This is a genomic window from Streptococcus sp. XMC (genome assembly GCF_021341835.1).
GTDB lineage: Bacteria > Bacillota > Bacilli > Lactobacillales > Streptococcaceae > Streptococcus.
The window spans coordinates 1-47,649 of record NZ_JAJTNQ010000007.1 but is presented as its reverse complement, the minus strand read 5'-3'; the positions used below and the strand labels follow the sequence as shown (position 1 = coordinate 47,649).

Below are 47,649 nucleotides of genomic sequence, written 5' to 3'. Positions count from 1 at the left end.
CAGCTCGTGAATGGTTGCGTACCGAAGGTCGTCGCAACATTGAAGAGCTCAACCAAGTCTTAGACCAAGTCGCAACTTCTTGGAAAGAGCGTATTTAATAGTGTAGACCACTCCTTTAACGATGGGCGTTCGAATTTCCTTGAAGAGCCCAGAGAATACAACGATAAACAGCTATTTGTTAGAAAAAAACAAAAAAGTTAAAAAGTTGTTAAGAAAGGGTTTACAAAAACAAAAGCGTGTGCTATACTTAATCCATAAGTGAATACAAGGTGAGTGTTAGTAAGTTAGATTACGCATGATCACAGATGAATCGGGGAGAAGCCTCTCTGATCTCATTTGTGGTCATTTTTTATACCCTAAACCTTAAATAAACTAGCAAGGAGAGTACCATGTATCGGATTTTAAATCCACTCAATCACAATGTTGCTCTGGTGAGAAATGACAAAGGGGAAGAACTGATTGTCATTGGAAAAGGAATTGTTTTTGGCAAAAAGAAGGGCGACCTAGTCCCAAAAGAAAAGGTAGAAAAGCTCTTTCGGATGAAAACAGAGGAATCCCGAGAGAACTTTATGACTCTGTTAAAAGATGTTCCATTAGACTTCATCACAGTGACCTACGAGATGATCGATTACTTGAGCAAAAAGTATCACTACCCCGTTCAAGAATATATCTATGTGACCTTGACCGACCACATGTTTTGCTCTTACCAGGCAGTGACTCAAGGCAGGTATAAGGAAAGTAATCTTTTGGATATCTCAGAAAACTACCCAGTGGCTTTTGAGATTGCTAAAGAGGCAGTTGATATCTATCGTGATAAGCTCACGACTAGCTTCCCCGAAGATGAGGTCACTCGTATCGCCTATCATTTCATCAACGCAGAAGGTGAAAATGGAGCGGAGGTCGTGGATTCCATGGACCAGCGCAAAGAAATCTTAAAAGGTGTAGAAGATGTTTTGGATAGTTATTCAATCAAACGAACCGAGACCAACAACAACTTTTATGATCGTTTCATGATTCATCTTAACTACTTCTTGGATTACCTGGATCGCAATCGGGATGATAATCAATCGCTTCTAGATATGGAGGAACATATCAAAATCTCCTATCCCAAAGCCTTTGAGATTGGTTCCAAGATTTATGATGTGATTTCTAGGGAGACCGGGGTTGACTTGTACAAGAGTGAACGGGTCTATCTGGTCTTGCACATTCAACGCTTATTGTAACAACTTTTGAAAATTAAGAAATTCAAATTGGAGGAATTGGTCATGACCAAAGAAGAAATGACACTATTAGGTTTTGAAATCGTTGCGTATGCAGGGGATGCTCGTTCTAAACTCTTGGAGGCCCTCAAGGCGGCTGAGAAGGGTGACTTCGCTCAAGCGGAAAGCTTGGTAGAAGAAGCAGGAAGCTGTATCGCAGAGGCTCACAAATCTCAAACAACTATGCTAGCGCAAGAAGCAGCAGGAGAAGACCTCCCCTACAGCATTACCATGATGCATGGACAGGACCACTTAATGACAACGATCTTATTAAAAGACGTGATTCACCATCTCATTGAACTATATAAAAGAGGAGCAAGATAATGAATAAACTGATTGAACTGATTGAAAAAGGAAAACCTTTCTTCGAGAAGATTTCTCGTAATAAATATTTGCGTGCGATTCGTGATGGATTTATCGCGGGGATGCCTGTGATCTTATTCTCGTCTATCTTTATATTGATTGCTTACGTCCCAAATGCGTGGGGCTTCCATTGGTCAAAAGAAATTGAGAATTTCTTGATGACACCTTATAGCTATTCGATGGGAATTCTGGCTTTCTTCGTAGGTGGAACCACAGCCAAAGCTTTGACAGATTCTGTCAACCGTGATTTACCTGCAACAAACCAGATCAACTTCTTGTCAACCATGTTGGCATCTATGGTTGGTTTCCTTCTAATGGCAGCTGAACCAGCCAAAGAAGGAGGTTTTCTGACTGCCTTCATGGGAACAAAAGGTCTTTTGACAGCCTTTATTGCAGCCTTCGTTACCGTTAATGTTTACAAGGTCTGCGTGAAAAACAATGTTACGATTCGCATGCCAGACGAAGTTCCACCAAATATCTCTCAAGTATTTAAAGACTTGATCCCATTCACTGTATCTGTCGTTCTCCTTTATGGACTTGAACTGATTGTGAAGGGTAGTCTTGGTGTAACAGTAGCTGAATCTATCGGTACGCTTCTTGCGCCTCTCTTCTCAGCAGCAGATGGTTATGTTGGAATTACGATCATTTTCGGTGCTTTTGCCTTCTTCTGGTTTATTGGTATCCATGGACCATCTATCGTTGAACCTGCGATTGCAGCGATCACTTATGCAAATGCCGAAGTCAACTTGAACCTTCTTCAACAAGGTATGCACGCTGATAAAATCCTTACATCTGGTACACAAATGTTTATCGTCACTATGGGTGGTACAGGAGCAACTCTTGTAGTTCCATTCATGTTTATGTGGTTGTGTAAGTCTAAGCGTAATCGTGCAATCGGACGCGCTTCAGTAGTTCCAACCTTCTTCGGTGTAAACGAACCAATCTTGTTTGGTGCACCACTTGTATTGAACCCTATCTTCTTTGTTCCATTTATCTTTGCTCCAATTGCAAACGTATGGATCTTCAAATTCTTTGTTGATACCTTGGGAATGAACTCATTTACTTCTAACCTACCATGGACAACTCCTGGACCTTTGGGGATTGTTCTTGGTACGAACTTCCAAGTACTTTCATTCATCCTTGCTGCACTTCTTGTTGTAGTAGACGTGATCATTTACTACCCATTCGTTAAAGTTTACGATGAACAAATTCTTGAAGAAGAACGTTCAGGTAAATCAAACGATAGCTTGAAAGAAAAAGTTGCTGCAAACTTTAACACTGCCAAAGCAGATGCAATTCTTGAAAAAGCAGGTGTTGAAGATGCACCAGCTGAAAATACCATTACTGAAGAAACAAACGTCCTCGTTCTTTGTGCGGGTGGTGGTACTAGTGGACTCCTTGCAAATGCCTTGAACAAGGCTGCGGCAGAATACAAGGTTCCTGTCAAAGCTGCAGCAGGTGGCTACGGTGCTCACCGTGAAATGTTGCCAGAATTTGACCTTGTTATCTTGGCGCCTCAGGTTGCTTCCAACTTCGAAGATATGAAGGCTGAAACAGATAAACTAGGCATCAAATTGGCGAAGACAGAAGGTGCTCAGTACATTAAATTGACACGCGATGGACAAGGTGCTCTAGCCTTTGTTCAAGCTCAATTTGAAGAATAAGAACTAAAAAGTGAGATGGAGATGGATGGCTCACTAACTCCTCTCCCCTCACTTTTCATTTTATCCAATCAAGAAATAGGTGAAAAAATGACAAAAACACTTCCTAAAGATTTTATTTTTGGTGGGGCAACGGCTGCCTATCAAGCAGAAGGAGCTACCCATACTGACGGAAAAGGACCAGTTGCTTGGGACAAATACTTAGCAGACAACTATTGGTATACTGCTGAACCAGCAAGTGATTTCTACCATAAATATCCAGTAGACTTACAGTTGGCTGAAGAATATGGCGTAAACGGAATTCGTATTTCTATTGCTTGGTCACGTATTTTCCCAACTGGCTATGGTGAAGTAAATCCAAAAGGGGTAGAATTCTATCACAATCTATTTGCGGAATGCCACAAACGCCATGTGGAGCCTTTTGTAACCCTTCACCACTTTGATACACCAGAAGCTCTTCATTCAAATGGAGACTTCTTAAATCGTGAAAATATCGAACACTTCGTAGATTATGCAGCCTTCTGTTTTGAAGAATTCCCAGAAGTAAACTACTGGACAACCTTCAATGAAATTGGCCCAATCGGTGATGGTCAATACTTGGTTGGTAAATTCCCACCAGGTATTCAATATGACCTTGCCAAAGTTTTCCAATCTCACCACAATATGATGGTTTCTCATGCACGTGCTGTGAAATTCTACAAAGACAAAGGCTACAAAGGTGAAATCGGGGTTGTTCACGCCCTTCCAACTAAGTACCCATTGGATCCTAAAAATCCTGCAGACGTACGTGCTGCTGAGTTGGAAGATATCATCCACAACAAATTTATCTTGGATGCCACTTACCTTGGACACTATTCAGATGCAACCATGGAAGGTGTAAACCACATTCTTTCAGTTAATGGTGGTAGCTTGGATCTTCGTGAGGAAGACTTTGCAGCGCTTGAAGCAGCTAAAGATTTAAACGACTTCCTTGGAATTAACTACTACATGAGTGACTGGATGGAAGCCTTTGATGGTGAAACTGAAATCATCCACAATGGTAAAGGGGAGAAAGGAAGCTCTAAATACCAAATCAAAGGTGTTGGACGTCGTGTAGCTCCTGACTATGTACCTCGTACTGACTGGGACTGGATTATCTACCCTCAAGGTTTGTATGACCAAATCATGCGTGTCAAGAAAGATTATCCAAACTACAAGAAGATCTACATCACTGAAAACGGACTTGGATACAAAGATGAATTTGTGGACAACACGGTTTATGATGATGGCCGTATCGATTATGTGAAACAACATTTGGAAGTCTTGTCTGATGCGATTGCCGATGGTGCAAACGTCAAAGGATACTTCATCTGGTCATTGATGGACGTCTTCTCATGGTCTAATGGTTATGAAAAACGTTACGGACTCTTCTACGTTGATTTCGATACACAAGAACGTTATCCTAAGAAATCTGCACATTGGTACAAGAAATTAGCAGAAAGCCAAGTGATTGAATAAAGAAATAAACATGTAAGAAGGCTTATCCGTAAGGGTAGGTCTTTTTTGGTTCTCTTATTTGGAAAAGTGTTTATTGTAAACAAAACAATTCACTCATTTCTAGTAATAATTTTTTGTTTGAAGGGCCAATATAGTTTTTACATGATATAATTAAATTGTTGAGTTAATATTAGGAGATTATGATTCATATTGATCAAAATAGTTTGCCTTTTTACAATTCGTAGCCTGCCCCTAAGGGCAGGTTTTTTGGTGTCTTAAGGAAACTATTTAACAGAATTTTTGATTAAAAGTTTCATTTTAAGAGAGAAATCTCTAATTTCATAATCAATAAGCAAACGCTTGCATTCCTTTTTTTATTAGATTATAATAGGTTGGTATAAAGCCCTCTGTAATAATATTGAAAAAGTGTAGAAAGTAAGGATTTAGAATATTTGTAGTCAAAAATACAATGTTGCTTCTTACGATAGGGAGATAGATATGGCAATGATAGAAGTGCAACATCTTCAGAAAAATTTTGTGAAGACAGTTAAGGAGCCGGGGTTAAAGGGAGCCTTGCGCTCCTTTGTTCATCCTGAAAAGCAGACTTTTGAAGCGGTCAAGGATTTAACTTTTGAAGTTCCAAAAGGGCAGATTCTAGGATTTATCGGGGCAAATGGTGCTGGGAAGTCGACCACCATCAAAATGCTGACAGGGATTTTGAAACCGACATCTGGTTTTTGTCGGATTAACGGCAAGATTCCCCAGGATAATCGCCAAGATTATGTCAAGGATATTGGAGTCGTTTTCGGACAACGTACCCAGCTATGGTGGGATTTGGCACTGCAAGAGACCTACACGGTCTTGAAAGAGATCTATGATGTACCAGACTCGCTTTTCCATAAGCGCATGGACTTTTTGAATGAAGTTTTGGATTTGAAGGAATTTATCAAAGATCCTGTGCGGACTCTTTCACTAGGTCAACGGATGCGGGCGGATATTGCGGCTTCCTTACTTCACAATCCCAAAGTTCTCTTTTTAGATGAGCCGACTATTGGTTTGGATGTGTCGGTTAAGGATAACATTCGTCGGGCCATTACCCAGATTAATCAGGAGGAAGAGACAACTATTCTCTTGACTACTCATGATTTGAGTGATATTGAGCAACTCTGTGATCGGATTTTTATGATTGATAAGGGGCAAGAGATTTTTGATGGAACGGTCAGCCAGCTCAAGGAGACCTTTGGAAAGATGAAGACTCTCTCCTTTGACCTGACGCCAGGTCAAAATCATCTAGTCTCTCATTATGAGGGCTTACCTGATATGTCCATTGATAGACAAGGAAATACTCTCAATATTGAATTCGATAGTTCCCGCTACCAGTCGGCCGATATTATCAAGCAAACCTTATCTGATTTTGAGGTCCGTGATTTGAAGATGGTAGATACGGATATTGAAGATATTATCCGTCGCTTCTATCGAAAGGAGCTCTAAGATGGTCAAATTGTGGAGACGTTATAAACCCTTTATCAATGCAGGGATTCAGGAGTTGATTAGCTATCGAGTCAACTTTATTCTTTATCGGATTGGCGATGTCATGGGGGCTTTTGTGGCTTTTTATCTATGGAAGGCTGTCTTTGATTCCTCCCAGGAGCCTTTGATTCAGGGCTTCAGTATGGCGGATATCACCCTCTACATCATCATGAGTTTTGTGACTAATCTTCTGACTAGGTCGGATTCTTCCTTTATGATTGGTGATGAGGTCAAGGATGGTTCCATTATCATGCGCTTGTTGCGACCAGTGCATTTTGCGGCTTCTTACCTCTTTACGGAGCTTGGTTCCAAGTGGTTGATTTTTATCTCTGTTGGACTGCCATTTTTAAGTGTCATTGTTTTGATGAAAATCTTATCTGGGCAAGGGATTGTAGAAGTGCTGGGACTAACTACCCTTTATCTTTTTAGCTTAACGCTGGCCTATCTGATTAACTTTTTCTTTAATATCTGCTTTGGATTTTCAGCCTTTGTATTTAAAAATCTTTGGGGTTCCAATCTACTTAAGAGTTCCATAGTGACCTTTATGTCTGGGAGTTTGATTCCCTTGGCTTTCTTTCCAAAGGTCATTTCAGATATTCTCTCCTTCTTACCTTTCTCATCCTTAATTTACACTCCGGTCATGATTATTGTTGGGAAATACGATGCTAGTCAGATTCTTCAAGCACTTTTGCTTCAGCTTTTCTGGCTTATAGTGATGGTGGGCTTGTCTCAGTTGATTTGGAAACGAGTCCAGTCATTTATCACCATTCAGGGAGGTTAGTATGAAAAAATATCAACGCATGCATCTGATTTTTATCAGACAGTACATCAAGCAAATCATGGAATACAAGGTCGATTTTGTGGTTGGTGTGTTGGGAGTCTTTCTGACTCAAGGCCTGAACCTCTTGTTTCTCAATGTCATCTTTCAACACATTCCCTCCCTAGAAGGTTGGACTTTTCAAGAAATTGCCTTTATCTATGGTTTTTCCTTAATTCCCAAGGGATTGGACCATCTCTTTTTTGACAATCTCTGGGCACTAGGGCAACGCCTAGTCCGAAAAGGGGAGTTTGACAAATATCTGACTCGTCCCATCAATCCTCTCTTTCATATCCTAGTTGAGACCTTTCAGATTGATGCCTTGGGCGAACTTTTGGTCGGAGGCCTTCTGCTAGGTACCACGGTGTCTAGCATTGCTTGGACTCTTCCAAAATTTCTGATTTTCCTAGTCTGTATTCCTTTTGCGACCTTGATCTATACTTCCCTGAAAATCGCGACTGCTAGTATCGCTTTTTGGACCAAGCAGTCAGGCGCTATGATTTACATTTTTTATATGTTTAATGACTTTGCCAAGTATCCGATTTCCATTTATAATTCGCTTCTTCGTTGGTTGATTAGCTTTATCGTGCCTTTCGCCTTTACGGCCTACTATCCTGCCAGCTATTTCTTGCAGGACAAGAATGGATTCTTTAATATTGGTGGTTTGATTCTGATTTCCCTTGTTTTCTTTGTTATTTCCCTCAAACTTTGGGACAAGGGATTGGATGCCTACGAAAGTGCTGGTTCGTAAGAGCTAAAGTAAGACTAAAATCAAGAAAGGAACTTATGATGTTTGTAATTAAAGAAGTCAAGGGTGAAGATCAAAAAATGGCAGTTGTCGCTGAGATTTTAAGGGATTTGCCAGAATGGTTTGGAATACCAGAAAGCACGCAAGCCTACATTGAAGGAGCTAAGGATTTACGAGTTTGGGCTGCTTATCAAGAAAGTGATGTAGTAGGGTTTATAAGTTTATCATATTCGAGTGAAGATTGTGCTGAAATTGACTGTCTAGGCGTGAAAAAATCATTCCAAGGTCATGGAATTGGAAGGGATTTAATTACGACTATAGAAAGAGAAGCAGTCAAACAAGTGAACTACCTACAGGTCAAAACAGTGGCAGAAGGTTCAAATAAAGATTATGACCGAACCAATATCTTTTATCGCAGTCTTGGTTTTAAAAAATTAGAGATTTTTCCGCAACTATGGGATCTTAAAAATCCTTGTCAGATTTTGATTAAAAAGATCAACTAAAAGTGCTTGACATCCGCTATCAGAGTGCTATACTGAGAAGGTAATCGCCGAATTAGCTCAGTTGGTAGAGCAACGCACTCGTAACGCGTAGGTCACAGGTTCGATCCCTGCATTCGGCATCGAATGATACAAGACAAAGCCCCTTGTGATGGGCTTTTTTTGATGTTGAATTGCTTTTTGTAACAAATGATTATAAAAGTTTTCAGACTCATCCTAGATTTTCTCAATCGTCATGGACTGGAATGGTTTCATGAAGGAGATGAACCATACTCTAAATATGGCTAGTTCATCTGACTCATTCATGTTCATGTGACCAGATAATCCGATAATTTGACCGCTTATCCAAATTTCCTTGTCACCCTTGCTTTTGTTTGTTATAGTAGGTTTATCAAAAGAAGCTAGTCTTCTGATAACATTATAAAAAGAGGTAGTATCATGAAGAAATTAATTGGTTTTGGATTTATCCTTGCAGCTCTTGCCGTCATCACCTTTAGTATCATTGGTTATCCGAAAATAGATGCCAATCTTTGGCCCTTGGTTCCAGTTGTCTTGTTTGCTTTCTTTACGCTTGAAAATGCACTCAAGAAAGACTACAAGTCCAGCTTGATTTGTGCCGTCATTGGCTTCATCATTGCCAATGCTATCTATGATCTTCTTCCGATTTCAAATGGGGTCGTGATTACTGCGGGTGTCTTGGCTTGTCTTGGTCTCGGTTTTCTCTTTCCAGACGCACCAAAAGAAAAATAATGCTTCCGATTTTATTTGCTTCAGGGGCTTGGTATGAAGAGATTTCTTCAGACCGAGTCCTTTTTAGCTGTCTGAAAGAACCACTTAGGGGCTGAAAAGAGCCACTTACCGAAAAGGTCTTGTAAGATTTTGAACACCTGTTATAATGTTACTAACAAAGGTTAAGAAAGGAGTCCTATGAAAGTTCGTATCGAATTAGATCCGCAGATGGATGAGCCAGAAATGATCATTCGGGCTCCTCGATTGACGGAGGATGTCGCCCGCTTGCAACAGCTGATCTTGGAGCAAAAAATGACGCCCTTGACCTTTTACAAGGACCGAAGCGAGTACTTTGTAGATGTGTCAGAAATTCTCTTCTTTGAAACAGATGGTGAAAAGATCTATGGGCATACCAGAGAAGAGGCCTACGAGGTCTGTCAAAAACTCTACGAATTGGAAGAGATCTTGCCGATTGCTTTCTGTCGCATCTCCAAGTCGACCATCGTCAATACCAAGCAGATTTATTCCATCGAAAAATCTTTTTCGGGAACCAGTACAGTAAACTTTTATCAAACTCATAAGCAGGTACATGTGTCCCGACACTATTATCAACTCTTAAAAGAACGGTTAAAGGAAATGAGGTAACAAAATGAAAAATAAACTAATTGGGATTTTCTTAATCCTCCTAGCAGCCCTAGTGCTCTTACAAGGCTATTTTGTAAAATGGGAGATCAGTATCTGGACGCTAGCTTGGGTTGTCTTGCTCGCAGTCCTTTCCCTCTCTAGTTTCTTGAAGCGCCACTTTGGTTGGGGCTTCCTATATGGGATCTTGGCCCTCTTCTCCCTTAATGGCCAATACCATTTTCTTCCAGTATCCAATTCGGTGGTCATCTTTTCTTCTATTTTAGCGGTGATCGGTCTCAATATTCTCTTCAAGCCTTCCAAAAAAGCAAAAGCTACTTGGAACTCCTACTCAGCAGGAACATCTTCCCAAACTGCTGGCAATGACATCGATGTCTCCTTCTCTACAGTGACCAAGTATTTGAATGATCAGAATTTTACGGGCGGAAGTGCGGATGTGAGCTTAGGAGAAGCTTCTATCTATTTTGATAATTGCCGGATCGAAGGACCCTCAGCCCAGTTTGCGGTGGATGTCTCCCTTGGAAGTTTGAGTCTCTATGTCCCGAGCGACTGGCGGGTTCATGTCAATGTAGAAAGTTCTCTGTCAGCTATCCAACACCAGGAAAATCCTAGCAATTTAACCAGCAAAGACTTTTACATCGTCGGAGAGGTCTCACTGGGGAATCTAGAAATCATCTATGTAGGTGAGAATAACTTTTCATAAGCCGATCTAAGAAAAACTTATTCAAAGGTCTTGCCAAGAGAAAGTTTTTTTGGTAATATAGTACGGTATGTGGTGCTAGCACATCCGTAATATTAGATCTAATAGGAGGCAAAACAGAATGGCTAAAGTATGTTATTTTACTGGTCGTAAGACTGTATCAGGAAACAACCGTTCACACGCGATGAACCAAACCAAACGTGCCGTAAAACCAAACCTTCAAAAAGTAACTGTCCTTATCGATGGTAAACCTAAAAAAGTTTGGGCTTCAGCTCGTGCATTGAAATCTGGTAAAGTAGAACGCGTTTAATCAGAATGTAGGATCTCTTGGAGGTCCTTTTCTTTTTTTCATTTTTTCTCTTTTTGGACATTTGTATCAACCGATAGGAGAAAGGTGTATCCCTTTTACACGCGCCCTCTTTTATGGTAAAATAGAATATAAAATACTTTTGAGGTAGAAATTATGACAGTAAAAATCAATACAAAAGATGGTCAAATTGAATTGACCGATGATGTCATCGCAACTGTTGTAGGCGGTGCAGCCACTGAAATTTTTGGAGTGGTTGGAATGGCCAGCAAAAACGCGATTAAAGATAATTTCCAAGCTCTCTTAGGTAAGGAAAACTACTCTAAGGGTGTCGTTGTGAAAACAGCGGAAGCAGGAAGTATTGCGGTTGATGTTTACACTGTTTTGAGCTATGGTACAAAGATTAGCGAAGTCTCAAAAAATATTCAAGAGCGTGTCAAATTCAGTTTAGAAAATCAACTTGGAATCACAACGGATACAGTCAACGTCTATATCCAAAACATTAAAATTGTGGGAGAATAATCGTGTCTAAAATTACAACTAGTTTATTTCAAGAAATGGTCCAAGCAGGGGCTACTCGCTTAAATAAACAAGCCGAGTATGTCAATTCATTGAACGTTTTTCCTGTACCAGATGGTGATACTGGAACCAACATGGGGATGACCATTGAAAATGGTGCAAAAGAAGTAGCCGATCGCTCTGCTTCAACTGTTGGTGAAGCAGCAAATATCTTTGCGAAGGGGCTTTTGATGGGAGCGCGTGGAAACTCAGGAGTTATTACTTCTCAGTTGTTCCGCGGATTTTCTCAAAGCGTCAAAGACAAGGATGAATTGGATGGGGCAGCTCTTGCGGCAGCCTTCCAAGCAGGGGTTGAAGTAGCCTATAAAGCGGTTATGAAGCCTGTTGAAGGGACCATTTTGACCGTTTCTCGCGGTGCTGCCATCGGTGCCAAGAAAAAAGCAGAATCAACCAATGATGCAGTAGAAGTCATGCGTGCAGCCCTTGAAGGAGCTAAAACAGCCCTTGCCAAAACACCAGATATGCTTCCAGTATTGAAGGAAGTCGGTGTGGTGGACTCTGGTGGTCAAGGTTTAGTCTTCATCTATGAAGGGTTCCTATCAGCTTTGACAGGAGAATTCATCGCTTCTGAAGAATTTGTTGCGACTCCAGCAACCATGTCAGAAATGATCAACGCAGAGCACCACAAGTCCGTAGCGGGCCATGTGGCAACTGAAGATATCACCTTTGGTTACTGTACAGAAATCATGGTCGCTTTGAAGCAAGGTCCAACCTATGTCAAAGACTTTGACTACGACGAATTCCGTAACTATTTGAACAATCTTGGGGATTCTCTATTAGTCGTCAACGATGATGAAATCGTCAAAGTCCATGTCCATACTGAAGATCCAGGTCTTGTTATGCAAGAAGGATTGAAATATGGTAGCTTGGTCAAAGTAAAAGTTGACAACATGCGCAACCAGCACGAAGCACAAGTTGAAAAAGAAGAACGTCAAGCGAAACCAGCTGAAGCAAAAGAATATGCGATTATTGCAGTCGTTGCGGGTGACGGTTTAGCGGATATCTTCAAAGCGCAAGGAGTGGATTACATCATCTCTGGTGGTCAAACTATGAACCCTTCAACAGAAGACTTTGTCAAAGCTGTTGAAGGGTTGAATGCGCGCAACATCATTATCTTGCCAAACAACAAGAACATCTTGATGGCGGCTCAATCTGCAGCAGAAGTCATTGAGCAACCAGCAGCAGTCGTAGAGACGAAGACCATCCCTCAAGGATTGACCAGTCTTCTTGCCTTTGATGAGAGCAAGTCGATCGAAGAAAACTACGAACGCATGAGCGCTTCATTGGAAGATGTTGTTTCAGGTAGTGTGACGACAGCCGTTCGTGATACCACTATTGATGGTCTTGAAATCCATGAAAACGACAATCTTGGAATGGTTGATGGTAAGATCGTCGTTTCCAATCCAGATATGATGGAAACCTTGACAGCAACCTTTGACAAGATGTTGGACGAAGATAGTGAAATTGTCACGATTTATATCGGTGAAGATGGTAAAGAAGAAGTAGCCAATGACTTGGCTCAAAACTTGATGGCTAAATATGAGGACGTCGAAGTCGAAATTCATCAAGGAAATCAACCAGTTTACCCATATTTGTTTAGCGTTGAATAATCAAAAAATTTCAAAAATAGCAGGAAAAAGAGCCAAAAAATGATTTTTTGGCCCTTTTTTTGATAAAAAAAGCTTTATGAAAGCGATTAGATAGGTGTTTTTAGACAATTTTTATTTGATATGTTATACTTTAGAAAAATAGAAATAGGAGAAAAAAGCAAATGAAAAAGGTAATCTGCTTTTTAGGAGCTTTGCTTTTGGTGATGACAGGGTGTACTACTAAGTCCCAGTCCACAGAAACATCAAAAAGCTCAACCACTACTTCGATAGAAAAAAGTGAAACTGTTACCAGTGAGGCAAAGGAAGAAACCAAGGTTCTCACTGCAGAAATCAATGGCAATCAACATCGCTACACCATCACGACAAAAGGTGATAAGGTTCAGAAATTAAAGTTAGATGTTTTATCGGCCCTACCAGAAAAAATTGCCACTAACTCAGCTAATCTAAGTCCTGAAGAAATGACAAAAATTATCAATGAAGGTTTGCAGTCAGATTCAGAATACAAGGCTCTGAAAGACACAGCTGGCTTCAGTATCGAATATAAGGTCACTCCAGAGAAAAAATTAGCCTCAACAGTCTCTGTTGATATGGAAACCATTGATTGGGACAAGGTTAAAGATTTATCTTACTTTAAAGATCTTGGTATCGGTGACCTGAAAGACATCAAGGCATCGACCGTTTTCACAGGATTAAAACTCCATGGTTTCAAAGAAGAAACCCCAGCACCATAGGCTCGGACTCTTGTCCGGCCTTTTTTTATTTTCCATGACATTTGTCATGTGAGCCAGTGACAAAATCATCTAGTGGGCAGTTATTCCTTTCGCTATAATATAGTCAGAAAGTAAGAGGTAAGGAAAAATGAAACAATGGTTCTATAAAGTGTTTACGTTAACAGTGGTTGGGATGGTCGTCTATTTGATCTTTTCAAAGGATGATAGTCTCTATTACCATTTCCCTTGGGAATTATTTGCTGGGATTGGCATCATGAGCTGGGCGGTCCAAGAAGGATTGAAGATGATCAAGGCTGTTAAAAAGGAGATGGAGCAATGAAAAAGAAACTTGAAATTGGATTGGTAGCTGTTTTGTGTTTGCTCCTTTGGGTAACTGAGATGATGACGGGCTGGTTTTCTGCCCATTTTCCTAGCTGGTTTTTCCAAACGGTTTGGGGAGTGACCTTGGTCGTCTATGTCATCATTCCAGCTGGCCAAATCTGGTTGAAAGGAGAGTCTCATGAGTGTCATTAGAGTTGAGAACTTGAACAAAAGCATCAAAGGAAAGATGATCCTAGAAGATCTTTCTTTCACAGTTGAGAGAGGGGATTGCCTGGCTTTGATTGGGCCAAACGGGGCAGGGAAGACAACCTTGATGGATTGCCTCCTAGGAGATAGGAAGGCGACTTCTGGAAACATTGAAATAGAGGGGAAGGCTCCTGGTCATCCTCAGTTAAAGGATAGTGTCTCTTATCTCCCTCAAGAGAATGCCATCGTGCAAAAGCTAACCGTGCAGGAACTGATCAGTTTCTTTCGCTCCATTTATCCCAACCCTTTAACGGTCAATGACATCGATGATTTATTGCGTTTTACTCCAGAACAAAAGAAGCAATTAGCCAGTAAGCTGTCTGGTGGGCAAAAGCGTCTCTTATCCTTTGTGTTGACCTTGATTGGTCGTCCCAGTCTCCTGTTTTTGGATGAGCCAACGGCTGCCATGGATACGTCCACTCGCCAACGCTTTTGGGAAATCGTCGGGCATTTAAAGGACCAAGGTGTGACTATAGTCTATTCTTCCCATTACATCGAGGAAGTCGAGCATACGGCTGATCGGATCCTGGTCTTGCACCAGGGCCATTTGCTTCGAGATACGACGCCACTAGCTATGAGAAGTGAAGAGGTAGAAAAACATTTTACCCTGCCTTTGCGATACCAAGCTCTAGTGGCAGGGATGGACGGAGTTGGTCAAGTGACGGTCAAACCCGATGCCCTTCAGGTTGTGACAGGTGATGCCAATCGTTTGTGGAGGCGATTGCAGGAAGAAGGATGTTCGATCCAAGAGATCGAGGTGACCAATAGAAGTTTATTGGATTCTATTTTTGAAAATACAAAGGAAGTAGGTAGAGAAGATGAAACGCATGAAAGCTCTCGGCGTGGTTGAGTGGCATTTGACTAGACGCCAAGCCATTTATTACTTGTTATCAATTGGGATGCCCACGGCCTTTTATCTCTTCTTTTCAGGGATGTACCAGGAGACACCAGGAGCACCCGCTCACTTTATGAGGGATTATCTCCTTTCTATGACGGCATTTTCTATGATGTCTACGGCTATCTTTTCTTTTCCAACAGTTCTTGAAACCGATCGACTCAACAATTGGCAAAAAGTCTTGCGCCATACCCCGGTATCTATGGTAGAATATTATCTAATAAAGGTTGTGGGTCTCTTTGTCGATTTTCTCCTATCGATTGGAGTTGTCTTTACCGTGGGCCACGTGGTGCGTCATGTGAATATGTCCCTACAGGATTGGGTCTTGTCGGCCTTTATTCTCATCCTAGGAAGCCTAGCCTTTGTGGCCATCGGTCTGGTCTTGACCCTGCTTCCTTCTAGTCAATTGATGTCTGTTGTAGGTAATCTCCTTTACATGGGGCTGGCTGTCATGGGTGGCCTTTGGATGCCCATTAGCCTCTTTCCAGAATGGATGCAAGCCATCGGCAAATGTCTACCAACCTATCAATTGATGGAACTGATTAAGACCTTTTTAAACAAGGGACAGGTCAATGTCTTTGCTAGTCTTTATTTAACCTTGTTTACCCTGGTCTTCTTTACCCTTGTCATTGTTTATCGTCGTCATTCTGAGGTTCGTTCATGATTGAAAAACTCAAGCGTATCCATTATATGTTTTACGCTAGCCTAGTCTTTATGGGCTTTCCCTTTATCTCTATTTTATTAGGGGAGGTCCCCTACTGGCACTTCTTTTTAGCCCTCTTGTTTATTGCTTCCTATCTAGGAGTCTTGATTACTGAAAACAAAAAGCTGACCTGGATTTGTTGGCTATACCTCCTAGCCTATGTAGCAGGAAATACTCTTTTTATTAACGCCAACTATTTTTGGTTTTATTTCTTCATCAGCAACCTATTGGTCTATCACTTTGAGATTCACAATTTTCGCTCTCCCTATCTTTGGACAGTTTTTCTATCGCAATTCCTGCTTTTTGGGGCCATCTTTTTCAGACAGAATGCGATGGAGTATGAATGGGTATTTTTAATCATCATTTTCTTTTTTACCCATGCCATGACTTACGGCATGGTTCGGATTCGGATGATGGAAGAGTTGAAAGCTGACCATGCCAAGCAAAATGCCCAGATCAATCTCTTGCTGGCAGAAAACGAGCGCCATCGGATTGGCCGTGATTTGCATGACAGTCTGGGCCACACCTTTGCTATGCTCAGTGTCAAGGCAGACCTGGTTGATCAATTCTTAGCATTGGGTCAGGTTGAGAAGGCGCAGGAGCAGGTGCAAGAGATTCAAGCCATTAGTCAAGAGTTCATGCACCAAGTCCGAGAGATTGTGGAGAACTTGAAGCAGCGAACCCTGGCAAGAGAGCTGGAAACCGTCAAGCAAATGCTAGAAGTGGCGCAAGTCAAAGTGGAGATCCAAAACAATCTCGATACAGCTAGCATCTCGCCTGTTCTAGAGTCTGCTCTGGCCATGGTGTCTCTGGAACTAGCCACCAATATGATCAAACATGCCAAAGCGACGCAAGCCCTTCTCACTTATCGCTCCACCGAAACAGGGGTAGAAATGGTCGCAGAAGACAATGGTATCGGCTTTGATAAGGTCTCGGATAAGGACCTGCACTCAATCCGCGAACGGATTGCCTTGTTGGGAGGAGAGCTGGATATCAGTCATCAATACAAGCCGACCCGCATAGAAATACGGATCCCCTATCAAGAAAGGAAATAAGATGCGCTTATTAGTTGCAGAAGACCAAAGTATGTTGCGCGATGCCCTCTGCCAGCTCCTGCTTTTGCAAGAGGATGTAGAAGAAGTCTTGCAGGCTGGAGATGGGCAAGAAGCCATTCGCTTACTCGAAACCCATCCAGTTGATATTGCTATTTTAGATATTGAGATGCCTATCAAAACAGGACTAGAAGTGTTGGAATGGGCCAAAAGTCAACAACCCCAGCTCAAGGTTGTCATCGTTACCACCTTTAAGAGACCGGGTTATTTTGAGCGGGCCCTCAAGGCCGGAGTCGATGCCTATGTTCTAAAAGAGCGACGCATCACGGACTTGATGGGGACCCTTCATACAGTTTTGGCAGGTCAAAAAGAATATTCTCCTGAATTAATGGAGGGAATCTTGACCCATCCCAATCCTCTAAGTTCTCAGGAGCAAGCAGTCCTAAAAGAAGTCGCCAAAGGAGCTTCCAACCAAGAAATTGCTGATCGTTTATTTCTCTCTAACGGGACCATCCGAAATTATATGTCAGGCATTCTAACTAAATTGGATGCAGAAAACCGGACGGAAGCAGCAAAGATAGCCCAAGAAAAGGGATGGCTATAAGCAAGCAAAGTTTCTAGGATTCCTAGAGACTTTTTTGATTGGATTGTTCTTTTTTAGGACAACTCTCATTAATCGGATTTGGATAGAAAATTCAGAAAATTTGTGATTTTTACTTGAATTATTTTCCAAAAATGGTATGATAGTAGCATGCTCATTTGATAATCAAAGAAACAGAAAGGAGAGACATGGAGAAAATTACCTTAGAAACTGCAAAGACAGGTTCAGAGCTTGTGCTAGAAACGCTTCGAGATCTTGGGATTGATACCATTTTTGGCTACCCAGGTGGAGCGGTTTTGCCCCTTTATGATGCTATTTATAGTTTTAAAGGGATCAAACACATTCTTGGCCGACATGAACAAGGCTGCTTGCATGAAGCTGAAGGCTATGCCAAATCAACTGGGAAGCTGGGTGTGGCCGTCGTCACAAGTGGACCTGGAGCAACCAATGCCATTACAGGGATTGCGGATGCCATGAGTGATAGTGTTCCTCTTCTTGTGTTTACTGGTCAGGTCAACCGTTCTGGGATCGGGAAGGATGCCTTCCAAGAGGCAGATATTGTTGGGATTACCATGCCGATTACCAAGTACAATTACCAAGTACGTGAGACAGCGGATATTCCACGGGTTATCACGGAAGCAGTTCATATTGCGACAACTGGGCGTCCAGGCCCCGTCGTCATTGACCTTCCAAAAGATGTCTCTGCCCTAGAAACTGATTATATTTACAATCCGGCCATTAACATTCCAAGTTACCAGCCGACTATTGAACCAAATGAATTACAGATTAAGAAAATCTTGAAGCAACTTGGCAAGGCTAAGAAACCAGTCCTCTTGGTTGGAGGTGGCGTCAGCTATGCAGAAGCGGCGGATGAATTGGTAGCCTTGGCAGAACGCTATCAGATTCCTGTGGTAACTAGTCTTCTAGGACAGGGAACGATTGCAACCAACCACCCTCTCTTCCTTGGGATGGGAGGCATGCACGGTTCTTTTGCGGCCAACATTGCTATGACAGAAGCAGATTTCATGATTAGCATCGGTTGTCGTTTTGATGATCGTCTGACGGGAAATCCAAAGACCTTTGCGAAGAATGCCAAAGTCGCTCACATTGATATTGACCCAGCAGAGATCGGTAAAATCATTGCAGTCGATATTCCAGTCGTTGGCGATGCCAAAAAAGCCTTAAAACAATTGTTAGCAGAGCCAGTGGTTCATACCAATACGGAGAAATGGGTTGAGAAAGTTACCCAAGATAAAAATCGGGTTCGTTCTTACGATAAGAAAGAACGCGTGGTCCAACCCCAAGCAGTTATTGAACGCGTGGGTGAGTTGACCAAGGGGGATGCCATCGTCGTGACAGACGTTGGCCAACACCAAATGTGGGCTGCTCAGTACTACCCGTACCAAAACGAACGACAGTTGGTGACTTCTGGTGGTCTAGGAACCATGGGATTCGGTGTGCCAGCCGCCATTGGTGCTAAGATTGCCAATCCAGATAAAGAAGTTGTGCTCTTTGTCGGAGATGGTGGCTTCCAGATGACCAACCAAGAATTGGCAATCTTGAATGTTTACAAGATTCCAATCAAGGTCATCATGCTTAACAACCATTCACTTGGAATGGTTCGGCAGTGGCAAGAAGCCTTCTATGATGGACGAACATCAGAGTCTGTCTTTGAAACCTTGCCAGACTTCCAATTGATGGCGCAAGCCTATGGGATTAAGAATTACAAATTTGATAATCCCGAAACCTTAGAGAAGGATTTGGAAGTTATTACCGAAGATGTACCAATGTTCATCGAGATCGACATTTCTCGGAAAGAGCACGTTTTACCAATGGTACCAGCTGGTAAGAGCAATCATGAGATGTTGGGGGTGAAGTTTAATGCGTAGAATGTTAACAGCCAAACTTCAAAACCGGTCTGGGGTTCTCAATCGCTTTACTGGTGTCTTGTCTAGACGCCAAGTCAACATTGAGAGTATCTCGGTAGGGGCGACAGAAAATCCCAATGTGTCACGGATTACTATTATCATTGACGTCGCATCACATGATGAAGTGGAACAAATCATCAAGCAACTCAACCGCCAGGTCGATGTGATTCGAGTTCGAGATATTACAGATAAACCTCACCTCGAGCGTGAAGTGATTCTGATCAAGGTCTCAGCGCCTGCAGAAAAACGGGCAGAATTGTTAGCCATTATCCAGCCCTTCCGCGCGACTGTGGTAGACGTGGCTCCAAGCTCCATCACCGTGCAGATGACAGGAAATGCAGAGAAGAACGAAGCTCTCTTGCGTGTCATTCGTCCTTATGGGATTAAGAATGTTGCACGGACGGGTGCAACTGGCTTTACCCGTGATTAAAGCCCACCATTCAAAATAGTTACTACCGCCTAAGAGGCAATAAAAATAGAAAAGAGAGAAAAAAACTATGGCAGTTCAAATGGAATACGAAAAAGATGTAAAAGTAGCAGCACTTGACGGTAAAAAAATTGCCGTGATCGGTTATGGATCACAAGGTCATGCCCATGCTCAAAACTTGCGTGACTCAGGTCATGATGTGATCATCGGTGTACGTCCAGGTAAATCTTTTGACAAAGCAAAAGAAGATGGTTTTGATACTTACACAGTAGCAGAAGCAACTAAATTGGCTGATGTCATCATGATCTTGGCTCCAGACGAAATCCAACAAGAATTGTACGAAGCAGAAATTGCGCCAAACTTGGAAGCTGGAAATGCTGTTGGATTTGCACATGGTTTCAACATCCACTTCGAATTCATTAAAGTTCCTGCAGATGTTGATGTCTTCATGTGTGCGCCTAAAGGACCAGGTCACTTGGTTCGCCGTACGTATGAAGAAGGATTTGGTGTTCCTGCACTTTACGCAGTATACCAAGATGCTACAGGTAACGCTAAAGACATCGCTATGGACTGGTGTAAAGGTGTTGGTTCAGCACGTGTAGGACTTTTGGAAACAACTTATAAAGAAGAAACTGAAGAAGATTTGTTTGGTGAACAAGCCGTTCTCTGTGGTGGTTTGACTGCCCTTATCGAAGCAGGTTTCGAAGTCTTGACGGAAGCTGGATACGCTCCAGAATTGGCTTACTTTGAAGTGCTTCACGAAATGAAACTCATCGTTGACTTGATCTACGAAGGTGGATTCAAGAAAATGCGTCAATCAATTTCAAACACTGCTGAATACGGTGACTACGTTTCAGGTCCACGTGTCATCACTGAACAAGTGAAAGAAAACATGAAAGCCGTTCTTGCGGATATCCAAAATGGTAAATTCGCCAACGACTTTGTGAACGACTACAAAGCTGGTCGTCCAAAATTGACTGCTTACCGTGAACAAGCGGCTAACCTTGAAATCGAAAAAGTTGGTGCTGAATTGCGTAAAGCAATGCCATTCGTTGGAAAAAATGACGACGACGCCTTTAAAATCTATAACTAATGAGGTGATGGTGAAGTTGGGAGAAATCCCAACTTCTTTTTCATCAATAGCAGAGATGGATTGGAAGGTATTTTCAACCATTTAGCAGAATCTGTATGAAGAGACGTGCCATATCGAACATTTTGGGTGATTTTTCTGAAAATTTGGAAAACACGCTGAAATTTTTGCAGTCTTTTGATATAATTAGATGAAATAAGGAGAAGAAGAGGAAGATCATGATAACATCGAAAGATATCATAAAAGCCCATAAGGTCTTAAAGGGTGTGGTTGTTGAGACTCCCTTAGATTATGATCATTATTTATCCGAAAAGTATGGAGCGAAAATCTACTTAAAGAAAGAAAATGCGCAGCGGGTTCGTTCCTTTAAGATTCGTGGAGCCTATTACGCGATTTCTCAGTTGAATGAGAAAGAGAGAGAGCGAGGAGTAGTCTGTGCCTCGGCGGGCAATCACGCTCAAGGAGTTGCCTACACCTGCCGGGAAATGAAAATACCAGCGACCATCTTTATGCCGATTACGACACCTCAGCAAAAGATTAGCCAGGTTCGTTTCTTCGGTGGAGAGTACGTGACCATTAAATTAGTAGGAGATACTTTTGATGCTTCTTCTAAGGCGGCGCAGGAATATACTGAACTTAAAAACTGTACCTTCATTGATCCATTTGATGATGCCAATGTCCAAGCGGGTCAAGGAACTGTAGCCTACGAAATTCTAGAGGAAGCTAAAAAAGAATCCATTGACTTCGATGCGGTGTTAGTACCGGTTGGTGGGGGAGGCCTCATCGCCGGAGTATCCACCTATATCAAGGAACAAGCGCCGGAAATCGAGGTTATTGGAATTGAAGCAGATGGGGCTCGGTCGATGAAGGCAGCCTTTGAAGCTGGAGGCCCGGTAAAACTCAAACAGATTGATAAGTTTGCGGATGGGATTGCTGTTCAAAAGGTAGGCCAGTTGACTTATGAGGCAACGAAAAAAAATGTTGAGACCTTGATTGGCGTCAACGAGGGTTTGATATCTGAGACCTTGATTGATCTTTATTCTAAGCAAGGCTTGGTTGCAGAACCAGCTGGAGCTGCCAGTGTAGCGGCTTTAGAAGTATTGAGAGAGTATATCAAAGGGAAGACCATTTGTTGTGTGATTTCTGGTGGGAACAATGATATTAACCGGATGCCAGAGATGGAAGAGCGAGCTTTGATCTATGATGGTATTAAACACTACTTCATCGTCAACTTCCCGCAACGTCCAGGAGCTCTTCGAGAATTTGTAAATGATATCTTAGGCCCAAATGACGATATCACGCGGTTTGAGTACATCAAACGAGCAAGTAAGGGGACTGGCCCAGTCTTGATTGGTGTCACTTTGGCAGATAAGCATGATTATGCAGGTCTGATCAATCGGATTGAACAATTTGACCCTTCTTTCATTAACTTAAACGGAAATGAAACCCTCTATAACATGTTGGTATGATGGCTTCTTTAACAAAGAGTCACTTCAAAAAAGTAATAAAATATAAAGGAGAATCAGTAAATGATTTGGATTTTTCTATTGGCTATTCTAGTAGTTGGAGCTACTGTATTCATTAGCTCACTCTATGTGGTGAAACAACAATCTGTTGCAATTATTGAGCGTTTTGGACGCTATCAAAAGATCAGCAACAGTGGGATTCATGTCCGTGCACCATTTGGAATCGATAAAATTGCTGCGCGTGTGCAATTGCGTCTCTTGCAAAGCGAGATTGTAGTCGAAACGAAGACACAAGATAACGTATTCGTTACTATGAATGTCGCGACACAATACCGTGTAAATGAAAACAATGTAACGGATGCTTACTACAAATTGATGCGTCCAGAAGCTCAGATCAAATCTTACATCGAAGATGCTCTGCGCTCATCTGTTCCAAAGTTGACCTTGGATGAATTGTTTGAGAAAAAGGATGAAATCGCCCTTGAGGTTCAAAAACAAGTAGCTGAAGAAATGTCAACCTACGGGTATATCATTGTAAAAACCTTGATTACCAAGGTTGAACCAGATGCTGAAGTGAAGCAGTCAATGAATGAAATCAACGCTGCTCAACGGAAACGTGTGGCTGCTCAAGAATTGGCTGAAGCGGATAAGATTAAAATTGTTACCGCAGCCGAAGCGGAAGCTGAAAAAGATCGCCTTCACGGGGTCGGGATTGCAGAGCAACGGAAGGCCATTGTAGATGGTTTGGCAGATTCTATCAAGGAATTGAAAGACACCAATGTGAATTTGACAGAAGAACAGATCATGTCGATTCTTTTGACCAACCAATATTTGGATACTTTGAATAACTTTGCAGAAAAACAAGGTACCAATACCCTCTTCTTACCAGCAAATCCGGATGGCGTAGAGAATATTCGCACCCAAATCCTCTCAGCTTTAAAAGCTAAATAACAAAATATCTGACTTTTTTAAAATTGTTCGTATTTTCAGCTATTATGGTTGACAAAATATGCAAAAAATTTTATATTAGTATTGGAAATAATAATATAGGAGAAGAATCATGGCTAAATCGAACTTCGAAAAAGTGGAATCAGTTGTTGGTTGGGTACGTGATAAAAAGATCACTGGCTATCGTATCAGTAAAGAAACGAACGCCCGTGAAATGTCTATCATTGCACTTGCGCAAGGTCGTGCAAAAGTGAAAAACATTTCGTTTGAAACTGCGCTTGGCTTGATCGATTTTTATGATAAGAATCATCAAAAATTCGAAAATTAAACTTAGATATAAAAAAGAAGGGAAAAAGCTTCCCTTCTTTTTATATAGTATAAATCAGGATATCGTAGGAAAGTATCACTAGTTTTCTTCATATCTATCAAAGGATTTCAACAAGTTTATGTGTGGAATCATACTTTCAATTGAAGGTATTAAAAAACTCCCTCATCGGAAGGATTTCCAGTGAGGGAGTTTGTTTTAGTTTAAGAAACGTTGTAAGAATTCTTTGGTCCGTTCTTCTTTTGGATTGGTAAAGATTTCTTTCGGATCACCTTGTTCAGCGATGACCCCCTTGTCCATAAAGATAACACGACTTGAGACGTCTCGTGCAAATTCCATTTCGTGGGTGACCACGATCATGGTTAAGCCTTCTTTGGCTAAGTCTTGCATAATTTTAAGAACTTCTCCGACCATTTCAGGGTCCAGAGCAGAGGTTGGTTCATCGAACAAAATGGCATCCGGATCCATAGAGAGGGCCCGAGCGATAGCGACCCGTTGTTTTTGTCCTCCTGAAAGTTGTTTTGGACGAGCAGCCCAATAAGGTTCTCCCATACCAACTTTCTCTAAATTCGCTTTAGCAATCTTCTCAGCCGTTTCTCTGTCCCGTTTTAGGACAGTTGTCTGAGCGACAATGGTGTTTTCTAAGACATTTAAGTTTTCAAATAGGTTGAAGCTTTGGAAAACCATGCCCAATTTTTCCCGATAGTGGGTGAGATCATAGTCAGGATCAAGAACGTTTTGCCCCCGGTAGAGGATTTCCCCATCAGTCGGTGTCTCTAAGAGATTGATGGAGCGAAGGAAGGTAGATTTCCCACTACCAGAGCTCCCAATGATGGAGATTACTTCACCCTTCTCAACAGAAAGAGAGATGTCCTTCAAAACTTCGTTTTGACCGTAGGATTTTTTTAAGTGTTTGATTTCAAGTATTTTTTCTGCCATTATTTCACCTCTTTGACTTGCATTTGATTGGCACCAGTAGTATAGGTATCAGAATCTAAGCGACGTTCGATGTAACGAAGGATACGGGTGATAGTGAAAGTCAGGATAAAGTAAATAACCGCAATAATCGTAAAGGTTGGGAAGTATTTGAAATTCTGTGTTGCAACTGTATTTCCTGTAAAGTAAAGTTCGACCACGGAGATAACGTTCAAGACAGATGTATCCTTGATGTTGATGACAAATTCATTCCCTGTCGCTGGCAAGATATTCCGAACGACCTGAGGAAGGACGACCTTACGCATGGTTTGTCCATGGGTCATTCCTAGAGCGGTAGCCGCTTCAAACTGACCAGTATCCACTGCTAAGATTCCTCCACGAACAATCTCACTCATATAAGCCCCTGTATTGATCGAAACAATAAAGATAGCCGCCCAGGTACGATCCAAGGAAATGTTGAAGGCTTGGGCTGAACCGTAGAAAATAACCATGGATTGAACAATCATCGGAGTTCCACGGAAGATTTCAATGTAGACATTGAGGAACCAACCGAAGAATTTTTGCAAGGCGGCGAGGGCCTTGTTCTTAGACATAGGGGCAGTTCGGAAGACACCAATTAACAAACCGATAATCAACCCAGCAATGGTTCCCGTCATGGAGATGAGGAGGGTCATTCCAGTTCCACGCAAGAACTGTGGACCGCTTTCTTTTAAGATGTTTACTACTTGGTCAAAGAAAGGTTCCTTGCTTTCACTAGTATCTGTTGAAACAGGTTGTTTTGTAACCATGTCATCCATCAGTTTGACTTGGTCTTCAGATGAAATATTGGCTAGTGCCGCATTGACTTGGTCAAGTCTAGTGTCACCCTTCTTCATCCCGATAGCGATGGTCGCATCTTCTTCTCCAACTTCAAATCCTTTTTTGAATTGGATCATCTTAAATTTAGGATTAGCGGACTCGGCGGTAAGGGCTTCGGGACGCTCAGAAACATAGGCATCGATAACGCCAGATTCTAAAGCTTGACGCATCTGGGCAAAGTCGCCCATCGCAGTCACTTTTTTGGCCCCTTTTAATTGCGAGATGAGATTATATAGGTAGACCCCTTGTTGAGAGGTGACCTTTGCATTCTTAAAGTCATCTAGACTAGTGGCATTCGCATAGTTTCCATCTTTACGTACCAGCATGACTGGCTCACTGGTATAGTAGCTATTTGAAAATGCTACTTCTTTTTTACGCTCTTCAGTAGGGCTCATCCCGGCGACGATCATATCGATTTTTCCAGATGAGAGAGCTGGGATAAGTCCATTCCAAGATGTTTTTACAATTAGTGGTTTTTTTCCAAGCTTCTCAGCTACTTTTTTGGCAATTTGAACATCATATCCATTGGCATATTGGTTGGTGCCATCAATCTTCACGGCTCCATTTGAGTCATCTTCTTGAGTCCAGTTGAAAGGAGCATAAGCCGCCTCCATACCAATACGCAGATATTCATCTTCTTTTGAACCTTGAGTCATTGCCAGAAAAATGAATAGTACTGTCAATATTCCGGCAAAGACTCCAATGATAGTTTTTTTCATGTAGTCTCCTCTTCCTTTATAAATAGTATCATCTTATTGTACAGGAAATTGGTCTACTTTTCAAACCTGATAGCCTTTTCATGAAAAAATGCTATAATAAACCAAAGGAGTATAGGGGAAATGAAAAAAATTCTGTATGTTCTATTGGCAGTGTTGGCCTGTCTATTTGTAACAGGTTTTGTAAAAGCGGATGGTCCTTCCTATGAGGTTCAGTCTTATCGGGGGACTCTTACCTTGGAAACTTGGGATGATGCTACCTATGAGGAAGAATTGGTCTATCATTTTACAACTTCCTATAATGGTCAATATGTCACCTTGGGAAGTGCGGGTAAAATGCCTCAAGGTTTTGAAATAGTCATTCCTCCTTTGGTGGAAGTGGAAGGTAGAACCTTGTCGCAAGAACCAGAAGTTCATAATTTAGGCGATGGTTATCAGGTAAAGATTTATAACGGCGGAAGTGCAGGGGATACTGTCAAGATAAAGGTTATCTGGCGCTTAAAAAACCTGCTCTATGTTCACCAAGATATCCTATTATTGAACTGGAAACCAATCAGTGATGGGGATCAAGAGGTCAAAAAAGTAGAGTTACAGGTTATCCCGAAATTTGCCACGCCTGCCTCGAAGTCGGAACTGAATATCCATACGGCTTATTTGGGGGCTGAGGCAACTGTTCAGAAAGAAGAAGCAAACTATAAGGCTACTCTAGAGAATCTGAAACGAAAAGAAGGTGTTGAAATTTATGCTTACTGGCGGAAATCGGATGTAGCTTCCTTTGGGGAATCCTATCGCGATACAGGTTTGATGGAGGAGTCCAACTATCATCGGACGGAAGCAGGAATTGTTCAAAAACGGACCTGGATTCGCTTATTTATGAAGGTCCTACTCCCAATCCTTATTCTGTTCATCCTTCTTCTTGCTATTTATTATCGTCATCAATTCATGCAATCTGTGACTTCTACCAGAGTTTTCCCAAAAAATAGCCGCTTGTATGAGATTCCAAATGACGTTGCGCCTCTACTAATGGCCTCGATTGTATACTCTACAGAGCTAGATGAGATTTCTCCAACCAAAAAACATGCTCGGGGCGCCTTTAAATTTGATCAGTTGGTGCAAGCAACCTTACTTGATTTGATTGATCGAAAAAATATCATCTGTGAGCAATACGACACTCATACAGTTTTAACCATTCAAAATGAAGATACATTGGATGAATTTGAGCGCGAATTTCTTAGACTAGCTTTCGGTTCTCAAAAATATTGTAGAACAGATGACTTGTTTTCAGATTATGAAATTTCGGATTCTCTCTATAAATATGCCTCTGAGAAAGAGCAAGATGCCATTCGCAAGCGAGGAAAACAAGCGCAAGATCGGATTGATGCAGCGATTTCTCGTGTCGCTCAGGCAGTTCAACAAAAGATCCAAACCTTTGCCCTTTCTCCTTACTACCGTCCTTTAGAGGTAGGGGAGGATCGTGCAGGCCGTATGTGTCTCTTCTTTGGATGGGCTGCGTGGAGCATTGCTTTGGTAGCCGGCCTAATTGCTTATTTCATCTTGAATTGGCTCTCTATCTTTTGTGTGATCTATGTGTTGGTAATGTGGATTCTTCCGGCATCCTTCCAAGGGAAGTTCACCCTCTATCGACGGGATGGAGTCCCAACGGACCTCGGTGCAGAACAGCGCTATTACTGGGATAGCTTCCGTAATATGTTGCGGGATATCGCTCATTTGGAAGAAGCAGAAGTTCAATCGCTGGTTTTATGGAATCGCTTATTAGTCTATGCTACTCTGTTTGGTTTTGCAGATCAAGTAAGTAAAGTGATGAAACTTCGTCAAATCCACCTAGACAACCCAAGTATGGATGCCTATGTCTACACTCCATTTCGTAGTAATCTGATCCATTCCAGCCATCTCTTATCTACTTATGGAACGACCGCGACAACTGCTAGTCATTTTACAGTATCTTCGGGTGGTAGTTCTGGTGGTGGCTTCTCTGGTGGCGGTGGCGGCGGTGGCTTCGGTGCTTTTTAGAGTCGAAAAGTGCTAGCTAGCCACAGTTGTGTGTATAATTTTATAGAAGAGGCTGGGACAAAAGTCCTAGCCTCTCAATTATTTTGGGATTGTTGAGCAAGACGCAGTGGTTGAGTGGGCTCTACTACGCTGATTTCATCAGCTTTTACAGCCCTACTCAACTGTGCGGAGGTGGGACGACGAAATCGAATTCTAACGAATTACCGATTTCTGTCCCACTCTCTTTTTTAGTCTATGTATCCTTGCAAGCACATCTGGTTCTATGGCTAGAAATGTGTTATAATATAGCAAATGTAAGTTTAGGAGAAGAAGATGCTTATCATTGAAGTGATAAAAGCGATTCTTTTTGGAATCGTTGAAGGAGTCACCGAGTGGCTTCCAATCTCAAGTACAGGTCATTTGATTTTGATCCAAGACTTTATTCAGTTTAAGGATCAGAACCCTGCCTTTATGGAGATGTTTAATGTTGTTATTCAGCTTGGTGCTATTATGGCCGTCGTCGTGATTTACTTCGACAAGCTTTATCCATTTAAGCCTGGAAAATCGAAAAAAGAGGTGAGACGGACTTGGCAATTGTGGGCCAAGGTTGCTGTAGCGACCCTACCTTTGCTCTTTGTCTTTAAATTGGATGATTGGTTTGAAGCTCATTTTCATAACTCTTTTTCTGTAGCCATCATGCTGATCACCTATGGGTGGGCCTTTATTTACCTTGAAAAACGGGAGCAAGTAGAGCCAGAAGTGACGGAATTACACAAGTTGCCTTATAAGACTGCTCTCTATATTGGTTTGTTCCAAGTCTTGTCACTTTTCCCAGGGACCAGTCGGTCAGGTGCAACGATTGTAGGTGGTTTGGTCAATGGAGTTAGCCGCTCAGTTGTGACAGAATTTACCTTCTATCTGGGGATTCCTGCTATGTTTGGAGCTAGTCTATTAAAGGTCGCTAAGTTTGTCTTGGGAGGAAATGCTTTAAGCTTCAGCCAAGGAACGATCCTTTTGGTCGCTATGGCAGTTGCCTTCGGAGTCAGTATGGTAGCAATTCGCTTCTTGACAGATTATGTTAAAACTCATGACTTCACGGTTTTTGGAAAATATCGGATTGTTTTGGGAGCGATTTTGCTGGTCTATGCAGTAATTAAAATCTTTATCTAACCATGAGATAGGAGTGCTTCTTCTTTCTCTTCAAATGGCTATGTTTGAGGGGGGAGGAAGTGCTCTTTTGTTTAAGTTTTTTCATATCTGAGATGGGGGGTCATGTTTTGAAAAATATGTCCCTTTTTAGTATAATAGAAAGACTAACAGTATGAGGTGCAGTCATGAAGATGAAGCAAATCAGTGATTCAACCATTAAAATCACGATTCAATTAGAGGATTTGGAGGAACGAGGCATGGAAATGGCTGATTTTTTGGTGCCTCAAGAAAAAACAGAAGAATTTTTCTATACCATCTTAGATGAATTGGAAATGCCAGAAAGCTTCTTAGACAGTGGCATGTTGAGTTTCCGAGTGACTCCTAAGCCGGATAAGCTCGATGTTTTTGTGACCAAATCAAAAATTGATCAGCATCTAAATTTTGAAGACTTTTCCGACTTGCCTGATATGGAAGAATTGTCGCAAATGTCTCCAGACGAATTTATCAAGACCTTGGAAAAAACCATCTCTGAAAAGAGTAAGGGAGACGGCGATGCTATCCGTCATTTAGAAGCTGAGGAATTGGCTGATGAGAATCAGCTTTCAGAAGAAGATACACAGAATCATCCAGTAGATACACGGTATATTTATTATATCCTCCAGTTCTCTCAGTTAGAAGAAGTGATTCGGTTTACAAAGACAGTTCATTATGCGGTCGAGACTTCGGAACTTTATAAAATGGACGGGGTTTACTATTTAACCGTCTTGATTGATTTGGAAGGGTGCCCGCAAGATTATCCAGGTTGGCTCTTGGCAACCATGCGTGAATATGCGGAAGATACAGATACTACTAGAGCTGTCCTCCAGGAACATGGCCATCTCTTGCTCGTCTCAGATGCTATTCACGAACTTCAAAAGGTTAATTTGGTATGATTACTTTTCCATTACAATTTATCCTGGTCCTGATTGCAACTTTTTTGATCAGTTTGATTCTAACTCCCTTTGTGAGGTTATTGGCCTTTAAAATAGATGCCGTAGACTATCCAAATGCGCGTCGGATCAATAAAAAACCAATGCCCAGCGCTGGTGGTTTAGCCATTCTTCTTGCTTTCACCATTGCAACCGTGGTATTGCTACCGATGATTACCAAAGGCTATGTAGCTAAGACATCTTATCTGACCTATACTTTACCAGTTGTCGTTGGAGGATGGATTATAGGTTTGACTGGTTTAATCGATGATATAAAAGAATTATCGCCGCGGTTAAAGATGCTGGGGATTTTCCTAGGGGCTAGTGTGATCTGGTTCTTTACAGATTTTCGCTTAAATGATTTCAAGATCCCTTTTGGAGGGCCATTTCTTCATTTTGATCCCTGGTTGTCCTATATTTTAACAGTCGTTTGGATCATTTCGATTACCAATGCAGTCAATTTGATTGATGGGTTGGATGGCCTGGTCAGTGGGGTTTCGATTATTTCCTTGGTGACGATGGGGATTGTTTCTCATTTCTTTCTCCCAGTGCCCAATCTCTTTCTGACTATGACGATTTTTGTCTTAGTCATGGCCATTGCTGGTTTCTTCCCCTTTAATTATCATCCAGCGATTCTTTATTTGGGGGATACAGGTGCCCTCTTCATTGGTTTTATGATCTCTGTTTTGTCCTTGCAAGGTCTTAAGAATGCGACGGCAGTTGCGGTTGTCACGCCGATGATTATCTTGGGAGTTCCCATTACGGATACCTTTTTAGCGATTGTTCGTCGGACTCTCTCTGGCCAGAAGTTCTATGCCCCAGACCGGAATCACTTGCACCATCGCCTACTTTCTTTGGGCTTAACGCATCGTGGAACTGTCTTGGTCATCTATGGAATTTCGATGATTTTTGCTATGATTTCTCTTCTATTGAATATTTCGACTCGTATTGGTGGCGTTCTGCTTGTCATCGGTTTGGTATTAGGAGTTGAATTATTAGCAGAATTGATTGGAGTCTTAGGTCCGAACCATAGTCCGCTCCTCAATTGCTTACGCTATATCGGAAATTCTGCCTATCGAGAGGAAGTTCGACAAAATAGAAAAAACAAGACTAAATAAGAACGATTCTAAACACCAGAAAAGCCTTTTAGGCTTTTTTTTGTTATACTAGATAAGACAAAACTCTATAGCAGAAAGGAATACAAATGTCAGTATTAGAGATTAAAGATCTTCATGTAGAAATTGAAGGCAAGGAAATTTTAAAAGGCGTGAACTTGACCCTTAAAACAGGGGAAATTGCAGCCATCATGGGACCTAACGGGACAGGGAAATCAACCCTATCTGCAGCCATCATGGGGAACCCAAACTATGAAGTGACCAAGGGTGAAATTCTATTTGATGGAGTGAATATCCTTGAATTGGAAGTGGATGAACGTGCTCGCATGGGCCTTTTCTTGGCTATGCAATACCCATCAGAAATTCCAGGAATTACCAATGCTGAATTCCTTCGTGCAGCCATGAATGCGGGCAAAGAAGAGGATGAAAAAATTTCTGTTCGTGATTTCATCACAAAATTGGACCAGAAAATGGAACTCCTCAATATGAAGGAAGAAATGGCAGAACGCTATTTGAACGAAGGTTTCTCAGGTGGTGAGAAGAAACGCAATGAGATTCTGCAATTGTTGATGTTGGAACCGAAGTTTGCCCTTCTTGATGAGATTGACTCCGGTTTGGATATTGATGCCCTTAAAGTAGTTTCAAAAGGGGTCAATGAAATGCGTGGCGAAGGTTTTGGTGCCATGATTATTACCCACTACCAACGTCTTTTAAACTACATTACTCCTGATGTGGTTCACGTGATGATGGAAGGTCGTGTTGTCCTTTCAGGTGGTCCTGAACTTGCTGTGCGTTTGGAGCGTGAAGGATACGCGAAATTAGCAGAAGAGTTAGGTTACGACTACAAAGAAGAACTCTAATCTTGTGTCCGAAACTGAACAGGATCTTTGAGGAGGAGTAAATGACCAAAGAAAATATCAAACTTTTTTCAGAAATGCATGCAGAGCCCCAATGGTTGCAGGACTTGCGCCAGAAGGCTTTTGATAAAATTGATGATTTAGAACTACCCGTGATTGAACGCGTGAAATTTCATCGTTGGAATCTTGGCGATGGAACGATCACAGAAAGTGAGCCCCTTACTGCTGTGCCAGACTTCACTGCGATTGACAATCAATTAAAATTGGTTCAGCATGGAACTCATACAGTATTTGAACAGATTCCAGTTGACTTGGCCAACCAGGGAGTCATCTTTACAGACTTCCACTCAGCTCTGGAAGTAATTCCAGAGGTCGTAGAAGATTTTTTTATGTCATCCGTTAAATATGATGATGACAAGTTGGCAGCCTACCACACAGCTTATTTCAATAGTGGAGCTGTTCTTTATATTCCAGATCATGTAGAAATCGCGGAGCCAATCGAGGGTGTCTTCTACCAGGATAGTGATAGCGATGTGCCATTTAACAAGCACATCTTGATTATCGCTGGTAAGAACAGTAAGATTAGCTACCTTGAGCGTCTGGAGTCACGTGGTGAGGGTAGTGCTAAAGCAACTGCCAATATCACAGTAGAAGTCATTGCACGTTCAGGTGCGCAAGTGAAGTTTGCTGCGATTGATCGTCTTGGTGAGAATGTCACTGCCTACATTAGCCGCCGTGGGAAACTAGGTAAGGATGCTAGCATTGACTGGGCAATCGGTGTCATGAACGAAGGAAATGTCGTTGCTGACTTTGATAGTGACTTGATAGGAAACGGCAGCCATGCTGACTTGAAGGTCGTAGCCCTATCTAGTGGTCGTCAGGTACAAGGGATTGATACCCGTGTAACCAACTATGGTTGCAATTCGGTAGGGAACATTCTCCAACATGGGGTCATTCTTGAAAAGGCAACCTTGACCTTCAACGGGATTGGCCACATTATTAAAGGAGCAAAAGGGGCAGATGCCCAACAAGAAAGCCGTGTGTTAATGCTTTCTGACCAAGCTCGTTCCGATGCTAACCCAATTCTTTTGATCGATGAAAATGATGTGACTGCAGGTCACGCAGCTTCTATCGGTCAGGTAGATCCAGAAGACATGTACTACCTCATGAGCCGTGGCTTGGATCAGGCAACTGCAGAACGCCTAGTGGTTCGTGGGTTCCTTGGATCAGTGATCGTGGAGATTCCAGTCAAAGAAGTTCGTGAAGAAATGATCCAAACCATTGAAGATAAATTATTGAAGAGATAAACATGATAGATGTCGAAAAGATTCGGAAAGATTTCCCGATTTTAGATCAAATAGTGAATGATGAGCCGCTTGTCTATTTAGATAATGCAGCGACGACACAAAAACCAAAAGCTGTCCTAGAAGCGGTGAATCGCTATTACCAAGAGAATAACGCCAATGTTCACCGCGGGGTTCATACCTTGGCCGAACGGGCGACCGCGTCCTATGAAGCAGCAAGAGAAACTGTCCGTCGTTTTATAAATGCTTCCTCGACCAAAGAGGTCTTGTTTACGAGAGGGACTACGACAGGTTTGAACTGTATTGGGCGGTTTGCAGAGGAAATCCTCGAAGAGGGGGATGAGGTCCTCATCTCTATTATGGAACACCATTCCAACATCCTTCCTTGGCAGGAAGCTTGTCGGAAGACAGGGGCGAAGTTGGTCTATGCCTACTTGAAAGACGGTGGTCTGGATCTAGAGGATTTCCGAGAAAAATTGACAGATCGAACCAAATTTGTTTCCATTACCCATGCTTCTAACGTACTCGGGGTAATTAATCCTATCCAGGAACTCGCTCAATTGGCTCATGAAAAAGGAGCCATTATGGTAGTGGATGGGGCTCAATCAGTCCCGCATATGAAAATTGATGTGCAAAAACTAGATGCAGACTTCTTTGTCTTTTCCGGGCATAAAATGGCTGGACCGACAGGAATTGGAGTCTTGTATGGAAAAGAGCACTATCTCAATCAAATGTCACCTGTTGAATTTGGTGGGGAAATGATTGACTTTGTCTATGAACAATCCGCAACCTGGAAGGAACTCCCTTGGAAATTCGAAGCTGGGACTCCAAATATGGCTGGCGCTATTGGTTTAGCTGCGGCGATTGATTATTTGGAGGCCATTGGCATGGATGCCATTGAGCATCACGAGCAAGACTTGATTGCCTACGTCTTTCCTAAACTTCAAGCGATTGAAGGCTTGAAAATCTATGGCTCCCAAGATTTAGCGAAACGCTCTGGGGTGATCTCCTTCAACTTAGGGGATCTGCATCCTCATGATCTTGCGACTGCCTTGGATTATGAAGGAGTTGCCGTTCGGGCAGGCCACCATTGTGCTCAACCTTTGATCCAGTATTTGGAGGTTCCAGCGACTGCTCGAGCTAGCTTTTATCTCTACAATACAAAGGAAGACTGTGATAAGCTTGTAGAAGCGCTGATAAAAACAAAGGAGTTTTTCGATGGCACTTTCTAAATTAGATAGCCTCTATATGGCTGTAGTAGCTGACCATTCAAAAAATCCCCATCACCATGGAAAGATTGAAGGGGTTGAACAAATCAACTTAAACAATCCAACTTGTGGCGATGTGATTAGTTTGTCTGTTCAGTTTGATGATGAAGGAGTAATCAAGGACATTGCCTTTGTCAACTCAGGTTGTACGATTTCGACGGCTTCTGCTAGTATGATGACGGACGTTGTCCTAGGAAAATCCAAAGAAGAAGTGCTAGAGTTGGCGACTATTTTTTCAGAAATGGTCCAAGGCAAAGAAGATGCCTGTCAAGACCAGTTGGGAGATGCAGCCTTTTTAGCCGGGGTTGCTAAATTTCCACAACGGATCAAGTGCTCGACCCTGGCTTGGAATGCTCTCAAGAAAGCAATCGATGCTCAAGCCTAATGATGAATAAAAGTGATGAAGATTCAAGTCGGTTTTTTAACCGAGCTTCTGGTGAGAAATGATATCAACATTCGGCTGCTGATGGTCCAGACTAGAAAAAGTAATCACATGGGAAGAGCGCTAAAAAGAAAATGAAAGGAAAGATATGACAGAAGAAAGAGTAGAACCAAAACCAATTGATCTTGGTGAATATAAATTTGGCTTTCACGATGATGTAGATCCAATCTTGTCAACAGGAAAAGGGTTGAATGAATCGGTTATTCGCGAGTTGTCTGCTGCGAAAAATGAGCCAGAATGGATGCTGGAGTTCCGTTTGAAGTCTTATGAAGCATTTAAAAAAATGCCGATGCAAACTTGGGGAGCGGACCTGTCAGATATTGATTTTGACGATTTGATTTATTATCAAAAACCATCTGATAAACCTGCACGTAGCTGGGATGAAGTGCCTGAAAAAATTAAGGAAACATTTGAACGGATTGGTATTCCAGAAGCAGAGCGTGCTTACCTAGCCGGAGCAGCTGCTCAGTATGAGTCTGAAGTAGTTTACCATAACATGAAGGAAGAATTCCAAAAGCTCGGGATTATCTTTACGGACACAGATTCGGCTTTGAAGGAATATCCAGACTTGTTTAAGCAATACTTTGCTAAGTTGGTACCTCCAACGGATAATAAGTTGGCAGCCCTCAACTCAGCTGTTTGGTCAGGTGGGACCTTTATCTATGTACCGAAGGGTGTAAAGGTCGATGTTCCTTTGCAGACCTACTTCCGGATTAATAATGAAAATACAGGTCAGTTTGAGCGGACTTTGATTATTGTTGACGAAGGCGCTAGCGTCCACTATGTAGAAGGATGTACAGCACCGACTTATTCAAGCAATAGCCTGCACGCAGCCATTGTCGAAATTTTTGCCTTGGATGGCGCTTATATGCGTTACACGACCATCCAAAACTGGTCCGACAATGTCTATAACTTGGTAACCAAACGGGCCAAAGCAACCAAAGATGCGACAGTTGAATGGATCGATGGAAACCTCGGAGCTAAAACGACCATGAAATACCCGTCTGTTTATCTGGATGGAGAAGGCGCGCGTGGGACTATGCTTTCTATCGCCTTTGCAAATGCGGGGCAACACCAAGATACAGGTGCTAAAATGATCCATAATGCTTCACATACCAGCTCTTCAATCGTCTCAAAATCCATCGCGAAAGGTGGAGGAAAGGTTGACTACCGTGGACAAGTGACCTTCAATAAAGATTCAGCGAAATCTGTCAGTCACATTGAGTGTGATACCATTATCATGGATGACTTGTCTGCATCTGATACCATCCCATTTAATGAAATTCACAATTCACAAGTTGCTTTGGAGCACGAAGCTAAGGTTTCTAAGATTTCTGAAGAGCAACTCTATTACCTCATGAGTCGTGGCTTGTCAGAATCAGAAGCGACTGAGATGATCGTCATGGGATTTGTAGAGCCTTTCACTAAAGAACTTCCAATGGAATATGCAGTTGAGCTCAACCGCTTGATTAGCTATGAAATGGAAGGATCTGTCGGTTAAGGGGATAAAAGGAGAAGCAAAATGGGATTCTTAAAAAAATTATTTGGTAATGTTGAAAAAGCGAATAAGGGCGAAATTCCTGTTGAGGAAATTGTTCCCCCCTTTACAATTGATCTAGCAGAAGAAGCAGATGATTATTGGAGACAGATGGAACAAAATCTCTTGATCAATGCTGTGAAGGCTGTTGGCGGTCCTGATAAAGCGGATCGTGCCTTTATGCTAGTGAATTTTAAGCCGGGTCAAGAAACATTTGATTTGTATTATCAAATCGATGGAAAATTAATTTCTTGGCAAGAATTGGATCCAGAACTTGTAGAAAAAATCCGCCTTCAACTCTTGCCTCAAGCACCAGCAGTAGCCCATGCAGTCAATGAAAATTACGAAGCTGCCAATGTTCCTGTGATTAGTTATGCCATGCTTCAATTAGAAACGGCGACCATGGCTTGGTTTGGTCGGAAGCTAACAACAGCTACACCTGAAGCTAGCTTATCTTTTGAAGAATTGGTAGCGGGTTGGCGTGCGGTGATTGAACAAGAAATCCCGACTCATCCAATAGACAGCGATACTGCTTTTCCTTATTTCGAAGTTCGATAGAAGTTCTGTTGACAGGAATAAAATAAACAAAAAAAGAGGGTGACCTCTTTTTTTGTTTATGAGCATTTATAGTTTTTCGTTGACGTAACGAACAAATTGATTCCACCACACCTTTAAGAAGAAACTTTTTTGGATATTTTCTCCGCTCACCATTTCCATACTAGGGGCTTTACCTTCGATATACCCTCGACCGATGGGTTCTGGATCAGTGTAGGTAAGGGTTCCGAGAGAAGTACCTTTCTTTATAGGAGCGCTAAATGAAGATTGGCTACTTTTAAAGGTGATTTTAGCTTCTGCTTGGCTTCCTTGTCGTTCGATCACGATGAAGTCATCCTTGGCAACAGCAGTGGCGTTTGTTTTCTTGCCATCGTGAACCGTTGATTTACTGTTGTTGTAAGCTTCGCCTTTGCTGACAATAAGGCTTGGAACGAAGTTTTGGCTCACATAATTCATCAGGTTGGCTGTTGCAACAAATCGTGCGTAAGGGTCACCATCGATTGCCTCAACACCAATGACAACGGTAATCATTCGAATCCCATTTTGATTGGTAGAAGCGACAAATGAGATCCCTCCTTTTTCGGAATTTCCAGTTTTTAGACCATCCACCCCAGCTCGATAGTTGGGCATGTTTTCCAGCATATAGTTGCTACTCTCCAATTGAATTCCAGCAAATTCTGCATGGGAGAGGGAGGTGATTTTTGTAACTTCAGGAAAGTCTTCTAGAAGATGTTTTGCGATGACTGCCACATCATAAGCGCTCAGCTTATTTTCGGTATTTTTCTTTTTATTTTCCTCATCCCCATCAATGATAGATTGATTCAATCCACTAGCATTCACAATCGTCGCATCTGTAATTCCCCAATCTTTGAGCTTTGCTTTCATGAGCAGGACGAATTTTTCTTCGCTACCAGCTACTTTTTCAGCTAAGGCGATGGCGGCACTATTGGCGTTTGATACGAGGAGAGCAGTGAGCAGGTCCTTGACCTTGTATTTACGGGCTTCCATGGGAACGTTGCTGATTCCTTCAACAGCTGTCAGTTGATAGGCTTTATCAGAAATATCCACATCATCAGTTAAAGAGATTTTTCCTTGCTGAATGGCTTCGTAAACGAGATAAGTGGTCAAAAGGTTGCTGATTCCGCCAACCTCTTTTTTCTCATCACTATTTTTTTCGTAGAGTATTTTACCTGTTGTCCCATCGATCGCAATAGCATGCTGGGCTCCAAGGTCTAGGTCCTCCGCTTTTACAGGAGACGTACTGAGAAGCGCAAGCATTAGACAAAGAAGTAAGGTGATTATTTTTTTCACGTTTGAATCCTCGATTGTTTTTTGTCTCTACTATTGTATCATAAAAGAAGGCAACTGCTCTAATCCTATTTTGCTCTCTTAGGACTCAAAGGTCATAGGCAGATTTGAAAGATAGTTGGTAAAATGGAAGAAATAGTGTATAATGGTAGAAAACCTAACATAAGGAGATAGTGATGAAAGTAAATAAACGGTTCGTACTGGCCGGTGTTTCTCTAGCCAGCGCTCTTCTATTGACAGCCTGCGGTGGTGGAAGCAGCAATCAATCTACTTATTCTTATATTTATTCAACAGATCCAAATACATTGGACTACATTGCATCGACTCGTACAACGACGTCTGATATTACAAGTAACCTTGTTGATGGTTTGTTAGAAAATGATAAATATGGAAATTTAATCCCAAGTTTGGCAGAAGACTGGACAGTTTCAGAAGATGGCTTGGTCTATACCTATAAACTTCGAAAAGATGCTAAATGGTACACCAGTGAAGGGGAAGAGTATGGTGCTGTAACAGCTCACGATTTTGTGACAGGAATCAAACATGCTGTGGAATCAAAATCAGAAGGTCTCTTCTTAATCCAAAACTCCATTAAAGGTTTGGATGCCTATGCCAAGGGTGAAACAACAGATTTTAAGACAGTTGGCGTGAAAGCCCTAGATGATTACACCGTTCAATATACCTTGGAACGCCCAGAAAGCTTTTGGAATTCTAAGACGACATCAGGCGTCCTTTTCCCAGTTAACGCAGCTTTCTTAGAATCTCAAGGAAAAGACTTTGGTTCTTTAAAACCAAGTAGTATTCTCTATAACGGTCCCTATTATTTGAAGAATTTAACTTCAAAATCTCAAATTGAACTTGTAAAAAATAAAGAATACTATGATGAAAAGAATGTTCATATTGATAATGTGAAGTTGACTTACAATGACGGATCAGATCCAGAATCAGTCATCAAGAAATTTGAGAATGGACAATATTCATTTGCGACGGTAATGCCAAATAGCTCCACTTATAAGAGTGTGAAAAAGAAATTTGGTGATAATATTGTTTATGGTGTTCAATATGGTACATCTTACTATCTAGGCTTCAACATCGATCGTCAGAAGTATAACCATACAGCCAAAACGACAGATGCTCAAAAATCGTCTACAAAACAAGCGGTTTTAAATAAGGATTTCCGTCAAGCTGTCAACTTTGCCTTTGACCGTGAAGCCTATGCTGCACAAACATCTGGCGCAGATGCAGCGACCAAGATTCTTCGAAATACCTTGGTTCCACCGACTTTTGTTCAAGTAAATGGCGAAGAGTTCGGTAAGGTTGTCGAGAAACAATTGGTGACCTATGGGGATGAGTGGAAAGACGTAAATCTAGATGATGCCCAAACCACCCTCTACAATCAAGAGAAAGCCAAAGCTGAGTTTGCAAAAGCCAAAGAACAACTACAAAAAGAAGGGGTACAATTCCCAATTCATTTGGATTACGTTGTTAGTCAGACAGATAACAGCCAGGTACAACAAGCTAGCTCCTTCAAACAATCCGTAGAAGCTGTTCTTGGTGCAGACAATGTTGTCGTAGATATTCAGAAATTATCTGATGATGACTTTAACAATATTACCTACTTTACAGACACTGCTGCTGAGAAAGATTATGACCTTGCAGGCGGAGGATGGGTGCCAGACTACCAAGATCCATCTACTTATTTAGAGAGTTTAAGTCCTGTTAACGGTTCGGTTTTCTACTATCTAGGTGTGGATGCAGGTTCAAACAGCCCTGCTATTACAGCAGTTGACTTTGGGAAGTATGCAGAGCTCTTAAAAGATGCCAATGCAGAAGTGAGTGACCAAGCTGTACGGTATGAGAAATACGCAGCCGCTCAAGCATGGCTAACCGATAGTTCTTTGATTTTACCAACTGTTTCAAATGGTGGAACGCCAATGTTGCAACGGACTGTCCCATATAGTCGTGCTGCTTCATGGGTTGGAACAAAAGGTACAGGAACCAACTATAAATATCTTGAACTTTCAGAAGAAGTCATCAAGACAAAGGATTACGATGCAAGTAAAGAAAAATGGTTGAAAGAAAAGGCTGAATCCAATAAAAAAGCCCAAGAAGAATTAAAGAACCACATCGAATCGAAATAGCTGGGAAAGTAAGAACGCATAAGTTCAAGTAGGGGAAGGAGCCACTAAAAAGGATTGATTTTTTAGACAGTCCTCCGCTTAGTGGCTCCTTTCGCTTGCCAAATATTCAGAAAATTTAGTTTACTTTTTGTCTCACTTATGCTATAATTCTATCTAAATTCAATAAAATGGAGACTCAAAATGAAAAAAAGTAAAGTTTTTGCATTTGCCGGAGTAACATTGCTCGCAGCAACTTTCCTTGCAGCATGTTCTGGCTCAAAAGATAGCAAGTCTGCATCAAAAAAAGATACAACATATGGCTATGTTTATACAGATGATCCAACAACTTTGGATTACACTGTATCTTCAAAAGCTTCCGTACACGATATTACAACAAACGGTGTAGATGGTTTGTTGGAGAACGATAAATACGGAAACCTTGTACCATCTATTGCTGAAGATTGGTCTGTTTCAAAAGACGGTTTGACCTATACCTACAAAATCCGTAAGGGTGTTAAATGGTATGATGCTGACGGTGAAGAGCATGGTGAAGTAACAGCTCATGACTTTGTTACTGGATTGAAGCATGCAGCGGATAAAAAATCAGAATCTCTTCCATTGGTAAAAGACTCAATCAAAGGATTGAAAGACTACTCAGAAGGAAAAATTTCAGACTTCTCTGAGGTTGGGGTCAAAGCAGTAGATGATTATACACTTGAGTATACTTTGAACCAACCAGAAACTTTCTGGAATTCAAAAACAACTAATGGGGTTCTTTTCCCAATTAGTACAGAATTCTTGAAGAGCAAGGGTGATGAATTTGGTCAGCCAGGTAATGTCAAATCAATCTTGTTCAATGGTCCATTCCTTTTGAAATCAATCACTTCTAAATCAGAAATTACTTTTGAGAAAAACGAAGATTATTGGGATAAAGACAACGTTCATATCGACAAGATTAAATTGTCTTATTATGATGGATCAGATCAAGATTCCTTGGCGCGTGGCTTTAGTGATGGATCATACACAGTTGCTCGTCTCTTCCCAGCAAGTTCAAACTTTGCGTCTGTTGAAGAAAAATACAAAGATAATATCTACAACACACAGCCTGGTTCTGGTGTAGCAGTCTTAGGTTTCAACATTGACCGTCAAGCCTACAACCACACATCTAAAACTTCAGATGAGCAGAAATCTTCTACGAAGAAAGCTATCTTGAACAAGAATTTCCGTCAAGCCATCACCTTTGCCTTGAACCGTGAGAATTATTCAGCGCAAGTCAATGGTAAAGACTATGCTAAGGCTGCTATTCGGAACATGTACACCGCACCTGCCTTTGTTCAAGTAAATGGTAAAGACTTTGGTGATGTAGTAGCAGACAAGTTGCAAACTTATGGAGATCAATGGAGTGGTGTGAATCTTGCAGACGGTCAAAACGGACTTTATAGCAAGGAAAAAGCAAAAGCTCAGTTTGAAAAAGCAAAAGCTGAACTCCAAAAAGATGGTGTTCAATTCCCAATCCACTTGGATGTTCCGGTTGCACAAAACTCAACAAACTTTGTGTCACGGATGCAATCCTTCAAACAATCAGTTGAAGAAACACTTGGTACAGAAAACGTTGTTGTGGACCTTCAAATGATGGACCAAGATGAAGTCTTGAACATTACATTGAACGTACCATCAGCTGCAGAAACTGACTGGGATCTTCAAGGGCTTGTAGGATGGAATCCAGACTACGATGATCCATCTACTTACCTTGACACCTTGCAACCATCTTCACCAGACCAAACTAAGACTTACCTTGGATTTGCTGGTGGTGTCGACAATGCTTCTGCTAAAGCAGTCGGTTTAGATGAATTTGCGAAATTGCTTGATGATGCAGAAAAAGAAACTCAAGATGTAGTGACTCGTTACGACAAATTTGCAGCAGCTCAAGCTTGGTTAACAGATAGCGCATTAGTGATTCCAACTATGACAAGTTCAGGTGCTGGAACAGTTGTTTCAAAAGTAGTTCCATTCTCTGGACCATCATCACAAACAGGTAACAAAGGATCAACTTATTTCAAATATGTTGAAGTTCAAGATGAACCTGTCACTAAAAAACAATATGATCAAGAACGTGAAAAATGGTTGAAAGAAAAAGCTGATTCAAATAAAAAAGCTCAGCAAGAACTAGAAAAACACGTTAAATAATCACCTTCATCAGAACTTTCTCTAATAGGGGAGAAAGTTCTTTTGAACATTAAAGGAACGGAATATGAAAAAATATATATTTATGCGTATTTTACGTTCGTTAGTGTCGATCTTTTTAGTTACGACATTGACGTATACAATTATTTATACGCTAACCCCAAGAAATTTAATTTTCAAAAACGACCCTAACTACAATAAGATTGCAAAGACTAAGGATTCTAAAATCAATTATGAAAACACAGTCTATGATCGTATGGGGTATATAGAATATCTTGATTCAAAAGCTTTGAAAGAAAAAGCAAGCAAGGAAGACTCATCAGTAACTGTAGAGCCTACTAAAGAAAACGAAAAGATCTACAAAAAGTACATTTCTAATCTTGGAAATGGCTGGGTATTGAAACGTTTCCCTGAAAACAAAGGCTTTTACGCAACTCGTGAAGTCCCTGTCTTTGAACGTGTTATTGGATTCTATGGCAACCTGATTCAGATTGATCATCCAAATGTCATCAAAGATGCTTCCAATCCAAAACTTGAACGCTATATTCGCATTGAAAATGATCCAGCTATTGGTTGGTCAGTAGTTGGTTCGGGGACTAAACATAAATATCTTTTGTATTTCAATGGTCAATTCCCGTTCATTCATCAAAATTTTGTATCGTTAAACTTGGGTGAATCTTATCCAACTTATTCAAATACGCCGGTTCTTCAGGTTATTACACAAGGACAAGGTACTACTAAAAAGAGTGAAGTAAACTTCCCAACAGGGAAAAAAGAATCTTCTATCGATATCTACTCACGTACTTACAAATCACCAAGCAAGGCAGATGCTCAAGATATTGCCCGTTTTGGTGAAGGAGATGCTTATACAGCAACTTTGAGTAACTATGAAAATCCATCCATGATTGTGAGCTCTTCTATTATCGGCTTGATCGGGATTGCAATTGCTTACTTGATCGCAATTCCATTGGGATCATACATGGCCTTGTTGAAGAACACATGGTTTGATAGTGCCTCAACAGCTGTCTTGACATTGATGATGGCTCTTCCAACGATTGCCTTGGTCTACATCGTCCGCTTGGTTGGTTCAACAATCGGTCTTCCAGACTCTTTCCCAGTCTTAGGAGCTCAGGACTGGAGATCGTACGTTCTTCCTTCTGTCATCCTGGGACTATTGACCGCTCCAGGTTTGGCTGTTTGGATTCGTCGTTATATGATTGACTTGCACTCACAAGACTTTGTCCGTTTTGCACGTGCTAAAGGACTCTCTGAAAAAGAAATTTCACGCAAGCATATTTTCAAGAATGCAATGGTTCCAATCGTTACAGGTATTCCTGTTCAATTGGTCTTGGTTATCTCAGGAGCTACCTTGACAGAAACTGTCTTTGCCTTCCCTGGTATGGGTAAAATGTTGATTGATTCCATCAAAGCATCGAATAATACCATGGTGGTGGGTCTTGTCTTCATCTTCACCGTTCTTGCTGTATTTGGAGCGATGGCCGGTGATATCCTCATGGTTATGGTAGACCCTCGTATCAAATTGACAACTAAGAAAGGAGGCAAATAATGTCTACAATCGATAAAAAGAAATTCCAATTTGTTGAACGTGACGACTTTGCCTCTGAAACAATTGATGCGCCGTCGTACTCCTACTGGAAATCAGTATTTCGCCAATTTTTCAAAAAGAAATCAACCATTTTCATGTTAGCAGTCTTGGTGGGAATTCTCTTGATGAGTTTTGTTTATCCAATGTTTTCAAACTTTGATTACAATGATGTAAGTAAAGTAAATGATTTCACTGCTCGTTTGAATCCTCCAAGTGCCAAAGCTTTCTTTGGTACAGATAACAATGGTAAATCGTTGTTTGATGGAGTTTGGTTTGGTGCCCGCAATTCGATTATCATCTCTTTTATTGCTACCTTGATCAACGTTGTAATCGGTGTAGTGATTGGTGGGATTTGGGGTGTGTCAAAATCAATCGATCGCTTCATGATGGAAGTTTATAACGTTATTTCAAACGTTCCATTCATGTTGATTGTTATTGTCTTGACTTACTCAATCGGTGCTGGTTTCTGGAACTTAATTTTGGCGATGACGGTAACAGGATGGATTGGGATTGCTTATTCTATCCGTGTCCAAATTATGCGTTACCGTGATTTAGAGTACAACTTGGCCAGCCGTACTTTGGGGACTCCAACTCTAAAAATCGTGACAAAAAACATTTTGCCGCAATTGGTATCTGTTATTGTGACGACAACAACTCAATTGTTGCCAGCCTTTATTTCAACTGAAGCCTTCCTTTCCTTCTTTGGATTGGGATTGCCAATTACAGTTCCAAGTTTAGGTCGTCTGATTTCAGACTACTCACAAAACGTAACAACCAATGCGTATCTTTTCTGGATTCCATTGACAGTTTTAGTCTTGGTATCCTTGTCATTCTATATCGTTGGACAAAACCTTGCAGATGCCAGCGATCCACGTACACATAGATAGGAGGAGTAGGTATGACAAATGATAAAAATGTAATCTTATCTGCTCGCGATATCGTAGTAGAATTTGATGTTCGGGATCGTGTCTTAACAGCCATTCGCAATGTGTCCTTAGACCTTGTTGAAGGTGAAGTCATGGCACTTGTTGGTGAATCAGGTTCTGGTAAATCTGTTCTCACAAAAACCTTCACAGGAATGTTAGAAGACAACGGACGAATTGCCAATGGTAGCATTAATTATCGTGGGCAAGAATTAACAGAACTCAAGTCAAACAAAGATTGGGAAGATATCCGCGGTGCAAAAATTGCAACCATCTTCCAAGATCCAATGACCAGTTTGGACCCGATTAATACAATCGGATCACAAATTACGGAAGTTATTATTAAACACCAAGGCAAGAGTGCCAAAGAAGCCAGAGAAATGGCCATTGATTATATGGAAAAGGTGGGAATCCCAGAAGCGGAACGTCGCTTTGATGAATATCCTTTCCAATATTCAGGCGGGATGCGTCAACGGATCGTTATTGCTATTGCGCTTGCTTGTCGTCCGGATATCTTGATCTGTGACGAGCCAACAACGGCCCTTGACGTAACCATCCAAGCCCAGATCATTGACTTGTTGAAATCATTGCAAAAAGAATATAACTTTACAACAATCTTTATTACCCACGACTTAGGTGTGGTCGCAAGTATTGCAGATAAGGTTGCCGTAATGTATGCTGGTGAAATTGTAGAATTTGGTAAAGTAGAAGAAATCTTCTATGATCCAAGACATCCTTATACATGGAGTCTCCTTTCAAGTTTGCCACAATTATCTACCTCTAAAGGTGATTTATATTCTATCCCAGGGACTCCTCCATCATTGTATTCGCCAGTAAAAGGGGATGCCTTTGCTTTGCGTTCAGACTATGCTATGCAAATTGATTTCGAGGAACATCCACCGGTCTTCAATGTTTCAGATACACATTGGGCTAAAACATGGCTCTTACATGAAGATGCACCAAAAGTCAATAAACCAGAAATTATTGATAATCTTCATGAAAAGATTAGTGCGAAAATGGGATTCACTACAATCAAGGACTAGGAGAAGGAAATGACAGAAAAATTAATAGAAGTTAAAGATCTAGAAATTTCCTTCGGTGAAGGAAGTAAAAAATTTGTAGCTGTAAAGAATGCAAATTTCTTCATCAACAAAGGGGAAACATTTTCTCTTGTTGGTGAGTCTGGTAGTGGGAAGACGACAATTGGTCGTGCAATCATTGGTTTGAATGACACTAGTGCAGGTGACATCTTGTATGATGGCAAAAAAATCAATGGGAAACAATCGCGTAAGGATGAAAATGAATTAATCCGAAAAATTCAAATGATCTTCCAAGACCCGGCAGCAAGTTTGAATGAGCGTGCAACAGTCGACTACATTATTTCAGAAGGTTTGTACAATTATCACCTATTCGAAAATGAAGAAGACCGAGTACGTAAAGTAAAAGAGATTATGCATGAAGTGGGGCTTCTAGCAGAGCATTTAACTCGTTATCCTCATGAATTCTCTGGTGGACAACGCCAGCGGATTGGGATTGCTCGTGCCTTGGTAATGGAGCCAGAATTTGTTATCGCTGACGAGCCAATTTCAGCCCTTGACGTATCCGTACGTGCGCAAGTTTTAAATCTCCTTAAGAAATTCCAAAAAGAGTTGGGCTTGACCTATCTATTTATCGCACACGATCTTTCAGTAGTTCGATTTATCTCTGATCGTATTGCGGTTATTTACAAAGGAGTTATTGTAGAAGTAGCTGAAACGGAAGAATTGTTTAATAATCCAATTCATCCATACACACAATCTCTACTATCTGCTGTTCCAATTCCAGATCCAATTCTAGAACGCAAAAAAGTTCTGAAAGTTTATGATCCTGATCAACATGATTATTCAACCGACAAACCAGAAATGGTTGAAATCAAACCTGGACATTACGTTTGGGCAAATAAAGCAGAACAGAAAAAATATAAAGAACTTGTATAATCATAAGAAAACGAGAAGAATACGCTTCTCGTTTTCTATTTTTTTTAAAAAAAGAAAAACTTTTTTTAAAAAAATAGAAAAAAGATATTGACAAGGCGAAGTGGACGTGATATACTAATATAGTTGTCGCGCGAGAGCGACAAAGACCTTTGAAAACTGAACA

The 47,649-nt window shown here is 41.4% G+C and carries 46 protein-coding genes and 1 tRNA gene; 44 read left to right on the top strand and 3 right to left on the bottom strand.

The features are described 5' to 3' along the window. Window positions 1-389 precede the first annotated feature (389 nt). The 28 genes from LXO72_RS09805 (at window position 390) to LXO72_RS09670 (ending at window position 23,657) form a co-directional block, all read left to right on the top strand. Complete coding sequence (locus tag LXO72_RS09805) at window positions 390-1,223, top strand: PRD domain-containing protein (protein ID WP_233332501.1); 834 nt, start codon at window positions 390-392, stop codon at window positions 1,221-1,223. Window positions 1,224-1,265: 42 nt separating this feature from the next. Next, a complete protein-coding gene (locus LXO72_RS09800; protein WP_233332499.1) occupies window positions 1,266-1,583 on the top strand; it encodes a PTS lactose/cellobiose transporter subunit IIA in 318 nt (105 codons plus the stop codon). Next, the gene (locus tag LXO72_RS09795) at window positions 1,583-3,286 is read left to right on the top strand and encodes a lactose-specific PTS transporter subunit EIIC (protein WP_233332497.1); all 1,704 of its coding nucleotides are present in this window, start codon (window positions 1,583-1,585) and stop codon (window positions 3,284-3,286) included. Before LXO72_RS09800 ends, LXO72_RS09795 begins: the two co-directional genes overlap by 1 nt. 87 nt (window positions 3,287-3,373) lie before the next feature. After that, on the top strand, window positions 3,374-4,780 hold the full coding sequence (gene lacG / locus LXO72_RS09790) for a 6-phospho-beta-galactosidase (protein WP_325167127.1): 1,407 nt from the start codon (window positions 3,374-3,376) through the stop codon (window positions 4,778-4,780). Between the two features lie 477 nt (window positions 4,781-5,257). Beyond that, window positions 5,258-6,250: an ABC transporter ATP-binding protein gene (locus tag LXO72_RS09785; protein ID WP_049546121.1), complete on the top strand. Its 993-nt coding sequence runs from the start codon at window positions 5,258-5,260 to the stop codon at window positions 6,248-6,250. A gap of 1 nt (window position 6,251) precedes the next feature. Then, a complete protein-coding gene (locus tag LXO72_RS09780; RefSeq protein WP_233332488.1) occupies window positions 6,252-7,070 on the top strand; it encodes an ABC transporter permease in 819 nt (272 codons plus the stop codon). 1 nt (window position 7,071) lies between these two features. Beyond that, on the top strand, window positions 7,072-7,857 hold the full coding sequence (locus LXO72_RS09775) for an ABC transporter permease (RefSeq protein ID WP_233332480.1): 786 nt from the start codon (window positions 7,072-7,074) through the stop codon (window positions 7,855-7,857). Window positions 7,858-7,895: 38 nt separating this feature from the next. Continuing rightward, window positions 7,896-8,357 (top strand): GNAT family N-acetyltransferase, encoded by a 462-nt coding sequence (locus tag LXO72_RS09770; RefSeq protein ID WP_233332479.1) that lies wholly within the window; start codon window positions 7,896-7,898, stop codon window positions 8,355-8,357. A 46-nt stretch (window positions 8,358-8,403) separates the two neighbouring features. After that, a tRNA-Thr gene (locus LXO72_RS09765) sits at window positions 8,404-8,476 on the top strand. Window positions 8,477-8,792: 316 nt separating this feature from the next. After that, window positions 8,793-9,104 carry a hypothetical protein gene (locus LXO72_RS09760; protein WP_006594989.1) on the top strand — a complete coding sequence of 104 codons (312 nt, stop codon included), beginning with the start codon at window positions 8,793-8,795 and terminating at the stop codon, window positions 9,102-9,104. A 177-nt stretch (window positions 9,105-9,281) separates the two neighbouring features. Further along, a complete protein-coding gene (locus LXO72_RS09755) occupies window positions 9,282-9,728 on the top strand; it encodes a LytTR family DNA-binding domain-containing protein (RefSeq protein ID WP_233332476.1) in 447 nt (148 codons plus the stop codon). 4 nt (window positions 9,729-9,732) lie between these two features. Then, window positions 9,733-10,428, top strand: coding sequence for a LiaF transmembrane domain-containing protein (locus LXO72_RS09750; protein ID WP_123159971.1), 696 nt, complete (start codon window positions 9,733-9,735; stop codon window positions 10,426-10,428). Between the two features lie 118 nt (window positions 10,429-10,546). Next, window positions 10,547-10,735, top strand: a complete 189-nt coding sequence (gene rpmB / locus LXO72_RS09745) for a 50S ribosomal protein L28 (protein WP_001140948.1) — start codon at window positions 10,547-10,549, stop codon at window positions 10,733-10,735. Between the two features lie 153 nt (window positions 10,736-10,888). Then, window positions 10,889-11,254, top strand: coding sequence for an Asp23/Gls24 family envelope stress response protein (locus LXO72_RS09740; protein WP_006594986.1), 366 nt, complete (start codon window positions 10,889-10,891; stop codon window positions 11,252-11,254). Window positions 11,255-11,256: 2 nt separating this feature from the next. Continuing rightward, window positions 11,257-12,921 carry a DAK2 domain-containing protein gene (locus tag LXO72_RS09735; RefSeq protein WP_154858858.1) on the top strand — a complete coding sequence of 555 codons (1,665 nt, stop codon included), beginning with the start codon at window positions 11,257-11,259 and terminating at the stop codon, window positions 12,919-12,921. 161 nt (window positions 12,922-13,082) lie between these two features. After that, entirely contained in the window at window positions 13,083-13,652 is a 570-nt protein-coding gene (locus LXO72_RS09730; protein ID WP_048714783.1) for an SP0191 family lipoprotein, read from the top strand. Between the two features lie 127 nt (window positions 13,653-13,779). Beyond that, the gene (locus tag LXO72_RS09725; protein ID WP_014712940.1) at window positions 13,780-13,971 is read left to right on the top strand and encodes a hypothetical protein; all 192 of its coding nucleotides are present in this window, start codon (window positions 13,780-13,782) and stop codon (window positions 13,969-13,971) included. After that, a complete protein-coding gene (locus LXO72_RS09720) occupies window positions 13,968-14,165 on the top strand; it encodes a hypothetical protein (protein WP_048714779.1) in 198 nt (65 codons plus the stop codon). The genes LXO72_RS09725 and LXO72_RS09720 overlap by 4 nt, the downstream gene beginning before the upstream one ends. Further along, window positions 14,152-15,069, top strand: a complete 918-nt coding sequence (locus LXO72_RS09715; protein WP_233332474.1) for an ABC transporter ATP-binding protein — start codon at window positions 14,152-14,154, stop codon at window positions 15,067-15,069. Before LXO72_RS09720 ends, LXO72_RS09715 begins: the two co-directional genes overlap by 14 nt. Further along, a complete protein-coding gene (locus LXO72_RS09710; protein WP_233332473.1) occupies window positions 15,038-15,778 on the top strand; it encodes an ABC transporter permease in 741 nt (246 codons plus the stop codon). The genes LXO72_RS09715 and LXO72_RS09710 overlap by 32 nt, the downstream gene beginning before the upstream one ends. After that, window positions 15,775-16,872 (top strand): sensor histidine kinase, encoded by a 1,098-nt coding sequence (locus tag LXO72_RS09705; RefSeq protein WP_233332463.1) that lies wholly within the window; start codon window positions 15,775-15,777, stop codon window positions 16,870-16,872. Before LXO72_RS09710 ends, LXO72_RS09705 begins: the two co-directional genes overlap by 4 nt. 1 nt (window position 16,873) lies before the next feature. Next, a complete protein-coding gene (locus LXO72_RS09700) occupies window positions 16,874-17,473 on the top strand; it encodes a response regulator transcription factor (protein WP_129822735.1) in 600 nt (199 codons plus the stop codon). Window positions 17,474-17,658: 185 nt separating this feature from the next. Then, window positions 17,659-19,359, top strand: coding sequence for an acetolactate synthase large subunit (locus LXO72_RS09695; RefSeq protein WP_006594977.1), 1,701 nt, complete (start codon window positions 17,659-17,661; stop codon window positions 19,357-19,359). Next, window positions 19,352-19,828: an acetolactate synthase small subunit gene (gene ilvN / locus LXO72_RS09690; protein WP_006594976.1), complete on the top strand. Its 477-nt coding sequence runs from the start codon at window positions 19,352-19,354 to the stop codon at window positions 19,826-19,828. Before LXO72_RS09695 ends, ilvN begins: the two co-directional genes overlap by 8 nt. Window positions 19,829-19,895: 67 nt before the next feature. Continuing rightward, window positions 19,896-20,918: a ketol-acid reductoisomerase gene (gene ilvC / locus LXO72_RS09685; protein ID WP_023027688.1), complete on the top strand. Its 1,023-nt coding sequence runs from the start codon at window positions 19,896-19,898 to the stop codon at window positions 20,916-20,918. Window positions 20,919-21,133: 215 nt separating this feature from the next. Beyond that, window positions 21,134-22,384, top strand: coding sequence for a threonine ammonia-lyase IlvA (ilvA, locus tag LXO72_RS09680; protein ID WP_233332461.1), 1,251 nt, complete (start codon window positions 21,134-21,136; stop codon window positions 22,382-22,384). 60 nt (window positions 22,385-22,444) lie between these two features. Then, window positions 22,445-23,332, top strand: coding sequence for an SPFH domain-containing protein (locus LXO72_RS09675; RefSeq protein WP_023022202.1), 888 nt, complete (start codon window positions 22,445-22,447; stop codon window positions 23,330-23,332). Window positions 23,333-23,441: 109 nt separating this feature from the next. Then, window positions 23,442-23,657, top strand: a complete 216-nt coding sequence (locus LXO72_RS09670; protein WP_006594972.1) for a capsule biosynthesis transcriptional regulator — start codon at window positions 23,442-23,444, stop codon at window positions 23,655-23,657. A gap of 195 nt (window positions 23,658-23,852) precedes the next feature. Here the strand turns inward: LXO72_RS09670 and LXO72_RS09665 are convergent, their stop codons facing one another. Together LXO72_RS09665 and LXO72_RS09660 are read right to left on the bottom strand one after the other, a co-directional pair. Beyond that, window positions 23,853-24,593 carry an amino acid ABC transporter ATP-binding protein gene (locus LXO72_RS09665; protein WP_009732258.1) on the bottom strand — a complete coding sequence of 247 codons (741 nt, stop codon included), beginning with the start codon at window positions 24,591-24,593 and terminating at the stop codon, window positions 23,853-23,855. Beyond that, window positions 24,593-26,167, bottom strand: a complete 1,575-nt coding sequence (locus LXO72_RS09660) for an ABC transporter substrate-binding protein/permease (RefSeq protein ID WP_233332459.1) — start codon at window positions 26,165-26,167, stop codon at window positions 24,593-24,595. The genes LXO72_RS09665 and LXO72_RS09660 overlap by 1 nt, the downstream gene beginning before the upstream one ends. A 120-nt stretch (window positions 26,168-26,287) precedes the next feature. On the opposite strand from LXO72_RS09660, the gene LXO72_RS09655 reads away from it, so the two are divergent. From LXO72_RS09655 to LXO72_RS09610, 10 genes are all read left to right on the top strand, one after another. Beyond that, entirely contained in the window at window positions 26,288-28,195 is a 1,908-nt protein-coding gene (locus tag LXO72_RS09655; RefSeq protein ID WP_233332457.1) for a DUF2207 domain-containing protein, read from the top strand. 312 nt (window positions 28,196-28,507) lie between these two features. Continuing rightward, window positions 28,508-29,344 carry an undecaprenyl-diphosphate phosphatase gene (locus LXO72_RS09650; protein ID WP_233332455.1) on the top strand — a complete coding sequence of 279 codons (837 nt, stop codon included), beginning with the start codon at window positions 28,508-28,510 and terminating at the stop codon, window positions 29,342-29,344. 164 nt (window positions 29,345-29,508) lie between these two features. Then, complete coding sequence (mecA, locus tag LXO72_RS09645) at window positions 29,509-30,255, top strand: adaptor protein MecA (protein ID WP_233332451.1); 747 nt, start codon at window positions 29,509-29,511, stop codon at window positions 30,253-30,255. Beyond that, a complete protein-coding gene (locus tag LXO72_RS09640; RefSeq protein ID WP_233332450.1) occupies window positions 30,252-31,409 on the top strand; it encodes a glycosyltransferase family 4 protein in 1,158 nt (385 codons plus the stop codon). The genes mecA and LXO72_RS09640 overlap by 4 nt, the downstream gene beginning before the upstream one ends. A gap of 86 nt (window positions 31,410-31,495) precedes the next feature. Then, a complete protein-coding gene (gene sufC / locus LXO72_RS09635; RefSeq protein ID WP_048692034.1) occupies window positions 31,496-32,266 on the top strand; it encodes a Fe-S cluster assembly ATPase SufC in 771 nt (256 codons plus the stop codon). Between the two features lie 41 nt (window positions 32,267-32,307). Then, complete coding sequence (sufD, locus tag LXO72_RS09630) at window positions 32,308-33,570, top strand: Fe-S cluster assembly protein SufD (RefSeq protein ID WP_233332448.1); 1,263 nt, start codon at window positions 32,308-32,310, stop codon at window positions 33,568-33,570. A gap of 2 nt (window positions 33,571-33,572) precedes the next feature. Next, window positions 33,573-34,799 (top strand): cysteine desulfurase, encoded by a 1,227-nt coding sequence (locus LXO72_RS09625; protein ID WP_233332446.1) that lies wholly within the window; start codon window positions 33,573-33,575, stop codon window positions 34,797-34,799. After that, window positions 34,786-35,220, top strand: coding sequence for a Fe-S cluster assembly sulfur transfer protein SufU (sufU, locus tag LXO72_RS09620; protein ID WP_195324800.1), 435 nt, complete (start codon window positions 34,786-34,788; stop codon window positions 35,218-35,220). Before LXO72_RS09625 ends, sufU begins: the two co-directional genes overlap by 14 nt. A gap of 145 nt (window positions 35,221-35,365) precedes the next feature. Beyond that, window positions 35,366-36,778, top strand: coding sequence for a Fe-S cluster assembly protein SufB (gene sufB / locus LXO72_RS09615; RefSeq protein WP_233332444.1), 1,413 nt, complete (start codon window positions 35,366-35,368; stop codon window positions 36,776-36,778). 21 nt (window positions 36,779-36,799) lie between these two features. After that, complete coding sequence (locus LXO72_RS09610; protein WP_233332435.1) at window positions 36,800-37,372, top strand: hypothetical protein; 573 nt, start codon at window positions 36,800-36,802, stop codon at window positions 37,370-37,372. A 66-nt stretch (window positions 37,373-37,438) separates the two neighbouring features. Here the strand turns inward: LXO72_RS09610 and pbp3 are convergent, their stop codons facing one another. Beyond that, complete coding sequence (gene pbp3, locus LXO72_RS09605; RefSeq protein WP_233332433.1) at window positions 37,439-38,680, bottom strand: D-alanyl-D-alanine carboxypeptidase PBP3; 1,242 nt, start codon at window positions 38,678-38,680, stop codon at window positions 37,439-37,441. Window positions 38,681-38,853: 173 nt separating this feature from the next. Here pbp3 and LXO72_RS09600 point away from each other — a divergent pair, with 173 nt between their 5' ends. The 6 genes from LXO72_RS09600 (at window position 38,854) to LXO72_RS09575 (ending at window position 47,486) form a co-directional block, all read left to right on the top strand. Further along, the gene (locus LXO72_RS09600; protein ID WP_233332424.1) at window positions 38,854-40,818 is read left to right on the top strand and encodes a peptide ABC transporter substrate-binding protein; all 1,965 of its coding nucleotides are present in this window, start codon (window positions 38,854-38,856) and stop codon (window positions 40,816-40,818) included. Between the two features lie 180 nt (window positions 40,819-40,998). After that, the gene (locus tag LXO72_RS09595; RefSeq protein WP_233332422.1) at window positions 40,999-42,984 is read left to right on the top strand and encodes a peptide ABC transporter substrate-binding protein; all 1,986 of its coding nucleotides are present in this window, start codon (window positions 40,999-41,001) and stop codon (window positions 42,982-42,984) included. Between the two features lie 64 nt (window positions 42,985-43,048). Next, window positions 43,049-44,548, top strand: coding sequence for an ABC transporter permease (locus LXO72_RS09590; protein ID WP_048692006.1), 1,500 nt, complete (start codon window positions 43,049-43,051; stop codon window positions 44,546-44,548). Then, window positions 44,548-45,474 (top strand): oligopeptide ABC transporter permease OppC, encoded by a 927-nt coding sequence (gene oppC, locus LXO72_RS09585; RefSeq protein WP_048692005.1) that lies wholly within the window; start codon window positions 44,548-44,550, stop codon window positions 45,472-45,474. The genes LXO72_RS09590 and oppC overlap by 1 nt, the downstream gene beginning before the upstream one ends. 11 nt (window positions 45,475-45,485) lie before the next feature. Beyond that, entirely contained in the window at window positions 45,486-46,553 is a 1,068-nt protein-coding gene (locus LXO72_RS09580; RefSeq protein ID WP_125335844.1) for an ABC transporter ATP-binding protein, read from the top strand. A 9-nt stretch (window positions 46,554-46,562) separates the two neighbouring features. Continuing rightward, window positions 46,563-47,486, top strand: coding sequence for an ATP-binding cassette domain-containing protein (locus LXO72_RS09575; protein WP_048714745.1), 924 nt, complete (start codon window positions 46,563-46,565; stop codon window positions 47,484-47,486). The last annotated feature ends 163 nt before the right edge of the window (window positions 47,487-47,649 follow it).

Bases quoted from the DNA above. Each gene is read 5' to 3' on its own strand.
- LXO72_RS09795 (WP_233332497.1), top strand. From the start codon at position 1,583: ATGAATAAACTGATTGAACTGATTGAAAAAGGAAAACCTTTCTTCGAG.
- mecA (WP_233332451.1), top strand. From the start codon at position 29,509: ATGAAGATGAAGCAAATCAGTGATTCAACCATTAAAATCACGATTCAA.
- LXO72_RS09580 (WP_125335844.1), top strand. From the start codon at position 45,486: ATGACAAATGATAAAAATGTAATCTTATCTGCTCGCGATATCGTAGTA.
- LXO72_RS09715 (WP_233332474.1), top strand. From the start codon at position 14,152: ATGAGTGTCATTAGAGTTGAGAACTTGAACAAAAGCATCAAAGGAAAG.
- LXO72_RS09655 (WP_233332457.1), top strand. From the start codon at position 26,288: ATGAAAAAAATTCTGTATGTTCTATTGGCAGTGTTGGCCTGTCTATTT.
- LXO72_RS09675 (WP_023022202.1), top strand. From the start codon at position 22,445: ATGATTTGGATTTTTCTATTGGCTATTCTAGTAGTTGGAGCTACTGTA.
- LXO72_RS09600 (WP_233332424.1), top strand. From the start codon at position 38,854: ATGAAAGTAAATAAACGGTTCGTACTGGCCGGTGTTTCTCTAGCCAGC.
- LXO72_RS09700 (WP_129822735.1), top strand. From the start codon at position 16,874: ATGCGCTTATTAGTTGCAGAAGACCAAAGTATGTTGCGCGATGCCCTC.
- LXO72_RS09695 (WP_006594977.1), top strand. From the start codon at position 17,659: ATGGAGAAAATTACCTTAGAAACTGCAAAGACAGGTTCAGAGCTTGTG.
- LXO72_RS09755 (WP_233332476.1), top strand. From the start codon at position 9,282: ATGAAAGTTCGTATCGAATTAGATCCGCAGATGGATGAGCCAGAAATG.
- LXO72_RS09650 (WP_233332455.1), top strand. From the start codon at position 28,508: ATGCTTATCATTGAAGTGATAAAAGCGATTCTTTTTGGAATCGTTGAA.
- lacG (WP_325167127.1), top strand. From the start codon at position 3,374: ATGACAAAAACACTTCCTAAAGATTTTATTTTTGGTGGGGCAACGGCT.
- LXO72_RS09780 (WP_233332488.1), top strand. From the start codon at position 6,252: ATGGTCAAATTGTGGAGACGTTATAAACCCTTTATCAATGCAGGGATT.
- sufC (WP_048692034.1), top strand. From the start codon at position 31,496: ATGTCAGTATTAGAGATTAAAGATCTTCATGTAGAAATTGAAGGCAAG.
- LXO72_RS09660 (WP_233332459.1), bottom strand. From the start codon at position 26,167: ATGAAAAAAACTATCATTGGAGTCTTTGCCGGAATATTGACAGTACTA.
- LXO72_RS09750 (WP_123159971.1), top strand. From the start codon at position 9,733: ATGAAAAATAAACTAATTGGGATTTTCTTAATCCTCCTAGCAGCCCTA.
- LXO72_RS09610 (WP_233332435.1), top strand. From the start codon at position 36,800: ATGGGATTCTTAAAAAAATTATTTGGTAATGTTGAAAAAGCGAATAAG.
- LXO72_RS09760 (WP_006594989.1), top strand. From the start codon at position 8,793: ATGAAGAAATTAATTGGTTTTGGATTTATCCTTGCAGCTCTTGCCGTC.
- LXO72_RS09595 (WP_233332422.1), top strand. From the start codon at position 40,999: ATGAAAAAAAGTAAAGTTTTTGCATTTGCCGGAGTAACATTGCTCGCA.
- LXO72_RS09800 (WP_233332499.1), top strand. From the start codon at position 1,266: ATGACCAAAGAAGAAATGACACTATTAGGTTTTGAAATCGTTGCGTAT.
- ilvC (WP_023027688.1), top strand. From the start codon at position 19,896: ATGGCAGTTCAAATGGAATACGAAAAAGATGTAAAAGTAGCAGCACTT.
- LXO72_RS09640 (WP_233332450.1), top strand. From the start codon at position 30,252: ATGATTACTTTTCCATTACAATTTATCCTGGTCCTGATTGCAACTTTT.
- LXO72_RS09670 (WP_006594972.1), top strand. From the start codon at position 23,442: ATGGCTAAATCGAACTTCGAAAAAGTGGAATCAGTTGTTGGTTGGGTA.
- LXO72_RS09725 (WP_014712940.1), top strand. From the start codon at position 13,780: ATGAAACAATGGTTCTATAAAGTGTTTACGTTAACAGTGGTTGGGATG.
- sufD (WP_233332448.1), top strand. From the start codon at position 32,308: ATGACCAAAGAAAATATCAAACTTTTTTCAGAAATGCATGCAGAGCCC.
- LXO72_RS09575 (WP_048714745.1), top strand. From the start codon at position 46,563: ATGACAGAAAAATTAATAGAAGTTAAAGATCTAGAAATTTCCTTCGGT.
- LXO72_RS09705 (WP_233332463.1), top strand. From the start codon at position 15,775: ATGATTGAAAAACTCAAGCGTATCCATTATATGTTTTACGCTAGCCTA.
- LXO72_RS09590 (WP_048692006.1), top strand. From the start codon at position 43,049: ATGAAAAAATATATATTTATGCGTATTTTACGTTCGTTAGTGTCGATC.
- LXO72_RS09740 (WP_006594986.1), top strand. From the start codon at position 10,889: ATGACAGTAAAAATCAATACAAAAGATGGTCAAATTGAATTGACCGAT.
- LXO72_RS09625 (WP_233332446.1), top strand. From the start codon at position 33,573: ATGATAGATGTCGAAAAGATTCGGAAAGATTTCCCGATTTTAGATCAA.
- ilvA (WP_233332461.1), top strand. From the start codon at position 21,134: ATGATAACATCGAAAGATATCATAAAAGCCCATAAGGTCTTAAAGGGT.
- LXO72_RS09775 (WP_233332480.1), top strand. From the start codon at position 7,072: ATGAAAAAATATCAACGCATGCATCTGATTTTTATCAGACAGTACATC.
- LXO72_RS09785 (WP_049546121.1), top strand. From the start codon at position 5,258: ATGGCAATGATAGAAGTGCAACATCTTCAGAAAAATTTTGTGAAGACA.
- ilvN (WP_006594976.1), top strand. From the start codon at position 19,352: ATGCGTAGAATGTTAACAGCCAAACTTCAAAACCGGTCTGGGGTTCTC.
- sufB (WP_233332444.1), top strand. From the start codon at position 35,366: ATGACAGAAGAAAGAGTAGAACCAAAACCAATTGATCTTGGTGAATAT.
- LXO72_RS09665 (WP_009732258.1), bottom strand. From the start codon at position 24,593: ATGGCAGAAAAAATACTTGAAATCAAACACTTAAAAAAATCCTACGGT.
- oppC (WP_048692005.1), top strand. From the start codon at position 44,548: ATGTCTACAATCGATAAAAAGAAATTCCAATTTGTTGAACGTGACGAC.
- LXO72_RS09805 (WP_233332501.1), top strand. From the start codon at position 390: ATGTATCGGATTTTAAATCCACTCAATCACAATGTTGCTCTGGTGAGA.
- LXO72_RS09730 (WP_048714783.1), top strand. From the start codon at position 13,083: ATGAAAAAGGTAATCTGCTTTTTAGGAGCTTTGCTTTTGGTGATGACA.
- LXO72_RS09720 (WP_048714779.1), top strand. From the start codon at position 13,968: ATGAAAAAGAAACTTGAAATTGGATTGGTAGCTGTTTTGTGTTTGCTC.
- LXO72_RS09710 (WP_233332473.1), top strand. From the start codon at position 15,038: ATGAAACGCATGAAAGCTCTCGGCGTGGTTGAGTGGCATTTGACTAGA.
- sufU (WP_195324800.1), top strand. From the start codon at position 34,786: ATGGCACTTTCTAAATTAGATAGCCTCTATATGGCTGTAGTAGCTGAC.
- rpmB (WP_001140948.1), top strand. From the start codon at position 10,547: ATGGCTAAAGTATGTTATTTTACTGGTCGTAAGACTGTATCAGGAAAC.
- LXO72_RS09770 (WP_233332479.1), top strand. From the start codon at position 7,896: ATGTTTGTAATTAAAGAAGTCAAGGGTGAAGATCAAAAAATGGCAGTT.